Origin of the sequence: Streptomyces sp. R11 (assembly GCF_041051905.1) — a bacterium.
GTDB lineage: Bacteria > Actinomycetota > Actinomycetes > Streptomycetales > Streptomycetaceae > Streptomyces.
In genome coordinates, this window is record NZ_CP163432.1 from 6,884,780 (window position 1) to 6,941,671 (window position 56,892).

The following is a 56,892-nucleotide window of genomic DNA, read 5'->3' on the forward strand; positions in this document are numbered from 1 at the left end:
TCGCGGTGGCTGCCGACGGAGCGGGGCATCAGGACGTCCGCGTAGGCGGAACCGGCCGAAGCGGCAGGGGCGGGAGGTTCCTCCGCGTCCGGCTCGGTGGGGGGTTCCTCCACCTCGGGCTCCGGCGGGCGCTCCGGCACCACCATGTCGCCGCGGAAGCTGGGCACCGCTTCCAGCAGGCTGGTGAGCGAGTCCCGTTCCTCCGTGGTCTCCTCGACCGGATCGGAGGCCTGAGCCGGCAGGCTCGGGCGCTCTGTGCGTTCGAGGGCACGGTCCATCGACCGCTCGCGCGGAAGCCGGGCGATACGCGGCACGAACGGGAAGCTGGGCTCCGGCGCGGCGAGATCCTCGGACTCGCCGATCAGCGAGCGCGCCTCCTCGTCGACGGCCTGGACGAGCCGCCGGGGCGGGTCGTACGTCCAACTCGCCGAGTGCGGTTCGCCCGCCACCAGGTAGACCAGCAGTACTTCCCAGGTGCCGTCGTCGCGGCGCCACGAGTCCCACTGCACGGTGTCCTTGTCGGCGCCGCGCAGCAGCAGCCGCTCCTGGACGGCCTCGCCGAGCTGCGGACCGGCGGCGTTCTCGCCGGGCCGGCGGACGGGAGTCTTGCGGGCCCTTTCGGCCATGAAGGCACGCTCGGCGAGCACGGGGCCCTCGAAGCGCCGTACGCGGTCGACGGGGATGCCGGCGAGTTGGGCGACCTCTTCCGCGGTCGCACCAGCGCGTATACGCGCCTGGATGTCGCGGGGGCGGAGATGGCTCTCCACCTCGATCTCGATCTGGCCGAGGCGTGGACGGTCGCCGCGCACGGCGGCGCGCAGGCGTTCGTCGATCGGAAGCGTGTACTCCGTTGCGTCGGCAGCCTTCAGCACCAGCCGTGTGCCGTCATTGGAGACGGCCACGACACGCAGTTCGGGCATGGGGACCTCCCGGGTGGTGCCTGCCGACGTCACGTGCGTCGCTGCTTCCGCTAGTCGAGTGTGGCCTGCCCGGGTGCAGCCTGCCACAACCTTGCCGAGTTGCCCGGCGTGTCGGGCACGGGCCCTGGATCGCCGTTATGGCACGGTTACCTATTCGCAACGCTAAGTGACCAACTCCGTCACCCTGTGCAACTAGCCCCCTCCCGGCGGTCCTTGAAGGCCACGGACGCCCAGGCGGGAGACCGGACCCAGGGCTCGCAACAGTACTCCATTTGGGCCACGTGCGTGGATTGGCGCGCCGCCCAACTTCTGGCAAGAAGTGTGACTCGGCCGTCCGTTGGGCGGTTTGCGGATCTTGAACGTGGCGTACTTCACGCAAACGTCGGAAACGGAACCAATGCTTTCGTCCGTACGCCGCCCAACAGCGAAGTCGGTTGACCGAGCGGGTCGAGCCGGTTGGGCGCTACGTTCCCAACACCCGCCGCAAGTAGTCGTTCTGGAACCGGCGGTCGGGATCCAGCCGGTCCCGCAGGGCCGTGAACTCGCCGAAGCGCGGGTATACCTGAGCGAAGTACTCGGCGTCCCGCGTATGCACCTTGCCCCAGTGCGGGCGCCCCTCGTGCGCGGTGAAGATGTGCTCCGCGGTGGTGAAGTACCGCTGGTACGGCGCGCCCTTGACCATGTGGACGGCGATGTACGCACTGTCACGGCCCGAGGCGGTGGACAGCGTGATGTCGTCGGCCGGCGCGGTGCGCACCTCGACCGGGAAGCTGACCCTGAGGCCGGAGCGCTCGACCATGGCCTTCAGTTCGAGCAGCGTCTCGACGACTGCCTCGCGCGGGACGGCGTACTCCATCTCCACGAAGCGCACCCGGCGCGGCGATGTGAAGACCTTGTACGGGATGTCGGTGTAGGTCCGCGCGGACAACGCCTTGCTGGAGACCCGGGCGATCGTCGGGATGGTGGCGGGCGCCGCGCGGCCGACCCACTGGGCCACCTGGAAGACGCCGTTGGAGAGGAACTCGTCCTCGAACAGGCCCCGGAGCTGGGGTACCGGCTTCTCCGGGCCCGCACTGCGGTTGTTGCGCTTGGTGTTGGTGCTGCCGGTGTGCGGGAACCAGTAGAACTCGAAATGCTCGTTCTCGGCCCAGAGTTCGTCGAAGTCCGACAGGACCTTGTCGAGCGGCATCGGCTCCTCGCGCGCGGAGAGCAGGAAGATGGGCTCGACGGCGAAGGTGATCGCGGTGACGACGCCCAGGGCGCCGAGGCCGATCCGGGCGGCCGCGAAGACCTCGGGGTTCTCCTTCTCGGAGCAGGTGAGCACCGAACCGTCTGCCGTGACCAGTTCCAGGGCCTTGATCTGGGCGGCGATCGAGCCCGACTCGCGGCCCGTGCCGTGGGTGCCGGTGCTGGTGGCGCCGGAGACCGTCTGTTCCATGATGTCGCCCATGTTGCAGAGCGAGAGCCCCTCGCGCGCGAGGGCCGCGTTGAGCCTCCTGAGCGGGGTGCCCGCCTCCACCGTGACCGTCATGGCCTCCCGGTCGATGTCGCGGATGCCGGTCAAAAGCTGAGGGCGGATCAGCACGCCGTCGGTGGCGGCAATGGACGTGAAGGAGTGTCCGCTGCCGACCGGCTTCACCTTCAGGCCGTCCTCGGCGGCCCGGCGTATCGCCGCCGCCAACTCCTCGACGGAGGCGGGAGTGACCTCCCGCGCGGGGCGGGCGGCAACCGTGCCGCCCCAGTTACGCCACGTGCCGTTCCTGCCGCTCGCTGTGCTGCTCAACGGTGCCTCCCCGACGCGGAGCCGGCTTGCTGAGCCGGCGGTACCCCAGGAAACCGACCACGACCGCGACGGCCCCGGACACCGCCGGGACCCCGTACCCGGCGCCCGCACCGGCGGCGTCGATCACCCAGCCGGCCGCGGAGGAGCCGAGCGCGACTCCGACCGCGAGCCCGGTGCTCACCCAGGTCATGCCCTCGGTCAGTTGCGCGCGTGGTACGTGCTCTTCGATCAGGGACATGGTCGTGATCATCGTGGGAGCGACGGCCATGCCCGAGACGAACAGCGCCACGGCCAGAAACGGCAAGTTTCCGACCAGTAGGAGGGGGATCATACTCACGGCCATCGCGCATATGCCCAGCAGCCAACGACGTTCGGGCGCCCCCTTGAAGCGCAGCAGCCCGAACACGGCGCCCGCGGCGCAGGAGCCGGCCGCGTACAGGGCGAGCACGATGCTCGCGGCACCCTTGTGGCCCTGCTCCTCGGCGAAGGCCACGGTGACCACGTCGACGGCACCGAAGATCGCTCCGGTCGCCACGAACGTGGCCACCAGGACCTGGAGCCCGAGCGAGCGCAGCGCCGAGCCGTCGTCGTGGTGCTCGCGCGGGTGCGGTGCGGGCTCGGTTGCCCGCTGTGCGGTCAGCCAGAAGACGCCGACCGCCAGGAAGCAGCCCGCGAGCAGCGGCCCGGCCTCCGGGAACCACGCCGTGGACAGACCGATGGAGATGATCGGCCCGAAGATGAAGCAGACCTCGTCGATCACGGACTCGAAGGAGTACGCGGTGTGCAGCTGAGGCGTCCCGCGGTATATGGCGGCCCAGCGGGCACGGGTCATCGCCCCGATGCTCGGCACGCAGCCGATGCCGACGCACGCCACGAACAGCACCCAGTCCGGCCACTCGTAGTGGGCGGCGAACAGCAGCAGGGCCGCCGCCACGAGCGCGATCAGCGTCGCGGGACGCAGCACCCGCCGCTGCCCGTACCGGTCGACAAGTCGCGAGACCTGCGGACCCGCCACCGCTGCGGCGAGCGCGATGGTGGCGGACAGCGCGCCGGCGAGGCCGTACCGCCCGGTCAGCTGGGACACCATGGTCACGACGCCGATGCCCATCATCGACAGCGGCATCCGGCCGAGGAACCCCGCGGCGGAGAAGCCCTTGGAGCCGGGGGCGGCGAACAGGGCGCGGTAGGGGCTCGGCACGGGGGTCTCCGGTCAGGCAGGAGCAGCGGGGCTGCGGTGGCTCGGGGTGGTGCAGGCGTGCGGGCGCCCGGCAGGGCGTGAAGGCGCCCCGTAAGGCGTGTGGATGGCCGATACAGCTTACGAGTTAGGTGACCCTAACGCACCCGCTCGGACGCAAGGGGAACCCGGGTGGTCACCCCGCCGTTTCCAGGCTGTCAGTACCGGATGACAGGATCGATCCATGCCAGACGTGCGCGATGCCACCCCCTACGACGCCCTGCTCCTGCTCTCGTTCGGCGGTCCCGAGGGCCCGGACGACGTGATCCCGTTCCTGGAGAACGTCACCCGCGGGCGGGGCATCCCCACCGAACGCCTCAAGGAAGTCGGCGAGCACTACTTCCAGTTCGGCGGCGTCAGCCCCATCAACGACCAGAACCGCGCCCTGCTGGACGCCCTGCGCAAGGACTTCGCCGAGCACGGTCTGGATCTGCCCATCCACTGGGGCAACCGCAACTGGGCGCCGTACCTGACGGACACGCTGCGCGAGATGGTCGCCGACGGCCACCGCCGCATCCTCGTCCTCGCCACCAGCGCCTACGCGTCCTACTCGGGCTGCCGGCAGTACCGCGAGAACCTCGCGGACTCGCTCGCGGCCCTCGAGGCCGAGGGCCTGGAACCGCCGAAGATCGACAAGCTGCGGCACTACTTCAACCACCCCGGCTTCCTGGAGCCGATGATCGACGGCGTGCTCGGCTCCCTCGCCGACCTCCCCGAGGACGTGCGGGGCGGCGCCCACATCGCGTTCTCCACCCACTCGATCCCGACCGCTGCCGCCGACAGCTCCGGCCCCGTCGAGGACCACGGCGAGGGCGGGGCGTACGTCGAGCAGCACCTGGACGTCGCGCAGCTGATCGTCGACGCCGTACGCGAGCGCACCGGCGTCGACCACCCCTGGCGGCTCGTCTACCAGTCCCGCTCCGGCGCCCCGCACATCCCGTGGCTGGAGCCCGACATCTGCGACCACCTCGAGGAACGGCACGCCGCCGGCGTCCCGGCCGTCGTGATCGCCCCCATCGGCTTCGTCTCCGACCACATGGAGGTCCTCTACGACCTCGACACGGAGGCCAAGGCCAAGGCCGAGGAGCTGGGCCTGCCGATGCGCCGCTCGGCCACCGTCGGCGACGATCCGCGGTTCGCCGCCGCGATCCGCGACCTCGTCCTGGAGCGCGCCGCCGTGGAGCGCGCGGAGGACGTCACGCCCTGCGCTCTCGGCGCCCTCGGCGCGAGCCACAACCTCTGCCCGGTGGGCTGCTGCCCGTCCCGCGCACCCAGGCCCGCCGCGGCGGGCGCCGACAGCCCCTACGCATGAGGAGCCCCGTGACCGACGCCCTGCACACGGAACTGCTCACCCTCGCCCAGGAGGCCGCCCGCCGCGCGGGAGAGCTGCTGCGCGACGGCCGCCCGGCCGACCTCGCCGTCGCGGCGACCAAGTCGAGCCCGATCGACGTGGTCACCGAGATGGACATCGCGGCCGAGAAGCTGATCACGGGCCTGATCTCCGAGCAGCGCCCGGACGACGGCTTCCTCGGCGAGGAGGGCGCTTCCACCGAGGGCACGAGCGGCGTCCGCTGGGTGATCGATCCTCTGGACGGCACCGTCAACTACCTCTACGGACTGCCGACTTGGTCCGTCTCCATCGCCGCCGAGCAGGACGGAGAGACGGTCGCCGGCGTCGTCGCGGCACCGATGCGGGGCGAGACCTACCACGCCGTCCGCGGCGGCGGCGCGTGGGCCACGGGCGCCTGGGACGGGGAGCGCAGGCTCACCTGCCGTCCCACCGCCCCTCTCGCCCAGTCCCTGGTCTCGACCGGCTTCAACTACGTCACCGAGGTGCGCACTCACCAGGCCGATGTCGCCCAGCGGCTGATCCCCCTGCTGCGCGACATCCGCCGCGGCGGCTCGGCCGCGATCGACCTGTGCGACCTCGCCGCCGGCCGACTGGACGGCTACTACGAGCGGGGCCTCAACGCCTGGGACCTCGCGGCCGGAGACCTGATCGCCCGTGAGGCGGGCGCGCTGACGGGTGGCCGCCCCGGAGAGCGCCCCTCACGCGACCTGGCGGTGGCAGCGACGCCGGGGGTCTTCGAGCCCCTCCAGCAGCTCCTGGAGGACCTGGGCGCCTGGCACGACTGACTGCACGGCACCAGCAAAAAAAGCAGGGCCCCCGGCGCTGGATTCGCCAGGGGCCCTGTGGTGCTTACGAGCCGGTCAGACGCTCGTCGCGCCGACTTCCACGCCATGCTCGGCGGCGAGGCGGCGCAGGTCGTCGAGCTCGCCCTGCTCCACCTCGACGAGGAAGTCGTCGCCCTCGTCGAGAGCCCGCGTCAGGTCGGACTCGGTCGCCCTTATGCGCTGCAGAAGTCCTGCGGTGAATGCGTCCATGCTGCGCCCCCTCGTCCTGGGTCGGGTGGGTCGGTGGCACGGGGGTGTGCCGGTTCGGAAGGGACGATCACGTCTCCGGTGGATGCCCAGCGCTGCCCTTGCCGGGCGGCGACGGTGCCGGACACCCACATCCACTCTGCGGAAAGCGGATCCCCTCGTACCGCATGGTGGTGCGGTACAAGCAGAGCGTGATCGCGGGGTGTAAAGCCGTCCTCCCCCCGCTCTCTTCCGCGGAAACCTCAACCGGAAGAGAAAATCTCGCATTCCCGGGCTTCACACCCGTCCTTCATGGCCCACTCACCCGTCTTACCGCCGACTTATGGCCGAAAAGGGCAGGATGGAGGCCAAGACACCCGAAGACCCCCTGCCCGCGCGCGATGACACGCGCTACGCGGGTGGACACAGGAAGGACAAGCGACGTGCGCGTACTCGTCGTCGAGGACGAGCAACTGCTCGCCGATGCGGTGGCCACCGGACTGCGCCGGGAGGCCATGGCCGTCGACGTCGTGTACGACGGTGCGGCCGCCCTGGAGCGCATCGGCGTCAACGACTACGACGTGGTCGTCCTCGACCGCGACCTCCCCCTCGTGCACGGCGACGACGTCTGCCGCAAGATCGTCGAACTCGGCATGCCCACGCGCGTGCTGATGCTCACGGCGTCGGGCGACGTCAGCGACCGTGTCGAGGGGCTGGAGATCGGCGCCGACGACTATCTGCCCAAGCCCTTCGCGTTCAGCGAGCTGACGGCACGCGTGCGTGCCCTCGGCCGCCGCACGAGCGTGCCGCTGCCGCCCGTCCTGGAGCGCGCCGGCATAAAGCTCGACCCCAACCGCCGCGAGGTCTTCCGCGACGGCAAGGAGGTGCAGCTGGCGCCGAAGGAGTTCGCCGTCCTGGAGGTGCTGATGCGCAGCGAGGGCGCGGTCGTCTCGGCCGAGCAGCTGCTGGAGAAGGCCTGGGACGAGAACACCGACCCGTTCACCAACGTGGTCCGGGTGACCGTCATGACGCTGCGCCGCAAACTGGGGGAGCCGCCGGTGATCGTCACCGTCCCCGGTTCCGGCTACCGGATCTGATTCCCCATGGCCACGACACCCGCGCCTCCGCAGGCGCCCCCGAAACCCACCTGGGCCCCCCGCAGGGCGGAGTCCGCCTTCCCGTGGCTGCGCCCCACCATCCGGATACGGCTCACGCTGCTGTACGGCGGCATGTTCCTGATCGCCGGCATCCTGCTGCTGTCGATCATCTATCTGCTGGCCGCGCAGGCCATCAGCACGGGCAACCAGCCGCCGTTCAAGATCGTGAGCGCCAGTAACGAGATCAGAGTCGCCAGCGCCGACTGCCCCGCGGTCAACAACGCCAACGGCCTGAGGCTCGACGAGTTCAACTCCGCGATCAGCGAATGTATCGACCAAAAGCGCCGGGTCGCCCTGGACGACCTCCTCAGTCGCTCCCTGCTGGCCCTCCTCGGCCTCGCGATCATCGCCTTCGCCTTCGGCTACGCCATGGCAGGCCGGGTCCTGTCGCCGCTGGGCCGGATCACCCGGACCGCGCGCGCGGTGGCGGGCTCGGACCTGTCCCGCCGTATCGAACTGGACGGCCCGGACGACGAGCTGAAGGAGCTGGCCGACACCTTCGACGAGATGCTGGAGCGGTTGCAGCGGGCCTTCACCGCCCAGCAGCGCTTCGTCGGCAATGCCTCGCACGAGCTGCGCACCCCGCTCGCGATCAACCGCACGCTCCTCGAGGTGCACCTGTCGGACCCGAGCGCGCCGGTGGAGCTCCAGCAGCTCGGCAAGACGCTGCTGGCCACCAACGAGCGCAGCGAGCAGCTGGTCGAGGGCCTGCTGCTGCTCGCCCGCAGCGACAACCAGATCGTCGAGCGCAAACCGGTGGACCTCGCGGAGGTGGCCGGGCAGGCCGTCGACCAGGTGCACGCGGAGGCGCAGGCCAAGGGCGTGATGATCCGCGGCGAGCAGAAGCCCGCGGTCGTCCAGGGCAACGGCGTGCTGCTGGAGCGCATCGCGCTGAACCTGGTGCAGAACGCCGTCCGGTACAACGTCCCGGAGGGCGGCTGGGTCGAGGTCACCACCGAGATCCAGCACGGGCAGGCCGTCCTGGTCGTCTCCAACACCGGACCGGTGGTGCCGGCGTACGAGATCGACAACCTCTTCGAGCCGTTCCGGCGGCTGCGTACGGAGCGCACGGGCAGCGACAAGGGTGTGGGCCTGGGACTGTCCATCGTGCGGTCCGTGGCGCGGGCGCACGGCGGGCACATCTCGGCGCAGCCGCGCGAGGGCGGAGGTCTCGTGATGCGAGTGACCCTTCCGGTCTGAGAGCATGTGCGCCGACACCCGGCGGGTAATTCGGGGATGTTCGCTTTGCGCGGAATTTTCTGGGCACCCGGTCGGCTGTCCGATGTGTGATCGATCACAAGGGCGGTTTTCCGGCCATCTACTCTCCGTGATCATGGGCCTTGTCGGAAAGCCGGGAAAATCCGGGTTTTCGGGGGTCTTGATCACGGGAAGTACACGGTGAGACGCCTTTGAACTGCGGCATTGGGACCGTGTACGGTCCCGTTCGCCATCCAAGCCGATCACTCTTGAGGAGTCCGGTTGGGTGTCGATTGAGTAACAGACCTTGATGTGAGGCAAAATCTCCGCCTCGGGTCGGGCACAAGTCCGGCCTCTCACGCGTTACGTGCGCTGGAGACACCGCAGACACCCAGAGGGGGAGAGCGACATGGCAACGGATTACGACACCCCACGCAAGACCGACGACGACGTCGACTCGGACAGCCTTGAAGAGCTGAAGGCCAGGCGGAACGACAAGTCGACGTCCGCAGTGGACGTCGACGAGTTCGAGGCCGCCGAAGGCCTGGAGCTGCCCGGCGCGGACCTCTCGAATGAGGAGTTGGCCGTCCGGGTGCTGCCCAAGCAGCAGGACGAGTTCACCTGCATGAGCTGCTTCCTGGTGCACCACCGCAGCCAGCTGGCCCGGGAGAAGAACGGTCAGCCGATCTGCCGCGACTGCGACTGAGGTCGGGTCGGGCATGACTGGCTCGACCCCTCCTTGGAAGCGCCGCTTCCCCGCGCGGGGAGCGGACCAGGGGCCGTCCGACGGCTCGTCCGGCGCGCGTGAAGGCGAGCGGGGCTCATCCGACAAGGGAGCCTCGCTCGAACCGATGTCCGGGGCTGACCTCCCGGCATCGGTGGAGGTTCCCCCGCCCGTCGCGAAGCGGCGGGTCGCGGTGATCCGGGAAAGGGCCAGGGAAGGGGTCCGTAAGGGCGGCAGCCGCGCCAGGGCGGGCCTGGCGTACCTCGCCGACCGGATCATCGAGAACGCCCCGCGGATCCCCGTACGGGACCTCGCAACCCTGCGTCGGCACTTCCCGGGCCTCGGGCCCGAGCAACTCGCGGACAAGCTCGTGGCGGGCGCCGCGAACGCGAGCTCCACGGTCGGTGCGGGAGTGGGCGCGGCGGCGATGCTGCCGGTGCCGCCCGCGATGCCGACGGAACTGGCCGCGGAAGTCACCGGTGTGGCCGCCATCGAGCTGAAGATGATCGCCGAGCTGCACGAGGTGTACGGCGTACGCCCGCCCGGCAATCTCAGGGAACGCAGCACCGCGTATCTGTCCTCGTGGTCCGAGGAGCGCGGCATCGACCCGATGAAGCCTGCGACGATCAATGCCGCTCTCGGCGGGCAGATGAAGCGCGAGCTGCGTCAGCAGATCATGAAGCGCATGGTCCGGAACCTGCCGAACCTGATGCCCTTCATGGTGGGCGCCGCCGTCGGCGCGGTCATGAACCGCCGGGACACCAAGAGACTCGCGGCACGCATTCGGGCGGACCTCCGCAAGGTCCAGGTCCCATGGGACGAGCTGCCGGAACTGCCCGCTCTGGAACGCCCGGAGCACCCGCTCGAGATGGGCGACATCATGCGTGAAGCCCGGCGCAAGGAACTCGGCGACGGCTGAGAACCGGCAGTCGGGACGCCCGGGAGAAACCGTTCGGAGTGCCGCGGCGAAAGTTTTACGACAGGCAGAGCAAGCCTTGACCAGGGCCGGTGACGGCCCGTTCTGGTGTGCTAGGCCGAGACCTGCGCCGCCTTGATCGCCTCAGCCAGCCGCTCCGGCTCACGGGTCGACAGGTAGAGGTACGGGGTCGGGTCCTCGGGGTCGGTGACCTCGACCCGCAGGGCCGTGGGGATGTAGGCGCGCAGCAGCAGAAAGGCCCGGGTATCGGCCTTGTGCGTGCGCCAGGCGCGGGCCTCCTCCGGGTCCAGCACGTGTGCCTCGCCCAGCGCCCGCACCGGAACCTTCGCCTCACCGGCGATCAGCGCGTCGCCCACCACGCGGATGCGGACCGAGCCGTACGAGCTGGCCATGACGGCCGCCGCGGCGGTGCCGCCGGCCAGGCCGGCGAGCATGGGCAGCGTGCCGAAGGGCAGCAGGATCAGGGCCAGGGAGAGCCCGACCAGGCACGAGACCAGCCACCACGAGCGGGGGGCGGTGAGGCGTTCTTCGTACGGGGCGGCGGAGAGCTGCATGGAGCCAAGCTTGGCACGGTGTCCGGATACAGCCGACGCGCGGGTAAGGTCTGCGGCTGTGAGTGGCAATTCCCCGTCTCTTGAGCCTCCGGCCCACGCCGTGAAACCGGTGCGGCATGCCGAGGCTCCCGCGCCCGGTGAGCTTCTCGGTGCGCACTACGGCGAGTGTTTCGGCTGCGGCGGCGAGCAGCCCCACGGACTGCACCTGGAGGCACGGGCGGGTGACGGCGTCAGCCTCACGGCCGAGTTCACCGTGCAGCCCGCCCATCAGGGCGCGCCCGGGCTGGCGCACGGCGGCGTCCTCGCGACCGCCCTCGACGAGACGCTCGGCTCGCTGAACTGGCTGCTGCGGACGATCGCCGTGACCGGACGGCTGGAGACCGACTTCGTACGGCCGGTTCCGGTGGGCACGGTCCTGTACCTGGAGGCCGAGGTGACGGCGGTGGCGGGCCGCAAGATCTACTCCACCGCCACCGGGCGGATCGGTGGCCCCGACGGGCCGGTCGCCGTCCGTGCCGACGCCCTCTTCATCGAGGTGAAGGTCGACCACTTCATCGACAACGGCCGCCCGGAGGAGATCCGGGCCGCCATGAACGACCCGGACCAGGTCCGGCGTGCCCGTGCCTTCGAGGTGAACCCGTGAGCCGTGAACCCCTGAACGTGCTGATCCGCCGGGTCGACCCGGACGTACCGCTTCCGACGTACGCGCTTCCCGGTGACGCGGGAGCCGATCTGCGCACCACCGAGAGCCGCGAACTCAAGCCGGGGGAACGGGCCGTGCTGCCCACCGGGGTGTCTGTCGCCCTCCCGGAGGGGTACGCGGCCTTCGTGCACCCGCGTTCCGGTCTCGCCGCCCGCTGCGGTGTCGCCCTCGTGAATGCCCCGGGGACGGTTGATGCCGGGTACCGTGGGGAGATCAAGGTGATCGTGGTGAATCTCGACCCGCACGAGCCCGTGCGGTTCGAGCGCTTCGACCGGATTGCCCAACTGGTTGTCCAGCAGGTCGAGAGGGTTCGCTTCCAGGAGGTCGCGGAGCTTCCCGATTCGGCACGGGCCGAGGGGGGCTTCGGGTCCACCGGCGGGCATGCCGCGGTGGGCGAAACAAGCGATACAAGCGGTCAGGCCGCCGATGGCGGCGCTACGGGTGGGAATCGATACGCTTCGGTCGTATCCGACCGGGAAGGACAGTGACGTGTTCGGACGTCGCAACAAGAAGGGTGCCGCCGAGGACGCGGCGGGCGAGCCCGAGCAGGTCGTCGACATCGACACTGAGGCGGACGACGACGGTACGCGCGAGCGCGTACGGCTGGAGCCGGAACCGCGGCCCGACGGGCCCTGGGACAGCTCCGAGGTCCGCGAGCCCGGCGAGGGCCGGGTGGACCTGGGCGGCCTGTTGGTGCCGGGCGTCGACGGCATGGAACTGCGCGTGGAGGTCGCGGGTGACGCGATCGTCGCGGCCACCGTCGTGCTGCGCGACAGCGCCATTCAGCTGCAGGCCTTCGCCGCGCCCAAGCGCGAGGGCATCTGGGGCGAGGTGCGCGAGGAGATCGGCTCGGGCATCACTCAGCAGGGTGGCATCATCGACGAGGTCGAGGGGCCGCTCGGCTGGGAGCTGCGGGCCCAGGTACCGGTTCAGCTGCCGGACGGCACAGGCGGTTTCCAGGTCGTGCGGTTCGTCGGCGTGGACGGACCCCGCTGGTTCCTGCGCGGTGTGATCTCGGGTCAGGGCGCCGTGCAGCCGCAGGCGGCCGGTCTGCTCGAGCAGATCTTCCGGGACACGGTCGTGGTGCGCGGCGAGGGCCCGATGGCCCCCCGTGACCCGATCGTCCTGCAGCTTCCGACCGACGCCCAGATGGTCCCCGAGGGCGTCCAGCAGGAGGAGGCCGGTTCGCGCTTCTCCGGCGGCATGGGTCAGCTCCAGCGCGGGCCGGAGATCACCGAGGTTCGCTGAATCTCGTAGCGACATCAGGGCCGTACCCCTCAGGGGTGCGGCCCTTTCTCGTGCGTGAACCCTTGACGGTGCATTGGTCTGTACCTACCGTCTCGCCCCAACACGCCTGTTCATAAAGGCGCTTCACGTTCACATACGAGAACGGAAGGCCCCCCACGCATGCGCAGAACCGCACTCCTCGCGGCTTCGGCCGCCCTCGTCGCCGGTGTTCTCGCCTGGCCCGCCGACGCTGCTCCCACCACCTTCATCCACCCCGGAGTCACCGTCTCCAAGAGCCAGTTGGACTTCACCCGCTCCAAGGTCAACGCCGGCGCCCAGCCCTGGAAGGGCGCCTTCGACCAGATGATGGCGAGCAAGTACGCCGATCTGAACCGCACCCCCAAGCCCCGCGCGGTCGTCGAGTGCGGTTCGTACTCGAACCCCAACTACGGCTGCACCGACGAGCGCGAGGACGCGATAGCCGCCTATACCCAGGCCCTGGCCTGGTACATCACCCGCGACGAGCGGCACGCGAAGAAGGCCATCGAGCTGATGGACGCCTGGTCGGCCACCATCCGGGACCACACCAACAGCAACGCGCCCCTGCAGACGGGCTGGGCCGGCTCGTCCTGGCCCAAGGCCGCCGAGATCATCAAGCACACGTACACCGGGAACTGGGCGAACTCCGGCCGGTTCGCCACCATGCTCCGCACCGTCTACCTGCCCGAGATCATCAACGGCTCGAACTCCAACGGCAACTGGGAGCTGTCGATGATGGAGGCCGCCGTCGGCATCTCCGTCTTCCTCGAGGACAAGGCGTCGTACGACAAGGCCATGGGGAAGTTCCGCACCCGTACCGCCGCCTATGTGTACCTGTCCTCGGACGGTGATCTGCCGAAGACCGTGCCGAGCCAGAACCTCGACACCCGCGAGAAGATCGTCAACTACTGGCAGGGGCAGTCCACCTTCGTCACCGGCCTCACCCAGGAGACCTGCCGCGACTTCACGCACACCGGCTACGGCATCTCCGCGATCTCGCACGTCGCGGAGACCAGCCGGATCCAGGGGCAGGATCTCTACGGCACCGACGTCGGCGAGCGGCTGCGGCACGCGCTCGGGTTCCAGGCCAAGTACGAACTCGGTGAGGGCGTGCCCAGCTGGCTGTGCCGCGGCTCGCTGAAGCTCGGGCTCGGCCCGGTCACCGAGGTCGGGCACAACGCCCTGGCCAACCGGCTCGGCCATGCCATGACCAACACCGAGACGCTGAACACGCGCAACCGCCCGTCCGGCAGCAACAACCTCTTCGTGGCCTGGGAGACCCTCACGCACGCCGACAACCCCGGCTGAGTTCCCACGACGTACCTGGCGGGAGCGTCAGAGTTGCGTCAAAGACGCTCCCGCCGCCGCACCCGGCCCCATTTGTCGCGAATATTGGCCGTAAGGTCGACGCTGCGTAGGCAGCAGTGGCCGGAACACAATGAGGAACATGGGACGCGGCAAGCTTCGGATCTATCTCGGTGCGGCACCGGGTGTCGGCAAGACGTACGCGATGCTGTCCGAGGCGCACCGGCGGGTGGAGCGGGGCACCGACTGCGTGGTCGCGTTCGTGGAGCACCACGGCCGGCCGCGCACCGAGGTGATGCTGCACGGCCTGGAGCAGATACGGCGTAAGGACCTGACGTACCGGGGGAGCGCCTTCACCGAGATGGACGTCGACGCCGTCCTGGCCCGGAATCCGCAGGTCGCGCTCGTCGACGAACTCGCCCACACCAACATCCCGGGCTCGCGCAACGCCAAGCGCTGGCAGGACGTGGAGGAGCTGCTCGCCGCCGGCATCGACGTGATATCGACCGTCAACATCCAGCATCTGGAGTCGTTGGGAGACGTCGTCGAGTCGATCACGGGCGTGCGGCAGCAGGAGACGGTGCCGGACGAGGTGGTGCGCCGGGCCGACCAGATCGAGTTGGTCGACATGTCGCCGCAGGCGCTGCGGCGGCGGATGGCGCACGGGAACGTCTACCAGCCCGAGAAGGTCGACGCGGCACTGTCGAACTACTTCCGGCCGGGGAACCTGACCGCGCTGCGGGAGCTGGCGCTGCTGTGGGTGGCCGACCGGGTCGACGAATATCTGAAGCAGTACCGCAGTGATCACCGGGTGTCGAAGATCTGGGGTTCGCGGGAGCGGATCGTCGTCGGACTCACCGGCGGCCCGGAAGGGCGGACGCTGATCCGCCGGGCCGCGCGGCTGGCTGAGAAGGGCGCCGGCGGTGAGGTGCTGGCTGTCTACATCGCCCGCAGCGACGGCCTGACCTCCGCCTCACCCAAGGAGCTGGCCGTCCAGCGCACCCTCGTCGAGGACCTCGGCGGAACCTTCCACCATGTCGTCGGGGACGACATCCCGGCGGCCCTGCTGGCCTTCGCGCGCGGTGCGAACGCCACCCAGATCGTCCTCGGCTCCTCGCGCCGCAGGAGCTGGCAGTACGTGTTCGGACCGGGGGTGGGCGTGACGGTGGCCCGGGAGTCGGGCCCCGACCTCGACGTGCACATCGTCACGCACGAGGAGGTCGCCAAGGGGCGCGGACTTCCCGTGGCCCGGGGAGCGCGCCTCGGACGGGCGCGGATCATCTGGGGCTGGTTCACCGGCGTCGTCGGTCCCGTGCTGCTCACGCTGCTGCTGACCCATGTCGACGCCGACCTCGGTCTCGCCAACGACATGCTGCTGTTCCTGACCCTGACGGTGGGCGCCGCCCTGCTCGGCGGGCTCTACCCGGCACTCGCGTCGGCGGCGGTCGGCTCGCTGCTGCTGAACTGGTTCTTCACCCCGCCCGCCCACACGCTGACCATCGCCGACCCGAAGAACCTGCTCGCGCTCGTGATCTTCGTCTTCGTGGCGGTGTCGGTCGCCTCCGTGGTCGACCTCGCCGCCCGCCGGACGCACCAGGCGGCACGCCTGCGCGCCGAGTCGGAGATCCTCTCCTTCCTCGCGGGCAACGTGCTGCGCGGCGAGACCGGCCTGGAGGAGCTGCTGGAGCGGGTCCGCGAGACCTTCGGCATGGAGTCCGCGGCCCTGCTGGAACGCGCGAGCGACGTCGACCCGTGGACGTGCACGGGCCGGGTGGGCCTGGAACGGGCACCGCAGCGGCCCGAGGACGCGGACGTCGACGTGCCGGTCGGCGACCACATGGCGCTCGCGCTGACCGGCCGGGTGCTGCCCGCCGAGGACCGCCGGGTGCTCGCCGCCTTCGCCGCACAGGCCGCGGTCGTGCTGGACCGCAGCAGGCTCCAGGAGGAGGCCGACCAGGCCAAGGAGCTGGCCGAGGGCAACCGGATCCGCACGGCACTGCTCGCGGCCGTCAGCCACGACCTCCGTACGCCGCTCGCGGGCATCAAGGCGGCGGTCTCGTCGCTGCGGTCCGACGACGTGGCGTGGTCCGAGGAGGACGAGGCGGAGCTGCTGGAGGGCATCGAGGACGGCGCCGACCGGCTCGACCACCTCGTGGGGAACCTCCTCGACATGTCCCGGCTGCAGACCGGCACGGTCACGCCGCTCATCCGCGAGATCGACCTCGACGAGGTGGTGCCGATGGCGCTCGGCGGGGTGCCGGAGGACAGCGTGGAGCTGGACGTTCCGGAGACGCTGCCCATGGTCGCGGTGGACCCCGGGCTGCTCGAGCGGTCGGTGGCCAACCTGGTCGAGAACGCCGTCAAGTACAGCCCGGACGGCAGCAAGGTCCTCGTCGCCGCCAGCGCCATCGCCGAACGGGTCGAGGTCCGGGTGGTCGACCGCGGTCCGGGCGTGCCCGACGAGGCGAAGGAACGCATCTTCGCGCCCTTCCAGCGCTACGGCGACGCCCCGCGCGGGGCCGGAGTGGGGCTCGGGCTCGCGGTCGCGCGCGGCTTCGCCGAGGCGATGGGCGGCACGCTCAACGCCGAGGACACGCCGGGCGGCGGCCTCACCATGGTGCTCACGCTGCGGGCGGCCGGTTCGCGCGCGGCGCTTCACGAAGAGCGGGGCGGGCCGGTGGAGCGCCCCGTGGAACCCGAAAGGCAGGCCACATGCTGAGCCCGACTGGGGGGACCCCCCAGGCCCCCACGAGGGTGCTGGTGATCGACGACGAGCCGCAGATCGTGCGCGCCCTCGTGATCAACCTCAAGGCCCGCAAGTACGAGGTCGACGCGGCCCACGACGGGGCCACCGCCCTCGAACTCGCGGCCACCCGGCACCCCGACGTGGTCGTCCTCGACCTCGGTCTGCCCGACATGGACGGCGTCGAGGTGATCCGGGGGCTCCGCGGCTGGACCAGGGTCCCGATCCTGGTGCTGTCGGCCCGGCACTCCTCCGACGAGAAGGTCGAGGCGCTGGACGCGGGCGCCGACGACTACGTCACCAAGCCTTTCGGCATGGACGAGCTGCTCGCCCGGCTCCGCGCCGCCATCCGCCGCGCCGAGCCGGTCGGGCCCGGCGAGGGCGACGTGACGACGGTGGAGACCGAGGCGTTCACCGTCGACCTTGCCGCGAAGAAGGTCAACCGGGGCGGGAAGGACGTACGGCTGACCCCCACGGAATGGCATCTGCTGGAGGTGCTGGTCCGCAACACAGGGAAGCTCGTCAGCCAGAAGCAGCTGCTCCAGGAGGTGTGGGGGCCGTCGTACGGGACGGAGACGAACTACCTGCGGGTGTACATGGCCCAGCTGCGCAGGAAGCTGGAGGGGGATCCGTCGCACCCCAAGCACTTCATTACCGAACCCGGGATGGGGTACCGGTTCGAGAAGTGAGCCGTGGGGCGGACCGGCAGCGCCTGGTTCGGGCGTCGGCACCGGGGGTACGAGAGTGTCGGTGCACCCCGGTAGGCTTCAAGGCATGAGTGCTGTTCCTCGTTCGGAAAAGTCGGTGGGCCGGTTCCGGCGCATGCTCGACCGGCTCTCCTCGTCGCAGGAGGACCTGGAGTCCGAGGAGCTGCGTGAGGATGCCGAGACGGCCGGCTGTATCAAGATCGGTGACTGCCGTGACCGGCAGATAGTGACGGTTACTGGTACCTTGCGCACGGTCACCCTGCGCCCGCGTGCCGGAGTCCCCGCCCTGGAGGCCGAACTGTTCGACGGCTCCGCCGCCCTGGACGTGGTGTGGCTCGGCAGGCGCTCCATAGTCGGGATAGAGCCGGGGCGCCGGCTGATCGCATCGGGCCGGGTCTCCATGAGCCGGGGCCGCCGGGTGCTGTTCAACCCGAAATACGAACTGAGACCCCTCGGACGGGAGTAGCCGGTGACGTCGCTCGACAAGCCGACTGAAGACACCACCGACACCACCGCGGACGCCGAGCAGAATGCCCGGGCGGTGACCGAGGCTGCGCTGTTCGAGGCCTTCGGTGGCATGCGCGGCATGATCGAGACGGTGCTGCCCGGTCTGCTCTTCGTCACCATCTACACGATCAACAAGGACCTGCACCTGTCGGCCATCGCCGCGCTCGCGGTGTCCTTGGTGCTGGTGGTGGTGCGCCTGGTGATGCGGGACACCATCAAGCACGCATTCAGTGGCGTCTTCGGCGTCGCCTTCGGTGTCGTGTTCGCGATGATGACCGGCAACGCGAAGGACTTCTACCTGCCCGGCATGCTCTACACGCTGGGACTGGCGCTCGCGTACATCATCACGACCCTGTGCGGCGTGCCGTTGATCGGGCTGATCCTCGGCCCGGTGTTCAAGGAGAACCTCTCCTGGCGCACGCGCAACCCCGGACGCAAGAAGGCGTACGCGAAGGCCAGTTGGGCGTGGGGCCTGATCCTGCTCGCCAAGTGCGCGATCCTCTTCCCGCTGTACTGGTGGGCGGACACCACGCAGTTCGGCTGGGTCCTGATCGCCCTGAAGATTCCGCCGTTCCTGCTGGCCGTGTGGCTGACCTGGGTGTTCCTGGCGAAGGCGCCCGCGCCGATCGACGTGTTCGCGGAGATGGAAGCGGCCGAGAAGGCCGAGCAGGAACGCAAGGAAGCGTCCGCCGCGTCGGCCGCGGAGCATGAGGACGCCGCCGGCGGGCGGCACCGCCGAGAGTCCTAGATTTCCGTACGACGACGGAGGGCGCCTTGCACACGCAGGGCGCCCTCCGTCGTCGTAAGCCCGCAGGGCTAGCCCGCCGCGTCCTCGCGCCGCACCGACAGCAGGTCCTCCAACTGCTCCTCCCTGGCCTGGGCGGCCACGAAGAGGAGCTCGTCGCCTGCTTCCAGGGAGTCCTCGCGGGAGGGGGTGAGGACCCGGGTGCCGCGGATGATGGTCACCAGGGAGGTGTCCTGGGGCCACTCCACGTCGCCGACCTGGGTGCCGGCGAGGGCCGACTCCTCCGGGAGGGTCAGTTCGACGAGGTTGGCGTCGCCGTGGCTGAAGCGCAGGAGGCGGACCAGGTCGCCGACCGAGACCGCTTCCTCGACCAGGGCCGACATCAGACGGGGGGTGGAGACGGCCACGTCGACGCCCCAGGCCTCGTTGAACAGCCACTCGTTCTTGGGGTTGTTCACGCGGGCCACGACGCGCGGTACGCCGTACTCCGTCTTCGCCAGCAGGGAGACGACCAGGTTGACCTTGTCGTCGCCCGTCGCGGCGATCACCACGTTGCAGCGCTGGAGGGCTGCCTCGTCCAGCGACGTGATCTCGCAGGCGTCGGCCAGCAGCCACTCCGCCTGCGGGACGCGTTCGACCGAGATGGCGGTCGGCGCCTTGTCGATCAGAAGGACCTCGTGGCCGTTCTCCAGCAGTTCGCCCGCGATCGAGCGGCCCACCGCACCGGCACCGGCAATGGCGACCCTCATCAGTGACCGCCCTCCTCTTCGGGACCCTTGGCGAACGCCGCCTCGACCTTGTCGACCTCGTCGGTGCGCATCATGACGTGCACCAGATCGCCCTCCTGCAGCACCGTCTGCGAGGTGGGCAGGATCGCCTCACCGAGCCGGGTCAGGAAGGCGACGCGGACGCCCGTCTCCTCCTGCAGCCTGCTGATCTTGTGGCCCACCCAGTCCGTGGACGCGTGCACCTCGGCGAGCTGCACGCCGCCGGTGGGGTCCCGCCACAGCGGCTCGGCGCCCGAGGGCAGCAGGCGGCGCAGCATCTGGTCGGCCGTCCAGCGGACCGTGGCCACGGTGGGGATGCCGAGGCGCTGGTAGACCTCGGCGCGGCGGGGGTCGTAGATCCTGGCCGCGACGTTCTCCACGCCGAACATCTCGCGGGCCACGCGCGCGGAGATGATGTTGGAGTTGTCACCGCTGGAGACGGCGGCGAAGGCGCCCGCCTCCTCGATGCCCGCCTCGCGCAGGGTGTCCTGGTCGAAGCCGACGCCGGTCACCCGGCGGCCTCCGAACCCGGGGCCCAGCCGGCGGAACGCTGTGGGGTCCTGGTCGATCACGGCGACCGTATGCCCTTGTTGCTCCAGGGTCTGGGCAAGAGCGGAGCCCACCCTTCCGCAACCCATGATGACGATGTGCACGGCGCTTACCCCGCACTCCTCGTGAGGCGTCTGACTTGCGTGAACGTGGTGCTCATATCCTTCTCTCGGTTCGCCGGGCAACAGGCGCGGGCCGGTCGGGGACCGCTGGGCAACATCATGCCGGGGAATCCCGTCGATGATCCCCCGCGGTACGGATCGTGGGCTCGCGTGTGCCTTCGTCCACCGTAACCTCCGGGTCCGACAGGCCGACCGGGGGCGTCCCGCCGCTGCGCGCCCGCCCCTCAGCGGCGGTTGAAGCTGCGCAGGCTGGCCAGTGTCAGGACGCCGAGGCCGGCGAGCGAGACGAGGACTCCGACGAGCTGAGCGGTCGTCTGCGACATGAGGTCTCCCGGTGGTTTCAGGCGGGTGATGAGCGTTCAGGCGCAGGTCATGGAGGCATGGGGGCGCCGGACGGATCGGCGCAAGGCGCGAGCGCGGCACGGAATTCACCCCGGCGCCGCGCGTGATTTCACCCGGATGTGCTCCGGCCCAGACAGGGGGCCTACGATTCTCTGTTGTGTCCAAACTGACCGACGTGCCCAAACGGATTCTGATCGGGCGCGCGCTGCGCAGTGACCGGCTGGCGGAAACGCTCCTGCCGAAGCGCATCGCACTGCCCGTCTTTGCCTCCGACCCGCTGTCCTCCGTGGCATACGCGCCCGGAGAAGTACTGCTGGTCCTCTCCATCGCGGGCGTGTCGGCGTACCACTTCAGCCCCTGGATCGCGGTCGCGGTCGTCGTGCTGATGTTCACCGTGGTCGCCTCCTACCGGCAGAACGTGCACGCCTACCCCAGCGGTGGTGGCGACTACGAGGTGGCGACCACCAACCTCGGCCCCAAGGCGGGCCTGACGGTCGCGAGCGCCCTGCTCGTCGACTACGTCCTGACCGTCGCCGTCTCGATCTCCTCCGGCATCGAGAACCTCGGCTCCGCGATCCCGTTCGTGGTCGAGCACAAGGTCGAGTGCGCCGCCGCGGTGATCCTGCTGCTGACGGTGATGAACCTGCGAGGCGTACGGGAGTCCGGCGGCCTCTTCGCCATCCCGACGTACGTCTTCGTCGTGGGCGTCTTCATCATGATCGCTTGGGGCGCGTACCGCGGGCTGGTCCTCGACGACACCATGCGGGCACCCACGGCGTCGTACGAGATCAAACCGGAGCACGAGGGACTGGCGGGCTTCGCGCTCGTCTTCCTCCTGCTGCGCGCCTTCTCCTCCGGCTGTGCCGCGCTCACCGGTGTCGAGGCGATCTCCAACGGCGTCCCGGCCTTCCGCAAGCCCAAGTCGAAGAACGCGGCGACCACGCTCGCGATGATGGGCCTGCTGGCCGTCACCATGTTCTGCGGCATCATCGCGCTCGCCATGGTGACCAAGGTCCGCATGGCCGAGAACCCGGCCGTCGACCTGATCAAGGACGGCGTCGCGGTCGGCTCCGGCTATGTCCAGAACCCGGTGATCACCCAGGTCGCCGAAGCCGTCTTCGGCAAGGGCAGCTTCTTCTTCATCGTGCTCGCCGCGGCCACCGCCCTGGTGCTGTTCCTGGCGGCCAACACCGCCTACAACGGATTCCCGGTGCTCGGCTCGATCCTCGCCCAGGACCGCTATCTGCCGCGCCAGCTGCACACCCGCGGCGACCGGCTCGCCTTCTCCAACGGCATCGTGCTGCTGGCGGGCGCGGCCATGCTGCTGGTGTGGATCTACGGCGCCGACTCCACCCGCCTGATCCAGCTGTACATCGTCGGCGTGTTCGTCTCCTTCACGCTCAGCCAGACCGGCATGGTCCGCCACTGGAACCGCCTGCTGAGGACGGAGAAGGACCAGGCCAAGCGCCGCCACATGATCCGCTCCCGCGCGATCAACACCTTCGGCGCCTTCTTCACGGGCCTGGTCCTGATCGTCGTCCTCGTCACCAAGTTCACGCACGGCGCCTGGGTGGCCCTGCTCGGCATGGTGATCTTCTACGGCGTGATGACGGCGATCCGCCGCCACTACGACCACGTCTCCGAGGAACTCGCCGCCCCCGAGGGCCCGAGCGACGACAGCGTGCGGCCGTCCCGCGTGCACTCGGTCGTCCTGGTCTCCAAGATCCACCGCCCCGCCCTGCGCGCCCTGGCCTACGCCAAGTTGATGCGCTCGGACACTCTGGAGGCGCTCAGCGTCAACGTCGACCCGGCGGAGACCAAGGCGCTGCGCGAGGAGTGGGAGCGGCGCGGGATCGACGTACCGCTGAAGGTCCTCGACTCGCCCTACCGCGAGATCACGCGGCCGATCATCGAGTACGTGAAGGGGCTGCGCAAGGAGTCCCCGCGCGACGCCGTGTCCGTGATCATCCCCGAGTACGTCGTCGGCCACTGGTACGAGCATCTGCTGCACAACCAGAGCGCGCTCCGGCTCAAGGGCCGACTGCTGTTCACGCCGGGCATCATGGTGACTTCGGTGCCCTACCAGCTCCAGTCGTCCGAGGCGGCGAAGGCCCGAGCCCGCAAGCGGCAGGACTGGAACGCGCCGGGAGCGGTGCGGCGGGGACCGGCCCAGGAGCGGGCGAAGGAGCCCGCCGAGCCGGACGCCAAGCGCTGACGGGCCCAGCGCGGACGGGGGTCCAGTGCTGACAGGGGCCCAGTGCGGACAGGGTCCGGGGGCGCGGCGGGGAGCACGTAGACTGGTGGGCTGTTGTCGTCAGGCCCGGGCCGCTGAAGAGCGCCGTCGAGGGCCGCGCCGTCCCGCCTCTCGATCTGGAGTCACCCCACCATGCAGGCAGAACAGAAGAAGTCGCTGGTGGGGGAGGAGTACGAGGTCGAGATCGGCCCCGTGGCCCACGGCGGGCACTGCATCGCCCGCACGGACGCCGGCCAGGTCCTGTTCGTCCGGCACACCCTGCCCGGCGAGCGGGTCGTGGCCCGGGTGACCGAGGGCGAGGAAGGCGACCGCTTCCTGCGCGCCGACGCGGTCGAGGTGCTGTCGGCGTCCAAGGACCGCATCGAGGCCCCCTGCCCCTTCGCCGGGCCCGGCCGCTGTGGCGGCTGCGACTGGCAGCACGCCAAGCCGGGGGCGCAGCGCCGGATGAAGGGCGAGGTCATCGCCGAGCAGTTGCAGCGGCTCGCGGGACTCACGCCCGAGGACATCGGCTGGGACGGCACGGTGATGCCCGCCGAGGGCGACAAGCTGCCCGCGGGGCAGGTACCGCAGTGGCGGACGCGCGTGCAGTACGCCGTCGACGCCGACGGCCACGCCGGACTGCGCCGGCACCGCTCGCACGACGTCGAGCCGATCGACCACTGCATGATCGCCGCCGAGGGCGTCAGCGAACTCGGCATCGAGAAGCGCGACTGGTCCGGCATGGCGGGCGTCGAGGCGATCGCGGCGACGGGTTCGCAGGACCGCCAGGTGATCCTGACGCCGAGGCCCGGCGGGCGCCTGCCGATCGTCGAACTGGACCGGCCGGTCTCGGTGATGCGGGTCGGCGAGAAGGACGGCGGCGTCCACCGCGTCCACGGCCGCCCCTTCGTCCGCGAACGCGCGGACGGCCGTACGCACCGGGTCGGCAGCGGCGGCTTCTGGCAGGTCCACCCGAAGGCCGCGGACACCCTGGTGACGGCGGTCATGCAGGGCCTGCTGCCCCGCAAGGGCGAGATGGCCCTCGACCTCTACTGCGGCGTCGGCCTCTTCGCCGGTGCCCTCGCCGACCGCCTCGGCGACAAGGGCGCGGTCCTCGGCATCGAGTCCGGCAAGCGCGCGGTGGAGGACGCCCGGCACAACCTGGCCGACTTCGACCGAGTGCGGATCGAGCAGGGCAAGGTCGAGTCGGTACTGCCGCGTACGGGGATCACCGAGGTCGATCTGATCGTCCTGGACCCACCGCGGGCCGGCGCCGGCCGGCAGACGGTGGCGCATCTGGCGTCCCTGGGGGCGCGGCGCATCGCGTATGTGGCTTGCGATCCGGCGGCGTTGGCGCGGGATTTGGGGTACTTCCGGGAAGGGGGTTATCGGGTGCGGATGTTGCGGGCGTTTGATTTGTTTCCGATGACTCATCACGTGGAGTGCGTGGCGATTCTTGAGCCCGCAGCAAAGGGCTCCTGACCTGCTCATTGTCTGATTCCCCAGGTTGCGGGCGGGTTGTGCCGACATGTTTCCGAAGGCCCACCGGGTGGAGCATGTTGCAGGTTTCCGTTACGTGTCTCACCTGCGGCTTCGTAGTGGGGCGTGGGTCGAGAACGCTGTGTCTCAACGCCGTCAGGGACGGGTTCGGGAAATGTCTTGACGCTCGGTCGACGCTGTTTCTGACGGAGTGTGAGGTGGTCGTTCTGGATCAGATGGCGCGGGTCAGTCGACTTGTCGGGCTTAACCCGTCGAGCAGCGCGTCGGCCTCGAAGTTCCATGTGGTGAGGTGCCGTCCAGGGGACGGGGAATTGGCTGGTCAGCCTGGGTCGGGCACGTGAGTGAGCCGGTCGAGGGCTGTGGTGGTGTGACCGGTCCAGGGCCCGTGCCGGGCCAGGCGGAGCATTCACCGACGGCCGGTGGTGACGAGCTGTCCGGCCGTGGTCAGCAGGCGGAGGCCGCAGTCGGCGGGGCTCCCAGAGTGGTGGCGATGTGCGAGGACGGATTTCCCGGTGCCGGTCTCGCTGAGCGCGGGGCAGGGGCCCATGGACCTGTCCGACGGCTGGCTACGGTTCCAGGAATTCGAGCGCCCGCGGGACGAATCTGTCGTGGTGCTGGAAGATCCCGCCGTGTCCGGCATCGGGGTAGAGGGGTTCGAGTTCTCCTTGGGGCAGCCGGGCCGCCAGGTCGACTGTGTTGACGCTCGGGACCATGCGATCGCTCTCGCCGTTGGCCACCAGGACCGGTTGGTGGATGCGCGACAGATCGGCCGGTGCCTGGCGGCCCCAGTGGTGGATGGCCTTGAGCTGGGCGCGGAACGATGAGAGCGAGATGGCTTTGTCGCGGTCGTTCGTGCGTTCCCTGAGCCGGTCCAGGAAGGCGTGGGCTGCCCGGCGGCCACCGGCGGTGTCGGTGAAGAAGAGGTACTGCTTCGGGTCTTTGCGGGTCAGGACGGCCTTGACGGTGTCCTTGATGGTGAGGCTTGTGACCTTGTCGATGCCGGGGCCTCCGGCGGGGCCCGTGCCCGCGAGGATGAGCTTGCGTACAAGATCGGGTTCATCTGCCGCGATGACCTGGGCGATGAAGCCGCCCATCGACAGGCCCAGCAGGTCGACCCTGTCGTATCCGAGGGCCCGGATGAACAGCACGGTGTCGCGAGCCATCGCCTCGATCGTGTCGGGTGTGGAACCGCCGGACGCGCCGACGCCGCGGTTGTCGAAGGCGATCACGGGGCGCCGGGCGGCGAGTCCGTCGACGACGCGGGGATCCCAGTTGTCCAGGACTGCGGACAGGTGGTTGAGGAGGATCAGGGGTACGCCGTCCTCCGGGCCGAGCCGCCGGTAGGCGAAGGTCACGCCACGCACGGACACGGAGCGGTTCGGCGTGTTCTTGTACGACATCGGGGCGGGTGAACTGGACTGTGTGCTCATGGCCGGGTCCTGAGGTGGTGTGGCGGGGGAGTGGGGTGTGCAGGGTCTTGTCGCTGTCGCGGGTGACTGGCGCCTGGGACTCGTTTTCACCCTTACGTCATCGCGACGACGACTTTGCCGGCCTTGGCCCGTCCCCTCTCGACGTATTCCATGGCCTGGAGGGTTTTTTCGAACGGGAAGACGCTGTCGACGACGGGGCGGATCTTCCCGGCGTCGATTAGGGGGGTGAGTTCGCGCAGTTGGTCGCCGCTGGCCTTCATGAACAGGAACGAGTACGTCACACCGTGGCGCCTGGCGTTGCGCCGGGTCCTGAAGCTGAGGGCGGTCATGGCCAGGCGGAGGATCGGGTTCGCATCCAGTTCGCGGGCGAAGGCCGGGTCGGGCGGGCCCGCGACGCTGATGACTGTGCCGCCGGGCTTGAGAACACGCAGCGACTTGGCGAGGTTCTCGCCGCCGAGGCTGTCGAGGACGACGTCGTAGCCGTCGAGGACCTCTTCGAAGTCCTGGGTGCGGTAGTCGATGACGACGTCCGCGCCGAGGTCCCTGGCCAGGTCGACCTTGGCGGTGCTCACGGTGGTGGCCACGTGCGCGCCCAGCGCCTTGGCCAGCTGGACGGCGATGGAGCCGAGGCCGCCGGCGCCCGCGTGGACGAGGATCCTCTGGCCCGGCTGCACGCGGGCCCGCTCGACCAGTGCCTGCCATGCGGTGAGGGCGACCAGGGGGAGGGAGGCGGCCTCGGCCATGGTGAGGGTGGCCGGTTTGGGCGCCAGGTCGTCCTGGTGGACGGCGATGAGTTCGGCGAAGGTACCGATACGGTCCTTGTCGGGCCGGGCGTAGACCTCGTCGCCCACCGCGAAGCGGGTGACGGACGGGCCGACCCGGACGACCGTCCCGGCGAGGTCGTTGCCCAGAATGAGCGGGAGGCGGTATGGCATGAACGCCTTGAAGTCCCCGTTGCGGATCCTGAGGTCCAGCGGGTTCACGCCCGCCGCGTGGATCTTGACCAGGACGTCGTCGGCACCTACCTGGGGGTCGGGTGTTTCGGCGGCGCGCATCCCGGCCTGGTCGCCGTACTTCTCGACCATGAAAGCCTTCATCGTCGTCTCCGTTCCGTTTCCCGTCCGTGAAAGGTCGGGGTCTCCACTCGCCCCGGGGGTTCTCCCGGTACGAGACAGCTGTGTTGCTCTCCTGGCTGCGGCGCGGGCGCACCTCGTCCTCAGCCGCGTTCACGCATCAGGCCACCGGCACGACCGGGGCGGTGACGCGGTCGGCGGCGCCTCCCTGGAGGCGGTCCAGGGTGGCGGCGATCCCTTCGTGGGGCACGCCGAGCGGCGCCGCGCTGACCTCGGCCAGGCGGGTGTACTGCTCGTCGGTCAGCTGGACGTCGAGGGCGCCGAGGTAGCTGCCGAGCTGGGAGAGACTGCGCGGGCCGATGATCGGGACGAGCGTGGTAACGGAGCGGGCGGCGCGCTCGCGCACCCAGGCCACCGCCACCTGGGCGGGCGTCACGGCGGTCTCGTCGGCGATCGCCAGGACGGTGTCGACGACGGCGGTCTTCTGGCCGGTGCTCTCGGTGTGGATGACCATGCCCAGGTCGCTCAGGCGCCCCTCGGCGGAGCTGCGGTACTTGCCGGTGAGCAGTCCGCCGCCGAGCGGGGACCACAGGGCTGCGCCGAGCCCGAGGCTCTCGGCCATGGGCAGTAGCTCACGGTCGGCGGTGCGCTCGACGAGGCTGTACTCGTGCTGGATGCCCACGATCGGGGCCCAGTTCTTCAGGTCCGCGAGGGTTACCGCGCGCGAGACGCGCCAGGCGGGGAAGTTGGACAGCGCGGCGTGGTGGATCTTGCCGGCGCTCACCAGGTCGTCGAGCCCGCGCAGGAGTTCCTCCATCGGAGTGAGCTCGTCGGGGAAGTGCACCCACAACAGGTCGATGTAGTCGGTCCCCAGGCGCTTCAGGCTGGCCTCGACCGAGGTGACCATGGTCTTGCGGCTGTTGCCGGTCTTGGAGATGTCCGGCTGCGGTGCCGCGCCGAGGGTGAACTTCGTGGCCAGGACGAAGTGGTCGCGGTCGGCGGAGATCAGCTTTCCGGTCAGTTCCTCCGACTCGCCGAACTGGTAGCCGTCCGCGCTGTCGAGAAAGGTGCCGCCGGCCTCGGCGAACCGGTCGAAGATCCGCCGGGCCTCGTCGGGCTCGGCGCCTGCGCCCCAGCCGGTGCCGAAGTTCGCGGTGCCGAGCGCGTACTCGGAGACGCGCAGTCCGGTCCGGTGGCCGAAGGTCGTGTAGCGCACGAGATGTCCTTGCATGAAGGGTGTGAGGGTGGTCGCGCCGGGGTGGAGGGGTGAGCGTCAGTCCACGTTCGGCTGGGGTGCCGCGGACAGGCTCTGCTTGACGTACCGGCTGGTCTCGTCGGCGAGGATCTCGGGCAGGCCGGTCTCGATGCCGTACAGGGCCTGGGCCGCGACGTCGGCGGCGGCGACCTTCTGATCGGCGGGCACGCCGGCGGCCATGTCGGTGTCCATGTAGCCCACGTGCAGCGCCGAGACGGTGATCCCGCGCGGTGCCAGCTCCTCACGGGTCGCGTCGCTCAGCGCCCAAGCGGCGGCCTTGGACGCGGCGTAGGAGCCGAGTCCTGCCGGGTGGAACCAGGACAGGGCGGACAGGACGTTGAGCACGGCGCCGCCGCCGTTGCCCTCGATGACGGGGGCGAAGGCGCGGGTCGCGGCGAGCGGGCCGAAGAAGTTGGTCTCCATCTCCCGGCGCACCTCAGCCACGTCGCCTCCGATGAGCGTCGCGCCGGTGGAGATGCCCGCGTTGTTGATCAGCAGTGTCACGTCGGACGCCACGCGCGCGGCCTCTCGTATCGACGCCTCGTCCGTGACGTCCAGCCGCAGCGGGATGACGCCCGGCACGTCGGCCGTCTCGGGGCGTCGGGCCGAGCCGTACACCTTCGCGCCGCGCTCGACGAGTTGGGCGGCCAGGTGCCGCCCGAAGCCCCGGTTGGCGCCGGTGACGACTGCGACCGCGTTCCTCAGTTCCATGTTCACTCCTGGCCGTGGCGGGCGCCGACGGCCACCCGCAACTGTTTAGATTATGAAGACAATCTAAACATGGGTCTATGATAGATGCCAGTCGACATCTAAATGGGAGGTGACCATGGGCCGTGTATCGCAGGCGCAGGCGGAGGAAAATCGCAGGCGGGTGGTGGACACTGCATCCCGGCTGTTCCGGGAGCAGGGCATGCAGGTCAGCGTCGCCGACCTGATGAAGGCGGCCGGTCTGACCCACGGCGCCTTCTACAAGCAGTTCGCCTCCAAGGAGGCCCTCGTCGACGAGGCCACCGCGCACGCCTTCGCCGAGCTCGCCCAGCGCTACAGCGACGGGCTCGAGCGGCGCGATGGGCAGCGCGCCGCCGCCCAGCAGGCGCTGCTCGACGCATACCTCTCCGTCGAGCACCGCGACGACCCGGCGGGCGGCTGCCCGGTCGCCGCGCTCGCCACCGACATCGCGCGCGAGGGCGGGGAGCGCGAGGCCCGTCGCGTCTACGCCGAGGGGGTGGCCGACTTCGCCGGTTTCCTGGCCAGTGACGACCAGGACGGCATCGTCCGCCTGTGCACCCTGTTCGGTGCGCTGGTCCTGTCCCGGGCCACCAAGGGCTCCCCGCTCTCCGGGGAGATCCTCGCCGCCGCGCACGCGGCCTTGACTGAAGCGGGCTGATCACGGGCGAGTGGCCGCGTCGTGGCAGCCGTCCGGTCCCCGGGAAGTGACGAGCCGGTCGTCATGACGCTCGTTTGACCCTCTGCGCACGTGGAGAGGGAGGCAGAGAGCCGACATAGCGCTCTGACCTGGTATTTCACAGCACCTGCTCAGGCCGGCATCTTTCCGATGACTCATCACGTGGAGTGCGTTGCCATCCTTGAGCCGGCGGCAAAGGGCTCCTGACCCGCGGTTTCCGATTGGCCTCGATCGCGGTGACGTCGGCGTGGCGGGCAGCACGGGTGAACTCGAGGCCGTAGGAGGAGGATTCCGCGGCGCCGACGGCGGTCACGGTGCTGTGGGCGTTCAGGAACGCGGTCTCCGCGGCGCATCCGGCTGAGGTGGACGGGAACTCGGCGTCGGAGACGTGGCCTGGCCGCCCGGTCGGTGATGACAGCGACGTGGTTCGTGTCCCGGTGGCTCGGACAGGACATTGAAGGGGCCTGCGGCCAAGCACCCGTCAGCTCATGCTCCACGTGGCCGGAGCCATGGAGAACGGGTCCCGGCGGCCGGACAGAACAGTCGCAGGACGGCTCAGCAGGGCGTCGGTAAGGACCTGAGCCACGGCCACCGGACCCCGCTCCGGGCATCGATGTCAGACCCCTGATCGCGTGGGACGTATGTGGGACGGACACCTGTGGAACCCCGGTTTCCGCCGGTGACAGTCGAGTGCTCCCCACTCCGCGGAGGGGCGGAGTCCGATTTGCTGTGATGATCGGATAAATGGCTCAACCGCGGAAGCGTGATCCACTGACGGTGCGTCAGTGGTGCCCCCGGCAGGGGCTCGAGACCTGCGGCCAAGCGGATAGAAGGCGCTTGGCGTGTCCAATGCGTCCCTGACCTGCACGAGCGGCTACGGAGCACCACCAGTCGCCAGCGGGCCGGACCCCGCCTGCGGCCGCGGAGAACAGGGAGTGGCCGCCTGCCTCGACATGACCGCAAGGCAGGAGGGTCAGGTCGCCGCCGGCCCGGTGGCGGGGTGCCGGTCCGGCGGTGGCCTGCCGATTGAACGGGGCGGCGCATGTGCGCGCCTGCGCCCAGGGCTACGGGCCCGTCGTGGGATCCGGGCTCGACGGCGCGGCCGCTGTCGAGGCTGGGCCCCGACGGCGACGGCCGGGATTGCGGGACGGTCGCCCGCGTGTCGTGCCCGTCGATGCTGCCGCTGGAGAGGCGAGAGTTTTCATTAGCAAACGCAATTGGAAAGCCGTCGGCCTCCTTGCGGGCGGTCATGTGGCCCGGGTCGCGGCGACGGTTTCGAAGGGGGTCGGTGGGCCGCGCCCGGAGGCGGGGCGGAGGTCTGTGTCGACGTGGCACTGGTCGAAGACGAGGTTCTCGGCAGGGGCAGGGATGCGGGCCCACGCCGGCGCCGGAACTCGAGTGCGTCGTTCCTCTTGTGCAGAACACGGGTTTGGTGAAACGGAGTTAGGCATCAGAGCCAGGCAGTCCGGGCTCCCCGCGCAACCCCGGTCGCGGCGAGCGCCAGTCCGTCAGAGGGTGGACTCGGGGCGACGGCAGTCCGAGTGGATCATGGAAAAGTCGGGTGTGGTGAGCCGCTGTCACGACCGCCTCGATACGCGCCTGAAGGGGCCGGTTTGATCTTGAATCCGGAATGATCGGTTCACGGATTCGTTGCTTGCGGGATTGATCAATCCCGGTATACCTTTCGCGGCGCAGTGATGATCACTACGGGGGGGGGGCTTCGTGGATCGAAGATCTGAAAGATGCGCGACGGCTGCGTCGGACCAGGGCCATGTGGTGGTCATCCATCGGTGGCGGGCGGAGTACGTCGACTACGCGGCGGTGCTCGACCACACCGTCAACCGCGTCAGTTACATCACGACCGAGGTCGGTCTCACCCGGGTCCCCGATTTGGCGGCAGGTGTCGAGGTCGTCGCGAACACCGACGACCTCGTGGCGGTGCGCCGGGCGGTCTCGGCGCTGGCGGAGCGGCACGGGCCACCTCGGCGGATCGTCGCGCTGAAGGAGGACGATCTGCTGACGGCGGCGACGCTGCGGGCCGAGTGGGGATGCGAGGGAACACAGCCCGATCAGGCGTTGCGATTCCTCGACAAGCTCGTGATGGCCGAGGTCGTTGCCGCCCGCGGTCTTGCGGTGCCTGCGCTCGCGGCGGTCGACAGCGCCGACGACGTCCGCGCCTTCGCGGCGGAGCATGGTTGGCCCGTCATCGTCAAGCCGCGGATCGGCAGCTCCAGCGACGGCGTCGCGCGGTTGCAAGGGCCGGCCGACGCGGAAAAGATCGACTTCACCGAGCGGCCGATGCTCGCCCAGGTCTACAACCCGCACCCGATCTACCACGTGGACGGGGTGTATCTGAACGGACGCCTCGCCGCCTTCCGCGCTTCCCGGTACGTCAACAACTGCCTCGACTTCCGAACCGGCGACTATCTGGGATCGGTCGAGGAGGACCGCCCGGTGATCGTGTCGGCGATCGGCGCCGCCGCGGAGCGCTTCGTCGGCGCCTTCGACACCGATCCGCTGGTGTTCCACCTCGAGCTGTTCGTCGCGCCGGCAGCTGCCGCGGGCGAGCCGGAGTGCACGTTCCTCGAGGTCGGAGCTCGGGTGGGGGGCAGTGAGATCCCGTTCCTGTGGCGGGAGGTCCACGGGTACGACCTGATGGCGGCGGCGCTCAAGCTACAGCTGGGCGAGCCCCTGGACTCGCCGGTGCTGAAGAACGACGACGTTGCGGGCTGGCTGTTGGTGCCGTCGCCGGCGCGGCGGCCCTGCCGTATCACCGAAGTCACCCCGCTGAGCGGGCGGGTCCCCGGCTTGTACGCCGAGGCGCTGTTGGGCCAGGGCGAAGTGCTGCCGTTGGCCGACGCCTATTACGAGCACGTGGGCGGCCGGTTTCGGTTCCGAGGTACCACGAGCCGGACGGTCGAGGAAGCCATCCAAGTTGCCGCCGCTGACTTCCGTATCAGCGCCGAGCCGGTGGGAGACATCGCATGAAGCATGTCGTATTGGTCGATCCGTACGCTCCCGCGCGAGGATTACCGCCCGCGTTCCTGGAGGCGGGTTATCCCTGTGTTCGCCTGCAGAGCACGGCGGAGGTCCCGGAGGTGTACCGCGGTCCGCTGGATCTCGGCGACTACGTCACGAATGTGGTCCACCGGGGCGATATCGAGGACACCGTCCGGCAACTGTCCGCGTACCAGCCGGTTGCCGTCATCACCGGCAGCGAACTGGGAGTCGAACTGGCTGACGAGATCAGCGAGTTGATGGGCCTGGACACCAACGGCGCCAAGCTGAGCGCCACCAGGCGGGACAAGTTCCAGATGATCGAGCAGGTGGCGGCGGCTGGGCTGCGGACGCCGCGGCAGGTGCACGTGACCGACGAGGCGGAACTACGCGCGTGGCACCAGGAGGTCGGTGGCCGGATCGTGGTCAAGCCGCTGCGCAGTGCCGCCGGCGACGGCGTCACGTTCTGCGACGGTCCCGACCAGTCCGCAGCCGCACTTGCGGCGATCATGGGGCGGGAGAACATCTTCTCGCTGCCGAATCTCGGCGTGGTGGCGCAGGAGTATCTCCTGGGCGCGGAATACATCGTCAACACGGTGAGCCGTGCCGGGCGACACCATGTCACCGACATCTGGGGATCCGGTCGGCTGTCTGTGAATGGGATCACAGACCTGCTGGTGGAAAGCGTCCTGTTGGAGCCGGACGCGCCCGGTCTTGACGCGTTGACCGCGTATGCGTTTGCTGTATTGGACGCCCTCGGTATTTCATTCGGTCCGGCCCACCTGGAGATCAAGATGACTCCGGACGGCCCTTGCCTGGTCGAGATCGGCGCGCGAATTTCGGGCGGCGAGTTGCCCTACTTCGCGGCCGAGGCGATCGGCGAATCACAGCTCGACTGGACCGTCGACTGCTATGTCCGCCCGGAACGCTTCGATGCGCGCTGCGGCACGCCGTACCGGCTCAAGCACTATTTTGCCTGGTCGGCGCTGGCTTCGCCGTACCGCGGGACGCTCGTCTCCTATCGGGGGCTCGAGCAGATCGAGGCCTTGCCGAGCTTCCGCGCGAAACGGACTCTCGTCGCGCCGGGGAGTGCCATACAGCCCACCGTGAATGATCTGACCTATCCGCTCACCGTCACGCTGCACCACGAGTCAGACGGTGTCCTGCAACGGGATCTGAACACGATCAGATATCTCGACGGGGCTGGCTTCTACAACGTAGACCACCACCAGCAGAACGGCTGAACAAAATGCGTATTGTCGACCTGACCCACGGATTTTCCGAGGGCATGCCTTCGTATCCGGCGGACTGGTTCCCGCCCTTCTCGTTCGACCGGGCAATGACGCCGCAGACGGATCCGTACGGCACGAACCGTACGTTCTCCACGCTGCACATCTTTCCGCACAACGGCACGCACATCGAATACAAGCTGCATTTCTATCCAGGGACCGAGGGCATTGAGGACGTCCCGCTCGAGACCCTGATCGGCCGTGCGTGCGTGGCGGATCTGTCGCACAAGGGTGACCTGGAGCCGGTGACGGCCGAGGATCTGGACAAGGCCGTGGGCGACCTGTGGACGCCTGGGGACCGCCTCCTCATCCGCACCGACTACCTGCGCCACAACTGGGGTGCCGCGGACTACTGGGACCGTCCGCCGTACATGACGCCGTCGGCTGCGCAGTGGGCCATCGACAACGGCGCCGTCCTCGTCGGATTCGACTGCCTGACCGAACGTCCCGGTGATGCCGAGTCGCCGGTGCACCACGCGCTTCTGGCGGCCGACATTCCGATCTTGGAGTACGTGGCCAACCTGCACGATCTGGAGCAGTCGGTGGTCCAGCTGTTCGCCCTGCCGATCAAGGTGGCCGGCGTTGAGGCAGCGCCGGCCCGTGTGGTGGCGGTGGAGTACGCCGACGCGGCCGTTCCCGTGGCGGGTCGCTGACATGGCCACCACCGTGGAGTCGCCCGGATTCCTGCGCAGCGGGTTACGCCCCGGCGATGTCGTGCATCGGTACGAGCTGCGTGGACCCGACGTCGACGCGGTCCTCGCGGCGGCCGCACTGCGCGGCTCGGACCGGATCATGCTCAGCTGCCGGGCTTCGGAGGCGGAACCGGTCGTGCTGCTCGCGGTCGGTGAGCTGGCTGTCGCCCGTCGGGTGGGGCCGGAGCGCGATCTCTCGGCGCCCGCTCCGGTCACGGCGGCGATCGACTTTCTGTGCGGCCTCGAGTTCGCGTCCGGCGCGGCGCTAGACGAACGCAGCTGGTACGGATGCATCGGGTACGACGCGGTCACCGACTTCGAGTGGCTGTCGCTGCAGTCGACGAGTCTGCCGACCTACGACATGTTCCTGCCGGAGGTGTTGATCCGTTTCGACCGGACCGGGACCACGGTGGTCGGCCGGGGCGCCACGGCGTCAGCGGCCCGGAGCGCCGCTGAGCGCGTCGAGCGGGTCCTCCGGGATGCCGAGGAGTTCCCGGAGACGCCGGCACGGGTCGGCGTGGGCACCTTCGGACACGGGGTGGACGAGTACCTGGAGGCTGTGCGCAGGGCGAAGGAGTACATCCTGGCCGGCGACATCTTCCAGGTCGTGCTGTCGACCCGGTATTCGGCGCCCGCCGAGGCGGACGGCCTGACGGCGTACCGGCGGTTGGCGGAGTTCAACCGCTCGCCTTACCACTTCTACTACCGCAGCGCCGAGTTCGAGGTCGTCGGTGCGTCGCCCGAACCGTGCGTCACCCTCACCGATCGTGACGTTCTCATTCGGCCGCTGGCCGGAACGCGTCCCCGGGGCGCCGATCGCGCTGCGGACCTCATGGCTGAGCGGGACCTCCTCTCCTCGGAGAAGGAGCTGGCCGAGCACCGGATGCTCGTCGACCTGGCCCGCAACGACCTCGGGCGGGTCTGTACGCCGAGCACCGTACGGGTGCCGCGCCTGATGGAGGTCGAGCGCTACTCCCATGTCATGCACCTGACTTCGGATGTGCGCGGGCGGCTCCGCCCTGGCTGCCGCACCGACGATCTCATTCGCGCGAGTTTCCCGGCCGGCACCATGACCGGTGCTCCGAAGGTGCGGGCTATGGAGATCATCGACGAACTCGAGCCGGTCGGACGCGGCTTGTACTCGGGCGCGGTCGGATCGTTCGGCGTGAGCCATGCCGACCTGTACCTGACCATTCGCGCACTCGTCATGCATGAGGGCGAGGTCCATCTGCAGGCCGGCGGCGGGATCGTCTACGACTCCGATCCCTTCGCCGAGCGGGAGGAGTGCGTGGCGAAGCTTCGGGCCGCCGCCCGCGCCGTCGCCGTCAGTCTCGGATCAGGGGTTCAAGCGTGATCGTCATCATCGACAACTTCGACTCCTTCGTCTACAACCTCGCGCAGTACATCGGCCAACTCGGGCACGAGTGCCGCGTCGTGCGGAACAACGCAGTGACTGTGGACGAAATCGCCTCGCTGAACCCGAGCCTGATCCTCATCTCGCCCGGCCCGGGCGGGCCGCAGGACGCGGGCATTTCACTGGAACTCATCCGTGAGTTCGGCCGTCGGGTGCCGATCCTCGGGGTGTGCCTCGGGCACCAGTGCATCGCGGAGGCGTTCGGCGCGCGCGTGGTCCGGGCGGCACTGCCGATGCACGGCAAGCTCAGCCCCGTTTTCCATCAGGGAACCGGCGCCTTCGCCGGGCTGCCGAGCCCGCTGGACGTGACGCGGTATCACTCGTTGACCGTCGACCCGGCGTCCCTGCCGGATGAGCTCGTCGTGACGGCTTGGACCGACGCCGGCGAAGTCATGGGACTGCGACACCGCGACCTGCCGATCGAGGGCGTGCAGTTCCATCCGGAATCCCTGTTCACCGAGAAGGGTCTCGACATGGTGGCGAACGCGCTGAAGGCAGCCGAGCGGGTGACGGCATGACCGGAGACAAGGACATGACGAGGCATCTTCAGGACACCCTCCAGTGGCATTTCAGCCCTGAGACCGGGTCGCCGTTCTGGCTGAAGCGAAAGGAGAGCCTCGGCTTCGACCCCCTCCGCGACGTCAACGAGTTCGCCGATCTGCGGAAGTTTCCCGACCTGAGCGACGAACTGCGTACCGTCCCGGTCGACGACCTGATACCGGCCGGCTCGGCCGCCAGCCCGTTCGAGGTGTACGAGTCGGGCGGCACGCTCGGCGTGCCGAAGCGCGTCGTCGAGCACCGGTCCCGGCTGGAGGGCGTGGACTGGGTCGAGACCGTGCTGCCCGCGTTCGGCGGTGCCGGCCACTGGCTGCACATCGGGCCGACAGGGCCGCACATCGTCGGCCGCTCCGTGCGTCGGCTGGCGCAACTGCGCCGGTCCATGTTCTTCACGGTGGACTTCGATCCGCGGTGGGTGAAGCTGCTGATCCGGACCGATCGGCGGCCCTTGGCCGACGAGTACATTCAGCATGTCCTCGACCAGGTCGAGACCATCGTCGAGTCGCAGGACATACGGGTCCTGTTCATCACGCCGCCCGTACTGGAGGCGCTGTGTGCGCGCCCGAAGCTCTACGGCATGCTGGCCGACCGCGTCACCGGCATCATCTGGAGCGGCACCAGCATCAGCAGCACGTCTCTGCGGTTGCTCCAGACCGAGTTCTTCCCGCGCGCCGAGGTGCGCGGAATCTACGGCAACAGCCTGATGGGCATCGCGCCGCAGCGGCCTCCCGAGCCCGGCGACGCGCATCCGTGCGTCTTCCGGACCTTCCAGCCCCGGTCGGTCGTCGAGGTGGTGGACCCGGACACGGGTGAGCGGGTGGCGCCCGGCGAGCGTGGCCGCGTCCTCGTGCACCTGCTGACGAAGGATCTGTTCCTGCCCAACGTGATGGAGCGCGACACCGCGGTCCGGATCGCCTCGGGCCGGCCGGGCGACGGCGACGACCTCGCCGACGTGCAGCCCTTCCGCCCGGCATCCGGTGCGAAGGTGATCGAGGGCGTGTACTAGATGAGCCCTTCGATTCTGCAGCCGCTGGTCGGCGGCGAGACATTCGCCTGCGACGAAACCGCCGACCTGCCCGGCGTCGACGGTGCGCCGGTGGCCCGTGTCGGAGTGTCTCCGACCCTCCTGCTCCAGCTGGCTCTGCGGCGCCTGCGTGGCGCGGCCGTCCCGTCGGCGGTGTTCAGCCGGGCGGGTGAGCTGTTCGCCGAGACCGAGCTGGCCGGTGAGTCGGCCGACGAGTACCGCCGCCGTGTGGTGGCCGCCACGGGCCTGCCGTACCGGGTCGTGAGCGACGGTCTGCGCAGCGTCCGCGACGGCCTGGCCCAGCTGGAGGAGAGCAACGCGCGGCAGCTGCCGGCGCCGGCGGCCCGGGTCCGCTGGGTGCCGCGCGGACAGAGCCTCGGGATCGTGACCCCGTCGAACCATGTCGACCCGCATCTGACGTGGGCCCGGGCGCTGTCGCTCGGTTACGGCGTGATCGTGCGGCCGGGGACGCGCGACCCGTTCACGCCGTTCCGGCTCGCGGCCGCTCTCCTGGCGGCCGGGTTGCCGAAGCACTGCCTGTCCGTCCTGCCCGGTTCCCACGATCTGGGTGAGCGGCTCCTTGCCGAGTCCGACCTGGGCATCGTGTACGGCGGGCCGACTGCCGTGAGCCGATGGGCGGACCACCCCCGAGTCCTGACGCGAGGGCCCGGCCGGAGTGCCGTGCTGCTGGACCAGTCGTTGTCGCCGGACATCGTCGACGCGCTGGCCCGCTCCGTCGCCGCGGACGCGGGCGTCCGCTGCACCAACACGTCGGTGATCCGCACCAGCGAGGATCCGGCGGAGGTGGCCGACGTCCTGGCGGCCCGTTTGGACCATGCGCCGACTCTTCCGGCGGCTCATCCCGACGCCGTGCTGCCGACGGTCTCCGCGGAGCAGGCCGCGCAGCTGCGTCGAACGGTCGCCGGCCTGGAACAGGCGGGCTTCCGGCGCCACTCGGCCGACGATGGTCCGGTCGCGCTGCCCGACGGGTCGTACGCCGCGCGCCCGGTCGTGCTCAGCACATCCGACCCTCGGCATCCGTCCATCGGCACCGAGTTGCCGTTCCCCTTCGTCGTCATCACGCCGTGGTCGGCCGCCGATGGTCTGGAGCCGTTCGGCCCGACGCTCGCGTTGTCGGTCTTCAGCGACGACCTCGGCCTTCCCTCGGCCGCCCTGGCGGAGCCGCGGATCCGACGAGTCGTGGTCGGCGGGCTGGCCCCCTGGACGAGCGGGCCGGAGCTTCCGCACGACGGCAGTTTGACCGGCTTTCTGCTGGAGCCGAAGGCGTTGCTCTCGGACAAGGAGCCGACCGGATGAAGCACGTGGTGGTCACCGGAGCGTCCGGAGACATCGGCACCGCTGTCGTGGCCCGTGCCCTGGCCTCGGGAGCGGAGGTCCTCGCCCAGTTCCACACGCGGCCCCCGGCCGTTTCACACCCGTCGCTCTCGACGGTCCGGGTGGATCTGACCCGCGACGACGGTCCCGCCGAGCTCGTCGCGGCGCTGCCGTGGCAAAGCGTGGATCTGCTGGTCAACTGCATCGGCGGGGCGAGGCCGACGCGGTACGCCGACCTGAGCACCGCGGCGTGGCGGGACTGCATGCAGCTGAACGTCGAGGTGCCGTTCGCGGTGACGCGGGAGCTGCTGGCCGCGCTGTCCGCGGCAGCCGGTGCGGTCGTGAACCTGTCGAGCGTCGCGGCGTTCACCGGCGGAGCGTTCGGTCCGCACTATGCCGCCGCCAAGGCGGCCCTGGTCGGCCTGACCCGATCGGCTGCCCGTGAGCTCGGCGACCGGGGGATCCGGGTCAACTGCGTCGCGCCGGGGCCGGTCGCATCGTCGATGACCGACTCGCTCCCCGCCGACGTTCTCGCCGGCCTCCTGGCCGCCACCGCGTTGCGGCGGGTGGTGACGCCGGACGAGGTGGCCGACTCGGTCTTCGGGATCGCCGCCGCCACCGGCGTCACCGGACAGACGTTGGTCGTCGACGGCGGCCGGTTCCTGCACTGAGCTTGTTCGAACCCACATCAGGTGTCCCACCTCTGAAAGGAGTCTCGGTGCTGCTTGTCTGCAGGGCTGCCGACGAAGAAGCGGTGCGCGAGCGAATACACGCCCGCGTTCCGGCCGCGCACGGCACGACCATGTGCCGGCTCGGTGATCAGCTGCTGGTGTACGTGCCGGGCGATCAGCCTGCGCCGGCCGAGGTGCTGCACGAGTCCGGTCTGGTGCAGCGGGTGGTGACCGACCACTCCGACGTGCCGCTGACCGACCGGGCGGCCGCTCCGCTCGGGTCCATCGTCAGCCTCGGCGGGTCGGCGACGGTCGGCGGTGTCGACTTCGCGTTGATCGCGGGGCCCTGTGCGGTCGAGAGCTATGAGCAGCTGTCCGCCTCAGTGGAGATGGCGAAGGCGGGCGGCGCCGTGGCGCTGCGCGGTGGCGCCTACAAGCCGCGGAGCTCCCCCTACAGCTTCCAGGGGCTGGGGGACGAGGGCCTGCGGATCATGTCCAAGGTCAGGGCGGAGTCCGGCCTGCCCGTCGTGACCGAGGTCGTTGACGCGGAGACGGTCGACCTGGTCGCCGAGCATGCCGACGTGCTCCAGATCGGCACCCGCAACGCACAGAACTTCACCCTCCTCAAGGCCGTCGGCCAGGCCGGGCGGCCGGTACTGCTCAAGCGCGGGTTCGGATGCACCGTGAGCGAGTGGCTGCAGGCAGCCGAGTACGTGCTCGCCGCCGGGAACCCCAACGTCGTGCTGTGTGAGCGGGGGATCCGGAGCTTCGAACCGGCGACACGGTTCACGCTGGACCTGAGCGCGGTGGCGGTGGTCAAGCACAGGAGCCATCTCCCCGTCGTCGTCGACCCCAGCCACGGAGTCGGCCACCGCCATCTGGTCAAGCCGCTCGCGCTGGCGGCCGCGGCGGTCGGAGCCGACGGGTTGCTCCTCGACATCCACCCCGACCCGCCGTCCGCGCTCTGCGACGGCGCTCAAGCACTCGACCGGGAGCGCTGGTTCGACCTCGCCGGCGCGCTGGCGGACGTCCTCACGAGCCTGGGGCGGGGCCTGACGATCGGTGAGCCGGATCCGGCCGGGCACGCCGCATGACCGGGCGTCCGGATGTCGCCGTGATCGGCGGCGGAGTCATCGGCCTCGCGGTGGCGTGGCGCTGCGCTCAGCGCGGGCTCGACGTACACGTTTTCCACGACGAGATTCCCGGCACGGCCTCCGCGGTCGCGCCCGGCATGCTGGCGCCGGTGAGTGAGGCGGATTTCCCCGATCCCGCCCTGCTGGCATTCGCCCACGAGGCCCGTCACGGTTGGCCCGCGTTCGCGGCGGAACTCGCCGCCGCGAGCGGGATGGACCTCGGGTACTCGGCCGACGGTCTGCTGCTCGTCGCCCACGCCGTGGAGGACCGCGCGCGGCTGGCCGCGATGTACAGCTTCCGGGAGGGCTTCGACGCCCCGTGCAAGAGTCTGGACGCCGACGAACTGCGGGCCCGGGAGCCGCTGCTCTCGGCCGAGTGCCGAGGCGGCGGTTTCGCCACCGAGGACCACCACGTCGACGCGCAGCGGGTCCGCGAGGCCTTGCGCGCCGCCGGGCAGGCGCTCGGAGTCCGCTACGTCGACCGGCGGGTCCGCTCACTCGACGAGGTCTCGGCCGGCTCGGTGCTCGTCGCCACCGGGGCGTGGTCGCCCACGCTGCACGAGTGGCCGGTCACGCCGGTCCGGGGCCAGGTGGTGCTGCTGCGGGATCCGACCGGCGGCCCCGGACTCCGGCACGGCATCCGCGGCGTGGTGCGGGGAGAGCCGGTCTACCTGGCCGGCCGGGACGGCCACGAGACGATCGTCGCCGCGACGCTGGACCACGCGGGCTTCGACGTGCGGCCCTCGGCGCGGGCGACCGATGCGCTGCTGCGCAAGGCGGTCGCGCTCGTGCCGGCGCTGGCCGGCCACGAGGTGGCGGCGACGCGGGTGGGCCTGCGGCCCGACACCCCCGACCACCTGCCGATCATGGGACGCATCCCGGGCCGCTCCAGCGCCTTCGTCTGCACCGGGCACTACCGACACGGCTTCCTGCTCGCACCGGTCGCGGCGGACCTGATGACCGCGTTGATGGTCGGCGGCACCGACGGAATTCCGGCGGCATTCGCACCTCAACGGTTCCGATCAACGAAGGAAAGCGCGTCGCGATGACAACTTCACCTGTGGAAACGAGCCCGCCGACGAAACGCAGGCCGGTGACGGGATGGCTCGACCCGGCACGTCTGCTGAACGTCGCCTGGCCCGTCTACATCGAGCTCATGGCGGGTGTCATCGCCAGCATCATCACGGTCGTCTGGATCGCGAAGCTCGGCGGGCCGGCGCTCGCCGCCGTGACCGTGGGCGCCACGCTCGAAAACGTGCTCATGAGCGTCATCCTGGCGGTCAGCGGCGGCACGACGATCGTGCTGTCGCGCGCCGTCGGCGCGAGCGAGTACGGGCAGCTGCGCTCGGTGCTGCGCGCCGCGTTCCGCATCACCCTCGGCGTCACCGCGGTGATCTGTGTGGTGCTCTTCGTGCTGAGGGAGCCCCTGGCGAAACTGATCCTCGGTTCGGACGAGGCGTCGGCGGTTAGGCTGTCGGTCGACTTCCTCACCATCGCGGTGCCGGGCATAGCGGTGTTCTACGGCCAGCACCTGGTGGACAGCACGTTCAAGGCCAACGGCGACACGCGTACGCCGATGCGCATGGCCATCCTGTCGAACGTGATCCTCGTCGTCGCCGACCCCATCCTCATCTACGGGTGGCTGGGCGCCCCGAAGCTCGGCGTCGCCGGCGCGGCCCTGGCACTGGTCGCGTCGCGCGCGGTCACACTGGCGGTGACCTGGTGGCTCTACCGGCGGTCTCCGCTGGTGCGCGAGATGAGCGCCGCTCCCGACGCGTCGGCAGCCTCCGGACCGGGTCCGGTCCGCGAGATCCTCCGGGCCGGCGTGCCGCTCGGGGTGGACTTCCTGGTACGGATGGCCGCCGGCATGCTGATCGTCGGAGTGGTGGCCCGTTTCGGCACGGACGAGGTCGCCGCGTACGGGACCGTCACGCGGACGCTCCTGTTCCTCACCATGGCGGCGTACGCGATGCGGCAGGCGGCCACCATCGTCGCGGCCCAGGCGAACGGCGCCGACGACGACGTGCTGATCGCGGCGAGCCGCTCGTCGTCGGTGCGGCTCGGCATCGCCTGGTCCCTTCTCGGCGGCCTGTTGGTGCTGGTCCTCGGCGGCTTCGCGGTGGACGCGGTCACGGGCGACGCGGCGATCCGTTCCGCGGCCTACGGCCAGATCCCGTGGCTCGCGGTCTACATCACGCTGCTGCTCTGCAACGTCACCTTGAGCGGCATCTTCCTGGGCGGCGGGCAGGGCAAGGCACTGGCCACGTCCACCACGGCCGGTGCGGTCCTGCAGCTCTGCCTGGCACCACTGCTCGTCCTGACTCCCCTGGGGCTGACGGGGGCGTGGATCGCCATGATCATCAACGCCGGTACGCAGACGACGGTTCTTCTCGTGCTGGCGGTCCGACAGACCAACGAAACCAAGGAAGTTACGGCATGAACGCGCCCGTGGCACTCGGCATCGAGTCCCTCGCCCACGTTCTGGGTGAGCCCTGCGACGTCGCCGAGACGGCCCACTCCTACGTCGACGACCCCGACCGGGTGATCCGTTGGGGGTACCGCACCTTCCATCGGGCCGCACCGGGCGTCGGTCAGACCCGTATGGCGGCGGACGCCGCCCGTCAGGCCCTTGACGCCGCCGGCCTCTCGGCGTCGGACATCGACTACCTGGTGGTCGCGGACAGCGGAGTCCCGGAGTACCTCAACTGGGACGCCTCCGCGGCGGTCGCCCGCGAGCTCGAACTGGGTACGACGCCGACCCTGCTCGCCACGCAGGGGTGCGCCTCCGCGGTGACCGCACTCCAGCAGATCGCCGGGCTCATGGCGGTCAGGGACGACATCCAGCGTGTCCTGCTGGTCGCGGTGCACCGGGTCAGCGAGACGCACATCAACCGGATGCGCAACAACACCTGCCTCGGCAGCGACGGAGCCGCTGCCGCGGTGGTCCGGCGCGGACACGGCCGGCTGCAGTGGCTTGCGACCGACCAGATCGTGGACCCGCGCTACGTGGACTTCTTCCGGGTCGAGTACGGCGGCAGCGCGGCTCCGGCCGGCGAGAACCTCAAGGTGGATCAGATGGCCCTGGTCCACCAGCACTTCCGTCGCGAACCCGAGCAGCTCGCCCAGTTCGTCAAGGACGTCGATCACCAGGTGGCCGCCGTCGTGGAGCGCGCCTGCGAGCGGGCCGGCGTGTCGTCGTCCGATATCAAGCGCCTGATCTATCTGAACGACAACCAGCATTCGCTGGCCGGCGTCGCCAAGGCCACCGGGATTCCGCTGGAGAGGACGAACGCGGCGCTCGCCGCCGAGCTCAGCCACGTCGGCTGCGCCGACCAGCTGATCTGCCTGAGCGTCTACGACTCCCGGGACGAGCTGGCACCCGGCGACCTCGTGGCTCTCGCCGGCCTGTCCGGGGGCATGCAGTGGTTCTGCAGCCTCGTACGGGTCTGAGGCGGGGTGGACATGACCGACAACACTGCCCCTGAACGCACCGACGACCTGTCGTTGGGCGACGGCCGCACCGCGGTACTGCGGCTACCGAGCGAGATCCCGCCCGGCCGGGACGTCCCGGCGGTTGTTCTGCTGCATCCGTTCGGCGCCTGGGACCGGGACGCCTTCCTTCCCGCCGAGGCGTCCGGGAACGGCCCGGTCCGGCTGTTCGACGATCTGGGTACCGCCCTGGTCCGGGCCGGACTCGCCGCGGCCGCGTTCGACACCCGCTTCCTGAGCGAGGACCACCGCGACGGCGCGGGCTCACCCCGGTTCACGTTCACCGGCCTTGTCGACGACGCGGTCCGGGTGGTCGAACAGACACGGGCCCACCCCGACGTGGACAGCGGCCGCGTGCTGCTGCTGGGTGTCTCGATGGGTGCCGAAGTGGCGTTGGCCGCGGCGGAGCGCCTCGGGGGCGACAGCCACCTGGCGGTCGTCGCCCCGAGCGCCGAGGCACGCCCTGTGTTCCAGCGGTGGATGGGCCTGGACCGTCGTCTGGAATGGCTGAGCGCGGGCGGATTCGCCGACGCGGACGGCATCGTCGACCTCGTCGCGGCGAGGAGCGACGAAAAGGGACGCAGCGGCTGGTGGGAGGAGTTCGACCTGGTCGACCGCTTCGGGCCGACCGTTGACCTCGAACTGCTCCGCGCCGAACTCGCGTTGGAGTACGACACCTGGGAGCGACAGGCGCTCGAGCACGGCGACGAGTCGGCGCCCGCCTCCTTCTGGCACGACTGGTTCGCGCAGCCTGCTCCGTACCACCGACTGGCCGGGATCACCGGCCGGATGACGATCCACGTGGGCGCCGAGGACTGGACGACGCCGCCCCGCCAGGCTCACCTTCTGCACCACGCGGCGCTCGCGCACGGCCTGCGGTCCGAGCTGACGATCCATCCGCGGCTCGGGCACCTGATGTCGCCCCGCTCGGCCGAGGGCCGGCGCACCTACGGGCCGTTCGACCCCGACTTCCTGCGGGCCCTCGTCGAATCGGTCGACACGGTGCTCCGCCCGGGCCCCTCTCTCTGAACCGACCACCTGAACGAAAGGCCTCCCGATGGAGAAGCTCACTCTCGAAGCACTGATCGAACTGCTCAACGAGTGCAACGACTTCGAGGATCCGGTCGAGCCGACGCCGGACGTCCTCGACCTCACCTTCGACGCCCTCGGATACGACTCGCTGACGCTGCTCAACGCGATCTCGAAGTTGGAGCGCCAGTACGAGATCGAGCTCCCCGAGTCCATCACCTCCGATGCGAAGACGCCGCGTGAGCTCCTCGCGGTCGTCGACACCCGCCTCGCCTAGCCCCGATCCGAAACGGAGAACACACGACGTGTGCGGAATCACCGGATGGTTCGACCGTCAACGCGGGCTCGAACGCGATCACGAGCTCGTACGGAAGATGACCCAGACCATGGAATGCCGCGGTCCGGACGAGGAGGGAATGTGGATCTCCGGTCCGATCGCGCTGGGACACCGGCGGCTGTCGATCATCGACCTCGAAGGCGGCAAGCAGCCGATGGTCGCCGATCACGACGGTGATCGCCCGCTCGCGGCCCTCACCTTCTGCGGCGAGGTCTACAACTACCGTGAGCTCCGCGCGGAGCTCCGCACGCACGGCCACACGTTCCGGACGAACAGCGACACCGAGGTCGTCCTGCGGGCCTACCTCCAGTGGGGCGTGGACTTCGCCCGCCACCTCAACGGCATGTTCGCCATCGGCATCTGGGACGCGGTGCGCCAGGAGCTCGTCCTCGTCCGGGACCGGATGGGCGTGAAGCCGCTCTACTACTACCCCACCCCGGGCGGGCTCCTGTTCGGTTCGGAGCCCAAGGCGATCCTGGCGAACCCGCAGGCACGCCGGACCGTCGACCGGGTCGGCCTGTGCGAGGCCCTGGACATGGTGAAGACCCCCGGGGCCGCCGTGTTCAGCGGCATGCACGAGGTCCTTCCGGGCGAGGTCATCCGAGTCGACGCGACGGGCCTCAAGAAGTCCCGTTACTGGGCGCTCGAAGCGGCACCGCACACCGACACCCGCGACCGGACCATCTCGAACGTCCGGGACCTGCTCGAGGACATCGTCGGCCGGCAGCTGATCTCGGACGTGCCGGTGTGCACCCTGCTCTCCGGCGGACTGGACTCCTCGACGATCACGGCGATCGCCGCCCAGGTCCTGGAGCGCGACGGCCGCGGCCGCGTGAACTCGTTCTCCGTGGACTTCAAGGGCTCGACCGACAGCTTCGAACCCGACGCGGTGCGCGGCGCCGCCGACGCGCCGTTCGTGCGCGACCTGTCCGCGCACGTCGGCACCGATCACCGAGAGATCCTGCTGGACAGCGCCGAGCTGTCCGATCCGGCGGTCCGGGCGGCCGTGCTCCGAGCCACCGACGTACCGCCGGCGTTCTGGGGCGACATGTGGCCGTCGCTCTACCTCCTGTTCCGGGCGGTCCGCCGGCACTCGACGGTGGCGCTCTCGGGCGAGTCCGCCGACGAACTGTTCGGTGGTTACCTCTGGTTCCACCGCCCGGAGGCGGTCGACGCGACCACGTTCCCGTGGCTCACCTCCGGATCCGCCCGGTACTTCGGTGGCACGTCGCTGCTCGACGGCGGCCTGCGGGAGAAGCTCGACATACCCGGGTACCGGGCCGACCGATACGCCGACGCCGTGGCCGAGGTGCCCGTGCTGCCGGGCGAGAGCGACGTCGACCGGCGGATGCGCAAGGTGTCGTACCTCAACCTGACGCGGTTCGTGCAGACCCTCCTCGACCGCAAGGACCGCATGAGCATGGCGGTCGGCCTGGAGGTCCGCGTGCCGTTCTGCGACCACCGCCTGGTCGAGTACGTCTTCAACACGCCGTGGGAGATGAAGACGTTCGACGGCCAGGAGAAGAGCCTGCTGCGCGCGGCCGCCCGGGACCTGCTGCCGGCATCGATCCTGGAGCGGAAGAAGACGCCGTATCCGGCGACGCAGGATCCGGGATACGAAGCCGCGCTGCGGGCCGAGATGGCCGAGGTGCTCGCCGACCCGAACGCACCGGTCCACCCGCTCCTGGACCGCGCCAAGGTCGGCAAGGTCATGGACCGGTCGCTGAGCGCGACGAGCCTCCCCTACAGCCGCGGCGGGCTGGAGATGGCGCTCTGGCTCAACCGCTGGCTGTCGGCCTACGACGTGACCCTCGACATCTGACGGAGGACGGCAAGACCATGGATTTCAGTCTGTTCTACTTCGCCAACGAGCAGGAGGCGGAGGCCGACTCGACGGACCGGTACGGTCTGCTGCTCGAAGGGGCGAAGTTCGCCGACACCCACGGCTTCACCGCGGTGTGGACACCGGAGCGGCACTTCCACGAGTTCGGCGGCATCTACCCGAATCCGTCCGTGCTGGGGGCGGCCGTCGCGGTCGCCACCGAGCGGGTCGCCATCCGCGCGGGGAGTGTGGTGGCACCGCTGCACCATCCGGTCCGCATCGCCGAGGAGTGGTCGGTGGTCGACAACCTCTCCGGCGGCCGGGTCGGGGTGTCGTTCGCCTCGGGATGGCATCCGCAGGACTTCGCACTGCGTCCGGAGAACTTCACGGACCGCAAGGCGAAACTGGAGACGACCGTCGAGGAGGTGCGCGAGCTGTGGCGCGGCGGCTCGGTGTCCGTCGTCGACGGTGCGGGCGAACCGCAGCGTGTGCGGTCCTATCCGCGTCCCGTACAAGCCGAACTGCCGGTCTGGATCACGAGTTCGGGTGGCCCCGAGACGTTCCGGGCGGCGGGTCGCGCACGGGCCGGACTGCTGACCCACCTCGTCGGGCAGAGCCTGGAAGAACTGTCCGACAAGGTCGCGCTCTACCGCGAGGAGTACGCGGCCCAGTCCGGTTCGGAGCAGGACCGCGGGCACGTCGTCCTCATGCTCCACGCGTACCTGCACGAGGACGAGGCCGTCGCCAAGGAGACGGTCCGGGCACCCTTGTCCGCCTACCTCCGCAGCTTCGCCGGGCTGACCATGAGCTCCGGCGCGAAGGGCCGGCGGATCGACCCCGAAACGCTCAGCCCCCGGCACTTCGACGCCCTCGTTGAGCGCTCCTTCGAGCGGTACTTCGACGAAGGCGGTCTTCTCGGCACCGTCGAGAAGGCCATCGACGTCGTCGAGCGGGTCCGCAAGGCCGATGTCGACGAGATCGCCTGCCTCATCGACTTCGGGGTGAACCGGGACAAGGTCGTGGCGGGTTTCGGTCTCCTCGACTCACTCCGGGCGGCTGCCTCGAAAGACAGCCGATGACCCGCACCGAGAGTGCGGACCGCGTGCGGCTGCCGGAACACCCGTCCAGTGAGTTCCGGCGGTCGGCCGGCCGGTTTCCCACCGGGGTGACCGTGCTGACCTGCGTCCGGGACCAGGAGCTCCACGGCATGACGGTGAACGCGTTCGCCACCGTGTCGCTCGACCCGCTGCTGGTCCTGGCGGTACTCGCGACCGGCTCCCGAACGACCCGTCAGGTGTTGTCCGGCGACGGGTTCGCGGTGACCGTGCTCAGCTCCCTCCAGGAGCCGACGGCCCGGTCGTTCGCGGACCCGGTCCGGACCCGGGGCAGCGCCGCGTTCTCCGACGTCCCCCACGCGCCCGCCCCGTGCACCGGTTCGCCGGTGCTGCTCGGCGGGATCGCCTACTTCGACTGTGTGGTCGAATCCACCTATCCGGCCGGCGACCACACCATCCTCGTCGGCGCAGTACAGACATTCGGCCTGCTGTCGGAGGAGCCCGCCCTGCTGTTCAGCCGCAGCCGACTCGGTGCGGAACCGGATCTGCGGCTGCCATGAGAGGTTCGGAGTAGGCGTGGACGGATGGGATTTCGGACTGCTGACGATCGCCGCCACGGGAGCGGGTGCCGTCAACGCGGTGGTCGGCTCGGGTTCGCTGATCACGTTCCCCGCGCTGATCGCGATGGGCTACCCGCCGATCCTGGCAACGGTGTCCAACAATGTCGGGCTCGTGCCGGGTATGGGCGGCGCGGTGTACGGCTACCGCCGGGAGCTCACCGGACAGGGCCCGCTCCTCCTGCGGCTCGCGGCTGCTGCCTGCGGCGGCGCGCTGATCGGCAGCCTGCTGCTGCTCTGCCTGCCGTCCGCCTGGTTTCAGAGGATCGTGCCGGTGCTGATCGGTACGGCCTGTGCACTGGTGATCCTGCAGCCCATCCTGGCCCGCCGACTGGCGGCCGAACGCCGACGCGGCGGTACGGGGCTCTGGCTCGGCGTGTTCGGCACCGGCATCTACGGAGGCTACTTCGGGGCCGCACAGGGTGTCGTTCTCATCGGACTGCTCGGCGCACTGACGACCGAGGACCTGCAGCGCCTGAACGCCGTCAAGAATGCCCTGGCGCTGACGGTGAATCTGGTGGCGGCGATGGTCTTCGTCAGCGTCACCAGCGTCGATTGGTACGTTGCCGGGATCGTCGCGGCAGGGTCGACGGTCGGGGGTTTGCTCGGATCCCGGTACGGCCGATTGCTGTCGCCGGTGGCCCTGCGGGGCACGATCGCCGCGGTCGGACTGCTCGCCATGGCCGACTTGATCGCCAGGTCCTGGTGAATGGCTCAGCCCGCACGCCGGCGACCCACCGCTCCTCGGTGTTCGGAGCGGTCACCGTCGGGTCGCTGGCCCTGGTCGGGAGGAAGGAGGAAGTCCGGCGTCGGGGTTCCCCCGAGACGCGGGGGACCGGTGTCAGCGGTGGAGCCAGTCACGCGACTGACGAACGCCTCTGACCTGAAGTTCTGTTGATGGCGTGTGGGATGAGGGACCTTCTGCCCAGGTCTTCGCGGGGAAGGTGAGAAGTCACTTCGACGCTCACCTGCCCAAACTCGGCTAGCGAGGCAGGGATGGCGAAGCTGTTCGCCTCCGAGACCGCCATGCAGATCGCCCTCAACGCCGTGCGCATCCACGCGGTTACGGCTACTCCACCGAGTTCGGCGTCGAACGCTACTTCCGTGACGCCCCGCTGATGATCGTCGGCGAGGGGACGAACGAGATCCAGCGGAACGTCATCGCGAGCCAGTTCGTCAGCGCGGTGGTCTGGACGCATGAGGATCGTTGCCCTGTGACGTGGGCTGCCTACTGTCCGAGCCGGTCGAGTACGAGGTCCAGCGGGCGCTGTGGCTCTCGGAGATCTCCGGCCGTTTCTGGCGCCGGAGTTGGTGAAGTCGGGGGATCCTCCCAGGGCACGCCGCGGGCGCTCGCCGCTCACTGATGGCGTCCTCCGTCACAGCTCCGGCAGACGCAGGGCGAGCAGGGCCACGTCGTCGGTGCTGCCGGGCGGCATGCGGGCGAGCAGCTGGTCGCACAGCGTGTCCAGCGGTGTGTGGGCGAGCGCGAGGGCGTGGCGACGCAGCCGGTCCAGGCCGCTGTCGAGGTCGCTGCCGGGGATCTCGATCAGCCCGTCGGTGTAGAACAGCAGGGTGGAACCCGGCGGCAGGGGGTGCGTGGCGTCCGGCCGGCCCCCGACGTCGTGCACGGGGGCGCCGAGGACGAGTCCCTGTCCGGCTTCGAGGTACTGAGCGTCTCCGCCGGGGGGCAGGAGGAGAGGCGGCGGATGTCCGGCGCTGGTCCAGTGAAGTGTCCATGGGCCGGTGTGCGGGTGGCCCTCGACCTGTGCGAGGACGAGGGTGGCCATGGGGACGGTGGTGATGGCGGGCATGGCGTCGTCGAGGCGGTCGACGACGGCGCCGGGCGGTCCGGTGTGGTCCCAGGCCAAGGACCGCAGGATGCCGTGCAGTTGGGCCATACCGGCGGCCGCGGTCAGGTCGTGGCCCACGACGTCGCCGATGACCAGCGCGAGCGTGCCGTCCTTCAGCTCGAACGCGTCGTACCAGTCGCCGCCGACCTGGGAGCCGGCGGGGGCGGGCTGGTAGCGGGCGGCCAGCCGCAGACGGCCGGGCTGGGGCAGCGGGGCGAGCAGGTTGCGCTGCATGGCCTCGGCGACGGCGCGCTGGCGGCCGAACCGCTGTGCGTTGTCGATGACCAGACCGACCCGGCGGCCGATGTCACTCACCACCTCCAGGTCGGCGGTATCGAAAGGGTGCGCCGGATCGGTGCGCACCACCGTCAGGGCGCCGGTGATCTGCTGACTGGAGCCCAGCGGCACCGTGATGGCGGACGTCGCACCCACAGTCCGCAGGAAGTCGCTGTGGGCGGCGGCCAGGGGAGAGCCGGGCGATGCGGTCGTCTCCGTCTCGTGCTGCGCGTCGTGCGCGTTCTGCAGTACGGGATCACCTCCGTGCAACACCTGGACAAGATCTGAGCGGTCCGCCTCCCCGGTCTCGGGAAGACGCTCGCGCCCGCCCTCCAGCCTGGCGTCCCGGCCCGCGGGGCCGGTCACCGCCACCCGGTGGACCTGCCCGGAACCGGTCCGGAGGTCCACCGCCGCCCAGTCGGCGAGGCGGGGAACCAGAAGGCGGCCCAGCCGGACGAGGGCATCGTCGGTCTCCAGGGTCTGACCCAGGACGTCGGTGATCTCCGCGACCAGCGTCAGCCGCTCGTTGAGGTCCTCCAGAGCACTCGTATAGGCCGCACGCTCCCGGCGCGTGCTGCGGTCGCCGGTGATGTCGGTGAACAGCACGGCCATGCCCTTGAACGAGCCGCCGTCCGTCAGGGGCGAAGCGGACCACGAGATCGTGACCAGGCGACCGTCACCGCGCACGTAGCTGTCGCCCTCCCCGCGCGCGGCGGTCCCCTCGGCCAGCGCCCGGAGCAGCGGGCACTGCTCCCGCAGGAGCGTGCCGCCGTCCGTGTCCCGGTGCAGCAGCCCGTGCGCGTCCTTCCCGCGTATCGCGCGGGTGGCTCGGCCCAGCAGCCGTTCCGCGGCCGAGTTGACCGCGAGGATCCGGCCGGCTGGATCCACCACCATCAGGGCTGTGCTCAGCTGCTCGACGACCTGCCGCCAGAAGTCCGGCTCGGCCGCCGGCCACGACTGCCCCTCACCTCCCGCACCGGGCACCGCATCCTTCACCACGCCGCCCTCCAGCCATGGCAGCCTCCCACCGAAGATCGCGGGCGCATCAGGGGGAACCGACACATCAGTACCGATGGTCCCCTGACGGGAACCGGCTCGCACGGCCGACACGAGCTCTCGCTCGCCCACCTCCGTCCCGGTGGACGAGGCGTTCCGTTCCGACCCTCTGGCGTTGGGCCCCGCCGGGTCAGCCGCGATCCTCCTCCTCGGCCTCCATCAGCCGTATTCCCTGATGTGTCAGCGTGACCGTCGCGGGTGTGTCCCCATGGGCCCAGCGGACCGTGACAAGTCCTTCGCCCACCAGATAAGTGCAGGCCGCGGCCAGGTCCTGCTCAGGGATTGCCAGATCGTCACGCAGCTTGGCCCCGGAAGCGTCAGGAAGGCCTCTGCCCTCCATGCCCTCGTACAGGATTTTCATGATCGCTTCGCGGTAGCTCTTCCGCTGGTGCAGTGTCGCCATGGTTGCCACCACCCGTGCCGGCCCGAGTACCTGCCCACGACCAGTGGGTTTCATCGGGGGCCCTGTCCGGGTGAACGCGATGCCGCTTCCGAAACAGACGCGGTGGTCGCACAGGCGGGAGTACGGTGGACGGGACGAGGGCTTTTCGTATGCCGGAATTCTGACCGGTCCGGACCGTCGTCTCGTTTTCCGGAGTTCACCGCACCAGGTGCCTTCCGCAGCACGCCCCCGTCCCATATGGGCAGCCCGTGACCCCGGCCGCGCCATCCGCATCCAGGCCGAGGAGTCACGTATGCCGCTCAGTCCGAGCACCTCCACGGCGGTCACGCCGTCGGACCCCGCCCCGCCGCCCCAGGGCTACGACGGGACGTCCCCCTTCCCGCCCGACGGCCCGGCGCCCGCGCGCGCAGGCGGTGAGCGGCTGTACGTCACGGTGACGGCGGCGATCGTCGTCCTGCCGTTCGTGGCGCTCGGCCTGCTGGGCTGGCTGCTGTGGGGCAGCCTCATCCATCCCGCCGACATCGTGCTCGCGGTCGTCCTCTACACGATCACGGGTCTCGGCGTCACCGTCGGCTTCCACCGTGGTCTCACCCACGGCGGTTACCGGGCCGTCCGTCCCGTGCGCATCGCGCTCGCGGTGGCCGGGTCGATGAGTTTCCAGGGCGACGTCATCGGCTGGGTCGCCACCCACCGGCGCCACCACGCGTTCACCGACCGGCCCGGCGACCCGCACTCGCCTTACCGCTACGGCACGCATCTGCGCGGCCAGTTGCGCGGGCTGCTGCACGCGCACGTCGGCTGGCTGTTCCGCAACGACCGGACGCCGCCGGAGCGTTACGCTCCCGACCTCCTGGCCGACCGCGACATCCGTGCCGTCGCCCGCGCCTTCCCGGCGCTGTGTGTCCTCACGCTCGCCCTGCCGTTCGCGGTGGGCTGGGCCATCGGCGGTACGTGGGTGTATGGCGTAACCGCCCTGCTGTGGGCGGGACTTGTGCGCATCGCGCTGCTCCACCACGTCACCTGGAGCGTGAACTCGCTCTGTCACCTGATCGGTGAGCGCCCGTTCCGCACCCGGCGCCACGACCGTGCCACGAACCTGTGGCCCCTCGCCCTGCTCTCCTTCGGCGAGAGCTGGCACAACCTCCACCACGCCGACCCCACCTGCGTACGCCACGGCGTCGACCGCGGCCAGCTCGACCCCTCCGCAGCCGTCATCCGGCTTCTCGAACGCCTCGGCTGGGTGCACGACGTGCGCTGGCCGACGGCGGACCGGGTTGCGGCCCGCCGCGCCTGACACCAGCCGCGCGCCTCCCCCGCTCCACCCTCCACCCCCACCCTTCCGCGGCACGGCAGTCGACAGGAGCGTTCATGACCACCGCACTGCAACCCCCGCTTCCCTCCCACCCCCTCCTGCGCATGCGCCTGGCCCCCCACGGCGGCATGCCCCGGGCCATCGACGGAGCGTGGTGGCCTCGCTCGTACGACCTGCTCGTCGAACTCCCCCGGCTGCTCGCCGGGTTGCCGCGCACATGGGGCCACGTCACCAGCGTCACCGTCAACGGCGCGACGTGGTCCGCGGTGCCCGGCCGGATGCTGGTCTCCAACGAGGTCGTACGCCTGCGCAGGACCGTTGCGGCATCCGCCCCGCACACGATCGTCCTGCTCGCCCCCGGCCGGGGGCGCTGGGACCTGCTGGTCGTGCCTCCGGATACGACTGAGGAGGCCGCGGAGCCGCTCATGGCGGCCGCCGCCGGAGATCCCGTGTGACGGGACCCCGCCCCTGCGCTGCCCGGCCGCGGCGCGACGCGTTGTGCGTGCAGTCACATCCCGACTGCCCGTTGCCGATTCCGGCCTTGGGCCGAGAGGGCACGGCCGCTCCCGCCCTCCCCGGCCGTCGCCCCCCGTGCGTGACGGGCCCGTTCCGCCGTCATGAGCGCGGTCGCGGTGGTCTGCGGACCGGTGTCCGCACTCGCGGCGGCCATCAGCCGGGCGGCCGAGGAGGCGCCGGTCTCCGGGGGGATCACCAGAAGGTCCCATCGGCCCGCGGTGTAGGACAGCAGAGTGATCCCGTGCGGATCCAGCTCGGAGGTGAACCAACCGACCTTCACCACATGGCCGTTGACGAAGATCCGGGGCGGGAGGATCGGCCAGTGGCGGGGGCTGACCGCGATACGGGTGATCCGCCCCCACAGCGGATCCAGCACGTCCGCCAAGGCGGAGAGCTCGCTCGGCAGGTCACGTGAACGGGGCCACCAGGCGCCGTCCAACTCGGTGGGCCCTCCAGAAGGGCTCTCGGATCTCAACGAGAGGCGCGCGGTCGGGGCCCTGAAGGGAACGGCCCGCAGCGGGGGGTGAGAGGTGATCGCGGACATCGCGCAAACCCGTCTCCGGACTCCTGCGCGAGAACAGCTGCCCGGTGTGGTCGCTCAACGGGAACGGCACCGGCATCGGAGCCGATGTACGAAGTGCTCCCGATGACTTCACGCTACTCCGCCGTCGGCGTCCGCGAGCAGGGTCGCAGCCGCCGACATGTCGAGCACTTCGAGATCTCGGCCAGACGTCGCTCGCGGGCCATGCCGATCATCCCCTTCCACTGCCGGGTGCACACGGCCCGTTCGGACTGTTGCCTCTGGGGCGCCGGCCTCGTGCCGGGACGCATGGGACTGTTTCTCCGTTGGCCGTTCGGTCCGTTGGGTCTGTTCGAGGAGTAGGCTGAAGTCACCGAGGATATTTCGCGCACAGGCTTCCAGCTCGTGTCGTTTTCGGCGATTGAATACGCCGGGCCGGTCATGACCGGCCCGGGGCAGGGTTCGCGTCATGACTGCGACCATTTCCCTCCCGCCGACAGCCGAAGCCGATGACCGTGCTTTCTCCTCGTCCTCTCTCCGTCTGTCGCTCGCTCCCACCGGCCCCGCACCGGCTCTGCTGGACGGCGCCTGGTGGCCGCGCTCCCGCGATCTCGAGTCCGAACTCCCCGCCCTGACGGCCGTACTGGATCCGTTGTGGGGGCGGATCACGCGGGTCACGGTGAATCCCGTCCACTGGCCGGTCGTTCCGCGCAAGGTGCCCGTCGCCGGGCACGTGGTGAAGGTGGGTTGGTTCCTGGCCGAGCAGGACCCCCACGAACTGCTGTTGCTCTCGTACCGCACGGGCCGCTGGAACCTCCTGGTGGTCCCGCCGCAGACGACTCCCGTCTCGGCCGCCTGGCTGATGGCCGCCGCGAGCGACCCACTGGGCACGTCGACCGCGAGCCGGTTGATGGAGGAGGCGGCGCGCCTGCGGACGGTGTCCGAGACGGACCGGACCGTGGAAGCGGTCTGGGACTCCGAAGGAGGCCACGAGGCCCGCGATCCGGCCGCACGTCCCCGGATCCCGACCGTGACCGCAGCGCTGCCGCAGCAGCCGATGGCGAGGTGAGGACCATGCAGACATTCGTGATCGTGGTCGTGACCTTCGCGGTGATCGCCTTCGGGGTGCTCCTCATCCACTTGCTCAACTTGCAGCACAGTGACGGCACGGCCGCCTTCCACTACGGCCGTTCCGGGATGCCGATCCCGGGACCGGACCCGTTGGCTCCGCGGACGGCCCACGGCCGGGCGGGAGCGAGCGGCACCGCAGGCCGCCGTCCCCCTCGTGCGAACGGCCCGAGCCGGACGAACAGACCGAGCCGAACGAACTGACCGCACCGACACAACTGAAAACACCGTCCGCAGCCCAGGACCCCGGCCGCCTCACCGCACATGACAGGCCGGGGTCTTCCCGTGTCCTGTGCCCCCGAGCCCGGGCTGCCCGGGTCCGGGGACGGCACACAGCCAAGGAGACCGATGAGCAGTCCACCCGAGGCTGATCGCCGGCCGGCCGACTGATTCTCCGCCCCCGGCCGGCCCGGTCCGCTGATCAGGCTTCCGACGGTGCCGCCCGGGTCTCGGGCGGCACCCCTGCAGGACACGATGCGCGCCGGGCGCGGACCTTCCGTCCGATCCCATGGCACGCGTCCCGGACGACCGATCCGCCATCCGTCGCCGCGCTCGCCAACCCAGGCTGCCGGACCGGCCGTTCACCTGCTACCGCGTACCTCCCCTCCCCGTATCGGCAGCACGCCGCGAGGGCCGGACCGACCCCGCGACGCGGCACTCCCCGACGGGCACTTCGCAGTCAGAACCGAGGAGCCGTGCCCCACCCACAACTGAACGTCCACCGGCACGACCGCACCACTCGCGCGCTGATCACCCTCGCAGGTGAGATCGACTTCACCACCGCCCCGCTCGTGCGCGCCGCACTGGCCGCATGCCTGCGCGACGGCATCCGCACCGCCGACGTCGATCT

54 protein-coding genes and 1 pseudogene (2 of these 55 only partly in view) are annotated in these 56,892 nt (G+C 70.0%); 41 read left to right on the forward strand and 14 right to left on the reverse strand.

Annotated features, from left to right (window positions below; translation table 11 throughout):
- The 3 genes from sepH to AB5J55_RS31745 all read right to left on the reverse strand — a co-directional run.
- On the reverse strand, positions 1-920 hold the 5' portion of the coding sequence (gene sepH, locus AB5J55_RS31735) for a septation protein SepH (RefSeq protein WP_369273889.1). Its footprint begins 121 nt before the window's first position; only the first 920 of its 1,041 coding nucleotides appear in the window; its start codon is at positions 918-920; the stop codon falls past the left edge of the window.
- Positions 921-1,383: 463 nt separating this feature from the next.
- Positions 1,384-2,703 carry a D-arabinono-1,4-lactone oxidase gene (locus AB5J55_RS31740; protein WP_369273890.1) on the reverse strand — a complete coding sequence of 440 codons (1,320 nt, stop codon included), beginning with the start codon at positions 2,701-2,703 and terminating at the stop codon, positions 1,384-1,386.
- A complete protein-coding gene (locus AB5J55_RS31745) occupies positions 2,663-3,901 on the reverse strand; it encodes an MFS transporter (RefSeq protein WP_369273891.1) in 1,239 nt (412 codons plus the stop codon). Before AB5J55_RS31745 ends, AB5J55_RS31740 begins: the two co-directional genes overlap by 41 nt.
- 220 nt (positions 3,902-4,121) lie before the next feature.
- On the opposite strand from AB5J55_RS31745, the gene AB5J55_RS31750 reads away from it, so the two are divergent.
- Both AB5J55_RS31750 and AB5J55_RS31755 read left to right on the forward strand, forming a co-directional pair.
- The gene (locus tag AB5J55_RS31750; protein WP_369273892.1) at positions 4,122-5,249 is read left to right on the forward strand and encodes a ferrochelatase; all 1,128 of its coding nucleotides are present in this window, start codon (positions 4,122-4,124) and stop codon (positions 5,247-5,249) included.
- A gap of 8 nt (positions 5,250-5,257) precedes the next feature.
- Positions 5,258-6,073 (forward strand): inositol monophosphatase family protein, encoded by an 816-nt coding sequence (locus AB5J55_RS31755; RefSeq protein WP_369273893.1) that lies wholly within the window; start codon positions 5,258-5,260, stop codon positions 6,071-6,073.
- Between the two features lie 75 nt (positions 6,074-6,148).
- Here AB5J55_RS31755 and AB5J55_RS31760 read toward each other — a convergent pair whose 3' ends face one another.
- Complete coding sequence (locus tag AB5J55_RS31760) at positions 6,149-6,322, reverse strand: hypothetical protein (RefSeq protein WP_328878653.1); 174 nt, start codon at positions 6,320-6,322, stop codon at positions 6,149-6,151.
- Between the two features lie 419 nt (positions 6,323-6,741).
- Between AB5J55_RS31760 and AB5J55_RS31765 the strand changes: the two genes are divergently transcribed.
- The 4 genes from AB5J55_RS31765 (at position 6,742) to AB5J55_RS31780 (ending at position 10,295) form a co-directional block, all read left to right on the forward strand.
- On the forward strand, positions 6,742-7,395 hold the full coding sequence (locus AB5J55_RS31765; RefSeq protein WP_007385219.1) for a response regulator transcription factor: 654 nt from the start codon (positions 6,742-6,744) through the stop codon (positions 7,393-7,395).
- A 6-nt stretch (positions 7,396-7,401) separates the two neighbouring features.
- Positions 7,402-8,655, forward strand: a complete 1,254-nt coding sequence (locus tag AB5J55_RS31770) for a sensor histidine kinase (RefSeq protein WP_369273894.1) — start codon at positions 7,402-7,404, stop codon at positions 8,653-8,655.
- 406 nt (positions 8,656-9,061) lie between these two features.
- Positions 9,062-9,358, forward strand: coding sequence for a DUF4193 domain-containing protein (locus AB5J55_RS31775; protein ID WP_005481602.1), 297 nt, complete (start codon positions 9,062-9,064; stop codon positions 9,356-9,358).
- A gap of 13 nt (positions 9,359-9,371) precedes the next feature.
- Entirely contained in the window at positions 9,372-10,295 is a 924-nt protein-coding gene (locus tag AB5J55_RS31780) for a hypothetical protein (protein WP_369273895.1), read from the forward strand.
- Between the two features lie 110 nt (positions 10,296-10,405).
- On the opposite strand, the gene AB5J55_RS31785 is transcribed toward AB5J55_RS31780, so the two are convergent.
- Complete coding sequence (locus AB5J55_RS31785; protein WP_369273896.1) at positions 10,406-10,867, reverse strand: DUF3093 domain-containing protein; 462 nt, start codon at positions 10,865-10,867, stop codon at positions 10,406-10,408.
- Positions 10,868-10,925: 58 nt separating this feature from the next.
- On the opposite strand from AB5J55_RS31785, the gene AB5J55_RS31790 reads away from it, so the two are divergent.
- The 8 genes from AB5J55_RS31790 to AB5J55_RS31825 all read left to right on the forward strand — a co-directional run bounded on the left by AB5J55_RS31790 (position 10,926) and on the right by AB5J55_RS31825 (position 18,846).
- Positions 10,926-11,510 (forward strand): PaaI family thioesterase, encoded by a 585-nt coding sequence (locus AB5J55_RS31790; protein WP_369273897.1) that lies wholly within the window; start codon positions 10,926-10,928, stop codon positions 11,508-11,510.
- A complete protein-coding gene (gene dut / locus AB5J55_RS31795) occupies positions 11,507-12,058 on the forward strand; it encodes a dUTP diphosphatase (RefSeq protein WP_328422480.1) in 552 nt (183 codons plus the stop codon). Before AB5J55_RS31790 ends, dut begins: the two co-directional genes overlap by 4 nt.
- A gap of 1 nt (position 12,059) precedes the next feature.
- Positions 12,060-12,818 (forward strand): DUF3710 domain-containing protein, encoded by a 759-nt coding sequence (locus AB5J55_RS31800; protein ID WP_328422478.1) that lies wholly within the window; start codon positions 12,060-12,062, stop codon positions 12,816-12,818.
- Between the two features lie 159 nt (positions 12,819-12,977).
- A complete protein-coding gene (locus AB5J55_RS31805; RefSeq protein WP_369273898.1) occupies positions 12,978-14,144 on the forward strand; it encodes an alginate lyase family protein in 1,167 nt (388 codons plus the stop codon).
- A 139-nt stretch (positions 14,145-14,283) separates the two neighbouring features.
- Positions 14,284-16,860: a DUF4118 domain-containing protein gene (locus AB5J55_RS31810; RefSeq protein ID WP_369273899.1), complete on the forward strand. Its 2,577-nt coding sequence runs from the start codon at positions 14,284-14,286 to the stop codon at positions 16,858-16,860.
- Positions 16,854-17,573 (forward strand): response regulator, encoded by a 720-nt coding sequence (locus tag AB5J55_RS31815; RefSeq protein WP_369273900.1) that lies wholly within the window; start codon positions 16,854-16,856, stop codon positions 17,571-17,573. The genes AB5J55_RS31810 and AB5J55_RS31815 overlap by 7 nt, the downstream gene beginning before the upstream one ends.
- 85 nt (positions 17,574-17,658) lie before the next feature.
- Positions 17,659-18,057, forward strand: coding sequence for an OB-fold nucleic acid binding domain-containing protein (locus AB5J55_RS31820; RefSeq protein ID WP_217211415.1), 399 nt, complete (start codon positions 17,659-17,661; stop codon positions 18,055-18,057).
- 3 nt (positions 18,058-18,060) lie between these two features.
- Positions 18,061-18,846 (forward strand): DUF3159 domain-containing protein, encoded by a 786-nt coding sequence (locus tag AB5J55_RS31825; protein WP_369273901.1) that lies wholly within the window; start codon positions 18,061-18,063, stop codon positions 18,844-18,846.
- 68 nt (positions 18,847-18,914) lie between these two features.
- Here the strand turns inward: AB5J55_RS31825 and AB5J55_RS31830 are convergent, their stop codons facing one another.
- Both AB5J55_RS31830 and AB5J55_RS31835 read right to left on the reverse strand, forming a co-directional pair.
- Positions 18,915-19,592 carry a TrkA family potassium uptake protein gene (locus AB5J55_RS31830; protein WP_062670424.1) on the reverse strand — a complete coding sequence of 226 codons (678 nt, stop codon included), beginning with the start codon at positions 19,590-19,592 and terminating at the stop codon, positions 18,915-18,917.
- The gene (locus AB5J55_RS31835) at positions 19,592-20,263 is read right to left on the reverse strand and encodes a TrkA family potassium uptake protein (RefSeq protein ID WP_328422468.1); all 672 of its coding nucleotides are present in this window, start codon (positions 20,261-20,263) and stop codon (positions 19,592-19,594) included. Before AB5J55_RS31835 ends, AB5J55_RS31830 begins: the two co-directional genes overlap by 1 nt.
- A 517-nt stretch (positions 20,264-20,780) precedes the next feature.
- Between AB5J55_RS31835 and AB5J55_RS31840 the strand changes: the two genes are divergently transcribed.
- Both AB5J55_RS31840 and AB5J55_RS31845 read left to right on the forward strand, forming a co-directional pair.
- Positions 20,781-22,838 (forward strand): APC family permease, encoded by a 2,058-nt coding sequence (locus AB5J55_RS31840; RefSeq protein ID WP_369273902.1) that lies wholly within the window; start codon positions 20,781-20,783, stop codon positions 22,836-22,838.
- Positions 22,839-23,009: 171 nt separating this feature from the next.
- Positions 23,010-24,338 (forward strand): class I SAM-dependent RNA methyltransferase, encoded by a 1,329-nt coding sequence (locus AB5J55_RS31845; RefSeq protein WP_369273903.1) that lies wholly within the window; start codon positions 23,010-23,012, stop codon positions 24,336-24,338.
- 584 nt (positions 24,339-24,922) lie between these two features.
- Here the strand turns inward: AB5J55_RS31845 and AB5J55_RS31850 are convergent.
- The 4 genes from AB5J55_RS31850 to AB5J55_RS31865 all read right to left on the reverse strand — a co-directional run bounded on the left by AB5J55_RS31850 (position 24,923) and on the right by AB5J55_RS31865 (position 28,825).
- Complete coding sequence (locus AB5J55_RS31850) at positions 24,923-25,786, reverse strand: alpha/beta fold hydrolase (protein WP_369273904.1); 864 nt, start codon at positions 25,784-25,786, stop codon at positions 24,923-24,925.
- Positions 25,787-25,878: 92 nt separating this feature from the next.
- Entirely contained in the window at positions 25,879-26,883 is a 1,005-nt protein-coding gene (locus tag AB5J55_RS31855; RefSeq protein ID WP_369273905.1) for an NADP-dependent oxidoreductase, read from the reverse strand.
- A gap of 136 nt (positions 26,884-27,019) precedes the next feature.
- Positions 27,020-28,075: an aldo/keto reductase gene (locus tag AB5J55_RS31860; RefSeq protein WP_369276349.1), complete on the reverse strand. Its 1,056-nt coding sequence runs from the start codon at positions 28,073-28,075 to the stop codon at positions 27,020-27,022.
- A 57-nt stretch (positions 28,076-28,132) separates the two neighbouring features.
- Positions 28,133-28,825, reverse strand: a complete 693-nt coding sequence (locus AB5J55_RS31865) for an SDR family oxidoreductase (RefSeq protein ID WP_369273906.1) — start codon at positions 28,823-28,825, stop codon at positions 28,133-28,135.
- 115 nt (positions 28,826-28,940) lie between these two features.
- Between AB5J55_RS31865 and AB5J55_RS31870 the strand changes: the two genes are divergently transcribed.
- From AB5J55_RS31870 to AB5J55_RS31965, 20 genes and pseudogenes are all read left to right on the forward strand, one after another.
- Positions 28,941-29,501, forward strand: coding sequence for a TetR/AcrR family transcriptional regulator (locus AB5J55_RS31870; RefSeq protein WP_369273907.1), 561 nt, complete (start codon positions 28,941-28,943; stop codon positions 29,499-29,501).
- A 1,740-nt stretch (positions 29,502-31,241) separates the two neighbouring features.
- Positions 31,242-32,507, forward strand: a complete 1,266-nt coding sequence (locus tag AB5J55_RS31875; RefSeq protein WP_369273908.1) for an acetyl-CoA carboxylase biotin carboxylase subunit family protein — start codon at positions 31,242-31,244, stop codon at positions 32,505-32,507.
- Positions 32,504-33,760, forward strand: a complete 1,257-nt coding sequence (locus AB5J55_RS31880; RefSeq protein ID WP_369273909.1) for a biotin carboxylase — start codon at positions 32,504-32,506, stop codon at positions 33,758-33,760. The genes AB5J55_RS31875 and AB5J55_RS31880 overlap by 4 nt, the downstream gene beginning before the upstream one ends.
- Before the next feature lie 5 nt (positions 33,761-33,765).
- Entirely contained in the window at positions 33,766-34,458 is a 693-nt protein-coding gene (locus AB5J55_RS31885; protein WP_369273910.1) for a cyclase family protein, read from the forward strand.
- Between the two features lies 1 nt (position 34,459).
- Positions 34,460-35,851 carry an anthranilate synthase component I family protein gene (locus AB5J55_RS31890; protein ID WP_369273911.1) on the forward strand — a complete coding sequence of 464 codons (1,392 nt, stop codon included), beginning with the start codon at positions 34,460-34,462 and terminating at the stop codon, positions 35,849-35,851.
- Positions 35,848-36,429 (forward strand): aminodeoxychorismate/anthranilate synthase component II, encoded by a 582-nt coding sequence (locus AB5J55_RS31895; protein ID WP_369273912.1) that lies wholly within the window; start codon positions 35,848-35,850, stop codon positions 36,427-36,429. Before AB5J55_RS31890 ends, AB5J55_RS31895 begins: the two co-directional genes overlap by 4 nt.
- A 14-nt stretch (positions 36,430-36,443) precedes the next feature.
- Positions 36,444-37,475, forward strand: a complete 1,032-nt coding sequence (locus AB5J55_RS31900) for a phenazine biosynthesis protein (RefSeq protein WP_369273913.1) — start codon at positions 36,444-36,446, stop codon at positions 37,473-37,475.
- A complete protein-coding gene (locus AB5J55_RS31905; protein ID WP_369273914.1) occupies positions 37,476-38,810 on the forward strand; it encodes an aldehyde dehydrogenase family protein in 1,335 nt (444 codons plus the stop codon).
- Positions 38,807-39,499 (forward strand): SDR family NAD(P)-dependent oxidoreductase, encoded by a 693-nt coding sequence (locus AB5J55_RS31910; RefSeq protein WP_369273915.1) that lies wholly within the window; start codon positions 38,807-38,809, stop codon positions 39,497-39,499. Before AB5J55_RS31905 ends, AB5J55_RS31910 begins: the two co-directional genes overlap by 4 nt.
- 47 nt (positions 39,500-39,546) lie before the next feature.
- Positions 39,547-40,593, forward strand: a complete 1,047-nt coding sequence (gene aroF / locus AB5J55_RS31915; RefSeq protein ID WP_369273916.1) for a 3-deoxy-7-phosphoheptulonate synthase — start codon at positions 39,547-39,549, stop codon at positions 40,591-40,593.
- Positions 40,590-41,681: a glycine oxidase ThiO gene (gene thiO / locus AB5J55_RS31920; RefSeq protein ID WP_369273917.1), complete on the forward strand. Its 1,092-nt coding sequence runs from the start codon at positions 40,590-40,592 to the stop codon at positions 41,679-41,681. The genes aroF and thiO overlap by 4 nt, the downstream gene beginning before the upstream one ends.
- Positions 41,678-43,072 (forward strand): MATE family efflux transporter, encoded by a 1,395-nt coding sequence (locus AB5J55_RS31925; RefSeq protein WP_369273918.1) that lies wholly within the window; start codon positions 41,678-41,680, stop codon positions 43,070-43,072. The genes thiO and AB5J55_RS31925 overlap by 4 nt, the downstream gene beginning before the upstream one ends.
- Positions 43,069-44,082 carry a 3-oxoacyl-ACP synthase III family protein gene (locus AB5J55_RS31930; RefSeq protein WP_369273919.1) on the forward strand — a complete coding sequence of 338 codons (1,014 nt, stop codon included), beginning with the start codon at positions 43,069-43,071 and terminating at the stop codon, positions 44,080-44,082. Before AB5J55_RS31925 ends, AB5J55_RS31930 begins: the two co-directional genes overlap by 4 nt.
- Before the next feature lie 12 nt (positions 44,083-44,094).
- Positions 44,095-45,150: a CocE/NonD family hydrolase gene (locus AB5J55_RS31935; protein ID WP_369273920.1), complete on the forward strand. Its 1,056-nt coding sequence runs from the start codon at positions 44,095-44,097 to the stop codon at positions 45,148-45,150.
- Between the two features lie 28 nt (positions 45,151-45,178).
- Positions 45,179-45,427, forward strand: coding sequence for an acyl carrier protein (locus AB5J55_RS31940; RefSeq protein WP_093910532.1), 249 nt, complete (start codon positions 45,179-45,181; stop codon positions 45,425-45,427).
- A gap of 28 nt (positions 45,428-45,455) precedes the next feature.
- The gene (gene asnB, locus AB5J55_RS31945; protein WP_369273921.1) at positions 45,456-47,309 is read left to right on the forward strand and encodes an asparagine synthase (glutamine-hydrolyzing); all 1,854 of its coding nucleotides are present in this window, start codon (positions 45,456-45,458) and stop codon (positions 47,307-47,309) included.
- Between the two features lie 17 nt (positions 47,310-47,326).
- Positions 47,327-48,388 carry a MupA/Atu3671 family FMN-dependent luciferase-like monooxygenase gene (locus AB5J55_RS31950; RefSeq protein ID WP_369273922.1) on the forward strand — a complete coding sequence of 354 codons (1,062 nt, stop codon included), beginning with the start codon at positions 47,327-47,329 and terminating at the stop codon, positions 48,386-48,388.
- Positions 48,385-48,924 (forward strand): flavin reductase family protein, encoded by a 540-nt coding sequence (locus tag AB5J55_RS31955; protein WP_369273923.1) that lies wholly within the window; start codon positions 48,385-48,387, stop codon positions 48,922-48,924. Before AB5J55_RS31950 ends, AB5J55_RS31955 begins: the two co-directional genes overlap by 4 nt.
- Positions 48,925-48,940: 16 nt before the next feature.
- On the forward strand, positions 48,941-49,690 hold the full coding sequence (locus tag AB5J55_RS31960) for a sulfite exporter TauE/SafE family protein (RefSeq protein WP_369273924.1): 750 nt from the start codon (positions 48,941-48,943) through the stop codon (positions 49,688-49,690).
- A 278-nt stretch (positions 49,691-49,968) separates the two neighbouring features.
- Positions 49,969-50,182: pseudogene (locus AB5J55_RS31965) on the forward strand (acyl-CoA dehydrogenase family protein); the annotation flags it as partial.
- 175 nt (positions 50,183-50,357) lie between these two features.
- Here the strand turns inward: AB5J55_RS31965 and AB5J55_RS31970 are convergent.
- The gene (locus AB5J55_RS31970; protein WP_369273925.1) at positions 50,358-52,106 is read right to left on the reverse strand and encodes a SpoIIE family protein phosphatase; all 1,749 of its coding nucleotides are present in this window, start codon (positions 52,104-52,106) and stop codon (positions 50,358-50,360) included.
- 187 nt (positions 52,107-52,293) lie between these two features.
- On the reverse strand, positions 52,294-52,566 hold the full coding sequence (locus AB5J55_RS31975; protein WP_328878639.1) for a hypothetical protein: 273 nt from the start codon (positions 52,564-52,566) through the stop codon (positions 52,294-52,296).
- 292 nt (positions 52,567-52,858) lie between these two features.
- Here AB5J55_RS31975 and AB5J55_RS31980 point away from each other — a divergent pair, with 292 nt between their 5' ends.
- Together AB5J55_RS31980 and AB5J55_RS31985 are read left to right on the forward strand one after the other, a co-directional pair.
- Positions 52,859-53,860, forward strand: a complete 1,002-nt coding sequence (locus tag AB5J55_RS31980; RefSeq protein WP_369273926.1) for an acyl-CoA desaturase — start codon at positions 52,859-52,861, stop codon at positions 53,858-53,860.
- A 74-nt stretch (positions 53,861-53,934) separates the two neighbouring features.
- Positions 53,935-54,333 carry a DUF5994 family protein gene (locus AB5J55_RS31985; protein WP_369273927.1) on the forward strand — a complete coding sequence of 133 codons (399 nt, stop codon included), beginning with the start codon at positions 53,935-53,937 and terminating at the stop codon, positions 54,331-54,333.
- A 53-nt stretch (positions 54,334-54,386) separates the two neighbouring features.
- On the opposite strand, the gene AB5J55_RS31990 is transcribed toward AB5J55_RS31985, so the two are convergent.
- Positions 54,387-54,869, reverse strand: a complete 483-nt coding sequence (locus AB5J55_RS31990; protein WP_369273928.1) for a DUF5994 family protein — start codon at positions 54,867-54,869, stop codon at positions 54,387-54,389.
- A 514-nt stretch (positions 54,870-55,383) separates the two neighbouring features.
- Here AB5J55_RS31990 and AB5J55_RS31995 point away from each other — a divergent pair.
- The 3 genes from AB5J55_RS31995 to AB5J55_RS32005 form a co-directional block, all read left to right on the forward strand.
- Positions 55,384-55,983: a DUF5994 family protein gene (locus AB5J55_RS31995; RefSeq protein ID WP_369273929.1), complete on the forward strand. Its 600-nt coding sequence runs from the start codon at positions 55,384-55,386 to the stop codon at positions 55,981-55,983.
- A gap of 5 nt (positions 55,984-55,988) precedes the next feature.
- On the forward strand, positions 55,989-56,246 hold the full coding sequence (locus AB5J55_RS32000; RefSeq protein WP_369273930.1) for a hypothetical protein: 258 nt from the start codon (positions 55,989-55,991) through the stop codon (positions 56,244-56,246).
- A 491-nt stretch (positions 56,247-56,737) separates the two neighbouring features.
- Positions 56,738-56,892, forward strand: the beginning of a protein-coding gene (locus AB5J55_RS32005) for an STAS domain-containing protein (RefSeq protein ID WP_369273931.1). Its footprint extends 217 nt past the window's final position; only the first 155 of its 372 coding nucleotides appear in the window; it begins with the start codon at positions 56,738-56,740; its stop codon lies beyond the right edge, outside the window.

Bases quoted from the DNA above. Each gene is read 5' to 3' on its own strand.
- AB5J55_RS31775 (WP_005481602.1), top strand. From the start codon at position 9,062: ATGGCAACGGATTACGACACCCCACGCAAGACCGACGACGACGTCGAC.
- AB5J55_RS31845 (WP_369273903.1), top strand. From the start codon at position 23,010: ATGCAGGCAGAACAGAAGAAGTCGCTGGTGGGGGAGGAGTACGAGGTC.
- AB5J55_RS31995 (WP_369273929.1), top strand. From the start codon at position 55,384: ATGACTGCGACCATTTCCCTCCCGCCGACAGCCGAAGCCGATGACCGT.
- AB5J55_RS31905 (WP_369273914.1), top strand. From the start codon at position 37,476: ATGAGCCCTTCGATTCTGCAGCCGCTGGTCGGCGGCGAGACATTCGCC.
- AB5J55_RS31760 (WP_328878653.1), bottom strand. From the start codon at position 6,322: ATGGACGCATTCACCGCAGGACTTCTGCAGCGCATAAGGGCGACCGAG.
- AB5J55_RS31980 (WP_369273926.1), top strand. From the start codon at position 52,859: ATGCCGCTCAGTCCGAGCACCTCCACGGCGGTCACGCCGTCGGACCCC.
- AB5J55_RS31940 (WP_093910532.1), top strand. From the start codon at position 45,179: ATGGAGAAGCTCACTCTCGAAGCACTGATCGAACTGCTCAACGAGTGC.
- AB5J55_RS31850 (WP_369273904.1), bottom strand. From the start codon at position 25,786: ATGAGCACACAGTCCAGTTCACCCGCCCCGATGTCGTACAAGAACACG.
- AB5J55_RS31820 (WP_217211415.1), top strand. From the start codon at position 17,659: ATGAGTGCTGTTCCTCGTTCGGAAAAGTCGGTGGGCCGGTTCCGGCGC.
- AB5J55_RS31930 (WP_369273919.1), top strand. From the start codon at position 43,069: ATGAACGCGCCCGTGGCACTCGGCATCGAGTCCCTCGCCCACGTTCTG.
- AB5J55_RS31810 (WP_369273899.1), top strand. From the start codon at position 14,284: ATGGGACGCGGCAAGCTTCGGATCTATCTCGGTGCGGCACCGGGTGTC.
- AB5J55_RS31885 (WP_369273910.1), top strand. From the start codon at position 33,766: ATGCGTATTGTCGACCTGACCCACGGATTTTCCGAGGGCATGCCTTCG.
- AB5J55_RS31855 (WP_369273905.1), bottom strand. From the start codon at position 26,883: ATGAAGGCTTTCATGGTCGAGAAGTACGGCGACCAGGCCGGGATGCGC.
- AB5J55_RS31870 (WP_369273907.1), top strand. From the start codon at position 28,941: ATGGGCCGTGTATCGCAGGCGCAGGCGGAGGAAAATCGCAGGCGGGTG.
- AB5J55_RS31900 (WP_369273913.1), top strand. From the start codon at position 36,444: ATGACGAGGCATCTTCAGGACACCCTCCAGTGGCATTTCAGCCCTGAG.
- AB5J55_RS31985 (WP_369273927.1), top strand. From the start codon at position 53,935: ATGACCACCGCACTGCAACCCCCGCTTCCCTCCCACCCCCTCCTGCGC.
- AB5J55_RS31785 (WP_369273896.1), bottom strand. From the start codon at position 10,867: ATGCAGCTCTCCGCCGCCCCGTACGAAGAACGCCTCACCGCCCCCCGC.
- AB5J55_RS32000 (WP_369273930.1), top strand. From the start codon at position 55,989: ATGCAGACATTCGTGATCGTGGTCGTGACCTTCGCGGTGATCGCCTTC.
- AB5J55_RS31910 (WP_369273915.1), top strand. From the start codon at position 38,807: ATGAAGCACGTGGTGGTCACCGGAGCGTCCGGAGACATCGGCACCGCT.
- AB5J55_RS31935 (WP_369273920.1), top strand. From the start codon at position 44,095: ATGACCGACAACACTGCCCCTGAACGCACCGACGACCTGTCGTTGGGC.
- AB5J55_RS31955 (WP_369273923.1), top strand. From the start codon at position 48,385: ATGACCCGCACCGAGAGTGCGGACCGCGTGCGGCTGCCGGAACACCCG.
- AB5J55_RS31975 (WP_328878639.1), bottom strand. From the start codon at position 52,566: ATGGCGACACTGCACCAGCGGAAGAGCTACCGCGAAGCGATCATGAAA.
- AB5J55_RS31950 (WP_369273922.1), top strand. From the start codon at position 47,327: ATGGATTTCAGTCTGTTCTACTTCGCCAACGAGCAGGAGGCGGAGGCC.
- AB5J55_RS31880 (WP_369273909.1), top strand. From the start codon at position 32,504: ATGAAGCATGTCGTATTGGTCGATCCGTACGCTCCCGCGCGAGGATTA.
- AB5J55_RS31925 (WP_369273918.1), top strand. From the start codon at position 41,678: ATGACAACTTCACCTGTGGAAACGAGCCCGCCGACGAAACGCAGGCCG.
- AB5J55_RS31770 (WP_369273894.1), top strand. From the start codon at position 7,402: ATGGCCACGACACCCGCGCCTCCGCAGGCGCCCCCGAAACCCACCTGG.
- AB5J55_RS31815 (WP_369273900.1), top strand. From the start codon at position 16,854: ATGCTGAGCCCGACTGGGGGGACCCCCCAGGCCCCCACGAGGGTGCTG.
- AB5J55_RS31890 (WP_369273911.1), top strand. From the start codon at position 34,460: ATGGCCACCACCGTGGAGTCGCCCGGATTCCTGCGCAGCGGGTTACGC.
- AB5J55_RS31750 (WP_369273892.1), top strand. From the start codon at position 4,122: ATGCCAGACGTGCGCGATGCCACCCCCTACGACGCCCTGCTCCTGCTC.
- AB5J55_RS31780 (WP_369273895.1), top strand. From the start codon at position 9,372: ATGACTGGCTCGACCCCTCCTTGGAAGCGCCGCTTCCCCGCGCGGGGA.
- thiO (WP_369273917.1), top strand. From the start codon at position 40,590: ATGACCGGGCGTCCGGATGTCGCCGTGATCGGCGGCGGAGTCATCGGC.
- AB5J55_RS31805 (WP_369273898.1), top strand. From the start codon at position 12,978: ATGCGCAGAACCGCACTCCTCGCGGCTTCGGCCGCCCTCGTCGCCGGT.
- AB5J55_RS31865 (WP_369273906.1), bottom strand. From the start codon at position 28,825: ATGGAACTGAGGAACGCGGTCGCAGTCGTCACCGGCGCCAACCGGGGC.
- AB5J55_RS31830 (WP_062670424.1), bottom strand. From the start codon at position 19,592: ATGAGGGTCGCCATTGCCGGTGCCGGTGCGGTGGGCCGCTCGATCGCG.